48 protein-coding genes, 1 tRNA gene and 1 pseudogene are annotated in these 48,804 nt (G+C 64.6%); 21 read left to right on the forward strand and 29 right to left on the reverse strand.

Annotation, left to right across the window (positions count from 1 at the left end; translation table 11 throughout):
- Positions 1–182: 182 nt before the first annotated feature.
- The 3 genes from V5F77_RS15875 (at position 183) to V5F77_RS15885 (ending at position 3,167) form a co-directional block, all read left to right on the forward strand.
- Positions 183–1,973: an acyl-CoA dehydrogenase C-terminal domain-containing protein gene (locus tag V5F77_RS15875; protein ID WP_429006332.1), complete on the forward strand. Its 1,791-nt coding sequence runs from the start codon at positions 183–185 to the stop codon at positions 1,971–1,973.
- 78 nt (positions 1,974–2,051) lie between these two features.
- Complete coding sequence (locus V5F77_RS15880) at positions 2,052–2,360, forward strand: SCP2 sterol-binding domain-containing protein (RefSeq protein ID WP_429006333.1); 309 nt, start codon at positions 2,052–2,054, stop codon at positions 2,358–2,360.
- A 273-nt stretch (positions 2,361–2,633) separates the two neighbouring features.
- Positions 2,634–3,167: a hypothetical protein gene (locus tag V5F77_RS15885; RefSeq protein WP_429006334.1), complete on the forward strand. Its 534-nt coding sequence runs from the start codon at positions 2,634–2,636 to the stop codon at positions 3,165–3,167.
- A gap of 108 nt (positions 3,168–3,275) precedes the next feature.
- On the opposite strand, the gene V5F77_RS15890 is transcribed toward V5F77_RS15885, so the two are convergent.
- Positions 3,276–3,701: an organic hydroperoxide resistance protein gene (locus V5F77_RS15890; protein WP_429006335.1), complete on the reverse strand. Its 426-nt coding sequence runs from the start codon at positions 3,699–3,701 to the stop codon at positions 3,276–3,278.
- A 267-nt stretch (positions 3,702–3,968) separates the two neighbouring features.
- On the opposite strand from V5F77_RS15890, the gene tcuC reads away from it, so the two are divergent.
- Positions 3,969–5,282 (forward strand): MFS transporter, encoded by a 1,314-nt coding sequence (gene tcuC / locus V5F77_RS15895; RefSeq protein ID WP_429006336.1) that lies wholly within the window; start codon positions 3,969–3,971, stop codon positions 5,280–5,282.
- 7 nt (positions 5,283–5,289) lie between these two features.
- Here the strand turns inward: tcuC and V5F77_RS15900 are convergent, their stop codons facing one another.
- Both V5F77_RS15900 and V5F77_RS15905 read right to left on the reverse strand, forming a co-directional pair.
- The gene (locus V5F77_RS15900) at positions 5,290–6,630 is read right to left on the reverse strand and encodes an ATP-binding protein (protein WP_429006337.1); all 1,341 of its coding nucleotides are present in this window, start codon (positions 6,628–6,630) and stop codon (positions 5,290–5,292) included.
- Positions 6,627–7,349, reverse strand: a complete 723-nt coding sequence (locus V5F77_RS15905; protein WP_429006338.1) for a response regulator — start codon at positions 7,347–7,349, stop codon at positions 6,627–6,629. The genes V5F77_RS15900 and V5F77_RS15905 overlap by 4 nt, the downstream gene beginning before the upstream one ends.
- 213 nt (positions 7,350–7,562) lie before the next feature.
- On the opposite strand from V5F77_RS15905, the gene V5F77_RS15910 reads away from it, so the two are divergent.
- Positions 7,563–8,351 (forward strand): hypothetical protein, encoded by a 789-nt coding sequence (locus V5F77_RS15910; RefSeq protein WP_429006339.1) that lies wholly within the window; start codon positions 7,563–7,565, stop codon positions 8,349–8,351.
- Between the two features lie 77 nt (positions 8,352–8,428).
- Positions 8,429–8,635 carry a hypothetical protein gene (locus tag V5F77_RS15915; RefSeq protein WP_429006340.1) on the forward strand — a complete coding sequence of 69 codons (207 nt, stop codon included), beginning with the start codon at positions 8,429–8,431 and terminating at the stop codon, positions 8,633–8,635.
- A gap of 11 nt (positions 8,636–8,646) precedes the next feature.
- On the opposite strand, the gene mdoH is transcribed toward V5F77_RS15915, so the two are convergent.
- From mdoH to exbB, 12 genes are all read right to left on the reverse strand, one after another.
- Complete coding sequence (mdoH, locus tag V5F77_RS15920; protein ID WP_429006341.1) at positions 8,647–10,824, reverse strand: glucans biosynthesis glucosyltransferase MdoH; 2,178 nt, start codon at positions 10,822–10,824, stop codon at positions 8,647–8,649.
- Positions 10,812–12,350 (reverse strand): glucan biosynthesis protein, encoded by a 1,539-nt coding sequence (locus tag V5F77_RS15925; protein ID WP_429006342.1) that lies wholly within the window; start codon positions 12,348–12,350, stop codon positions 10,812–10,814. The genes mdoH and V5F77_RS15925 overlap by 13 nt, the downstream gene beginning before the upstream one ends.
- A 145-nt stretch (positions 12,351–12,495) precedes the next feature.
- Positions 12,496–13,494, reverse strand: coding sequence for a thiamine-phosphate kinase (gene thiL, locus V5F77_RS15930; protein WP_429006343.1), 999 nt, complete (start codon positions 13,492–13,494; stop codon positions 12,496–12,498).
- Position 13,495: 1 nt separating this feature from the next.
- Positions 13,496–13,978 (reverse strand): transcription antitermination factor NusB, encoded by a 483-nt coding sequence (gene nusB, locus V5F77_RS15935; protein WP_429006344.1) that lies wholly within the window; start codon positions 13,976–13,978, stop codon positions 13,496–13,498.
- Positions 13,975–14,466, reverse strand: coding sequence for a 6,7-dimethyl-8-ribityllumazine synthase (gene ribH, locus V5F77_RS15940; protein ID WP_429006345.1), 492 nt, complete (start codon positions 14,464–14,466; stop codon positions 13,975–13,977). Before ribH ends, nusB begins: the two co-directional genes overlap by 4 nt.
- Positions 14,467–14,496: 30 nt before the next feature.
- Positions 14,497–15,111: a riboflavin synthase gene (locus V5F77_RS15945; RefSeq protein WP_429006381.1), complete on the reverse strand. Its 615-nt coding sequence runs from the start codon at positions 15,109–15,111 to the stop codon at positions 14,497–14,499.
- A 204-nt stretch (positions 15,112–15,315) separates the two neighbouring features.
- Positions 15,316–16,452: a bifunctional diaminohydroxyphosphoribosylaminopyrimidine deaminase/5-amino-6-(5-phosphoribosylamino)uracil reductase RibD gene (gene ribD, locus V5F77_RS15950; protein WP_429006346.1), complete on the reverse strand. Its 1,137-nt coding sequence runs from the start codon at positions 16,450–16,452 to the stop codon at positions 15,316–15,318.
- Positions 16,453–16,457: 5 nt separating this feature from the next.
- Positions 16,458–16,946, reverse strand: a complete 489-nt coding sequence (gene nrdR, locus V5F77_RS15955; protein ID WP_429006347.1) for a transcriptional regulator NrdR — start codon at positions 16,944–16,946, stop codon at positions 16,458–16,460.
- 28 nt (positions 16,947–16,974) lie between these two features.
- Positions 16,975–18,288, reverse strand: coding sequence for a serine hydroxymethyltransferase (gene glyA / locus V5F77_RS15960; protein ID WP_429006348.1), 1,314 nt, complete (start codon positions 18,286–18,288; stop codon positions 16,975–16,977).
- A 188-nt stretch (positions 18,289–18,476) separates the two neighbouring features.
- The gene (locus tag V5F77_RS15965; RefSeq protein ID WP_429006349.1) at positions 18,477–19,325 is read right to left on the reverse strand and encodes a TonB family protein; all 849 of its coding nucleotides are present in this window, start codon (positions 19,323–19,325) and stop codon (positions 18,477–18,479) included.
- Positions 19,326–19,330: 5 nt separating this feature from the next.
- Positions 19,331–19,882: a TonB system transport protein ExbD gene (gene exbD / locus V5F77_RS15970; RefSeq protein ID WP_429006350.1), complete on the reverse strand. Its 552-nt coding sequence runs from the start codon at positions 19,880–19,882 to the stop codon at positions 19,331–19,333.
- 3 nt (positions 19,883–19,885) lie between these two features.
- A complete protein-coding gene (exbB, locus tag V5F77_RS15975) occupies positions 19,886–21,004 on the reverse strand; it encodes a tonB-system energizer ExbB (RefSeq protein ID WP_429006351.1) in 1,119 nt (372 codons plus the stop codon).
- 352 nt (positions 21,005–21,356) lie between these two features.
- Here exbB and rimO point away from each other — a divergent pair, with 352 nt between their 5' ends.
- The gene (gene rimO, locus V5F77_RS15980; protein ID WP_429006352.1) at positions 21,357–22,691 is read left to right on the forward strand and encodes a 30S ribosomal protein S12 methylthiotransferase RimO; all 1,335 of its coding nucleotides are present in this window, start codon (positions 21,357–21,359) and stop codon (positions 22,689–22,691) included.
- 86 nt (positions 22,692–22,777) lie between these two features.
- On the opposite strand, the gene rpoZ is transcribed toward rimO, so the two are convergent.
- Positions 22,778–23,164, reverse strand: a complete 387-nt coding sequence (gene rpoZ, locus V5F77_RS15985; protein ID WP_429006353.1) for a DNA-directed RNA polymerase subunit omega — start codon at positions 23,162–23,164, stop codon at positions 22,778–22,780.
- Between the two features lie 215 nt (positions 23,165–23,379).
- On the opposite strand from rpoZ, the gene V5F77_RS15990 reads away from it, so the two are divergent.
- Positions 23,380–23,985 carry a LabA-like NYN domain-containing protein gene (locus tag V5F77_RS15990; protein ID WP_429006354.1) on the forward strand — a complete coding sequence of 202 codons (606 nt, stop codon included), beginning with the start codon at positions 23,380–23,382 and terminating at the stop codon, positions 23,983–23,985.
- 6 nt (positions 23,986–23,991) lie between these two features.
- A complete protein-coding gene (locus tag V5F77_RS15995) occupies positions 23,992–24,624 on the forward strand; it encodes a uracil-DNA glycosylase (RefSeq protein ID WP_429006355.1) in 633 nt (210 codons plus the stop codon).
- Here V5F77_RS15995 and V5F77_RS16000 read toward each other — a convergent pair.
- The 3 genes from V5F77_RS16000 to dapA form a co-directional block, all read right to left on the reverse strand.
- Positions 24,609–25,175: a peroxiredoxin gene (locus V5F77_RS16000; RefSeq protein ID WP_429006356.1), complete on the reverse strand. Its 567-nt coding sequence runs from the start codon at positions 25,173–25,175 to the stop codon at positions 24,609–24,611. The two genes, V5F77_RS15995 and V5F77_RS16000, sit on opposite strands and share 16 nt — an antisense overlap.
- Before the next feature lie 82 nt (positions 25,176–25,257).
- Complete coding sequence (smpB, locus tag V5F77_RS16005) at positions 25,258–25,737, reverse strand: SsrA-binding protein SmpB (RefSeq protein WP_429006357.1); 480 nt, start codon at positions 25,735–25,737, stop codon at positions 25,258–25,260.
- Between the two features lie 60 nt (positions 25,738–25,797).
- Positions 25,798–26,697 carry a 4-hydroxy-tetrahydrodipicolinate synthase gene (gene dapA / locus V5F77_RS16010; protein WP_429006358.1) on the reverse strand — a complete coding sequence of 300 codons (900 nt, stop codon included), beginning with the start codon at positions 26,695–26,697 and terminating at the stop codon, positions 25,798–25,800.
- Positions 26,698–26,959: 262 nt separating this feature from the next.
- On the opposite strand from dapA, the gene V5F77_RS16015 reads away from it, so the two are divergent.
- On the forward strand, positions 26,960–29,161 hold the full coding sequence (locus V5F77_RS16015) for a lytic transglycosylase domain-containing protein (protein WP_429006359.1): 2,202 nt from the start codon (positions 26,960–26,962) through the stop codon (positions 29,159–29,161).
- Positions 29,162–29,294: 133 nt separating this feature from the next.
- On the forward strand, positions 29,295–30,548 hold the full coding sequence (locus tag V5F77_RS16020; RefSeq protein WP_429006360.1) for a multidrug effflux MFS transporter: 1,254 nt from the start codon (positions 29,295–29,297) through the stop codon (positions 30,546–30,548).
- Between the two features lie 66 nt (positions 30,549–30,614).
- Here V5F77_RS16020 and V5F77_RS16025 read toward each other — a convergent pair whose 3' ends face one another.
- The 3 genes from V5F77_RS16025 to gor form a co-directional block, all read right to left on the reverse strand.
- Positions 30,615–30,908 (reverse strand): hypothetical protein, encoded by a 294-nt coding sequence (locus V5F77_RS16025; protein ID WP_429006361.1) that lies wholly within the window; start codon positions 30,906–30,908, stop codon positions 30,615–30,617.
- 24 nt (positions 30,909–30,932) lie between these two features.
- Positions 30,933–31,325, reverse strand: coding sequence for a hypothetical protein (locus tag V5F77_RS16030; RefSeq protein ID WP_429006362.1), 393 nt, complete (start codon positions 31,323–31,325; stop codon positions 30,933–30,935).
- Positions 31,326–31,395: 70 nt separating this feature from the next.
- Positions 31,396–32,757, reverse strand: a complete 1,362-nt coding sequence (gene gor / locus V5F77_RS16035; RefSeq protein WP_429006363.1) for a glutathione-disulfide reductase — start codon at positions 32,755–32,757, stop codon at positions 31,396–31,398.
- Positions 32,758–32,936: 179 nt separating this feature from the next.
- Here gor and V5F77_RS16040 point away from each other — a divergent pair, with 179 nt between their 5' ends.
- Positions 32,937–35,087: a glycosyltransferase family 2 protein gene (locus tag V5F77_RS16040; protein ID WP_429006364.1), complete on the forward strand. Its 2,151-nt coding sequence runs from the start codon at positions 32,937–32,939 to the stop codon at positions 35,085–35,087.
- A gap of 47 nt (positions 35,088–35,134) precedes the next feature.
- On the opposite strand, the gene V5F77_RS16045 is transcribed toward V5F77_RS16040, so the two are convergent.
- The 3 genes from V5F77_RS16045 to V5F77_RS16055 all read right to left on the reverse strand — a co-directional run bounded on the left by V5F77_RS16045 (position 35,135) and on the right by V5F77_RS16055 (position 36,918).
- A complete protein-coding gene (locus V5F77_RS16045) occupies positions 35,135–35,653 on the reverse strand; it encodes a DUF2059 domain-containing protein (RefSeq protein WP_429006365.1) in 519 nt (172 codons plus the stop codon).
- A 22-nt stretch (positions 35,654–35,675) separates the two neighbouring features.
- A complete protein-coding gene (gene rpiA, locus V5F77_RS16050; RefSeq protein WP_429006366.1) occupies positions 35,676–36,380 on the reverse strand; it encodes a ribose-5-phosphate isomerase RpiA in 705 nt (234 codons plus the stop codon).
- Positions 36,381–36,477: 97 nt separating this feature from the next.
- Positions 36,478–36,918, reverse strand: a complete 441-nt coding sequence (locus tag V5F77_RS16055; protein ID WP_429006367.1) for a hypothetical protein — start codon at positions 36,916–36,918, stop codon at positions 36,478–36,480.
- A 131-nt stretch (positions 36,919–37,049) separates the two neighbouring features.
- Here V5F77_RS16055 and gph point away from each other — a divergent pair, with 131 nt between their 5' ends.
- On the forward strand, positions 37,050–37,736 hold the full coding sequence (gph, locus tag V5F77_RS16060) for a phosphoglycolate phosphatase (RefSeq protein ID WP_429006368.1): 687 nt from the start codon (positions 37,050–37,052) through the stop codon (positions 37,734–37,736).
- A gap of 111 nt (positions 37,737–37,847) precedes the next feature.
- Positions 37,848–37,922, forward strand: a tRNA-Val gene (locus V5F77_RS16065).
- A gap of 144 nt (positions 37,923–38,066) precedes the next feature.
- On the opposite strand, the gene V5F77_RS16070 is transcribed toward V5F77_RS16065, so the two are convergent.
- On the reverse strand, positions 38,067–38,558 hold the full coding sequence (locus V5F77_RS16070) for a YciE/YciF ferroxidase family protein (RefSeq protein ID WP_429006369.1): 492 nt from the start codon (positions 38,556–38,558) through the stop codon (positions 38,067–38,069).
- Positions 38,559–38,924: 366 nt separating this feature from the next.
- On the opposite strand from V5F77_RS16070, the gene V5F77_RS16075 reads away from it, so the two are divergent.
- The 3 genes from V5F77_RS16075 to V5F77_RS16085 all read left to right on the forward strand — a co-directional run bounded on the left by V5F77_RS16075 (position 38,925) and on the right by V5F77_RS16085 (position 41,215).
- Positions 38,925–39,605, forward strand: coding sequence for a VIT1/CCC1 transporter family protein (locus V5F77_RS16075; protein WP_429006370.1), 681 nt, complete (start codon positions 38,925–38,927; stop codon positions 39,603–39,605).
- A gap of 7 nt (positions 39,606–39,612) precedes the next feature.
- Positions 39,613–40,476: an alpha/beta fold hydrolase gene (locus V5F77_RS16080; protein WP_429006371.1), complete on the forward strand. Its 864-nt coding sequence runs from the start codon at positions 39,613–39,615 to the stop codon at positions 40,474–40,476.
- A gap of 154 nt (positions 40,477–40,630) precedes the next feature.
- Positions 40,631–41,215: a L,D-transpeptidase gene (locus tag V5F77_RS16085; RefSeq protein WP_429006372.1), complete on the forward strand. Its 585-nt coding sequence runs from the start codon at positions 40,631–40,633 to the stop codon at positions 41,213–41,215.
- A gap of 88 nt (positions 41,216–41,303) precedes the next feature.
- Here the strand turns inward: V5F77_RS16085 and V5F77_RS16090 are convergent, their stop codons facing one another.
- The 3 genes from V5F77_RS16090 to V5F77_RS16100 form a co-directional block, all read right to left on the reverse strand.
- Entirely contained in the window at positions 41,304–41,510 is a 207-nt protein-coding gene (locus V5F77_RS16090) for a cold-shock protein (protein ID WP_429006373.1), read from the reverse strand.
- A gap of 822 nt (positions 41,511–42,332) precedes the next feature.
- Positions 42,333–42,608, reverse strand: coding sequence for a translation initiation factor IF-1 (gene infA, locus V5F77_RS16095; protein ID WP_012115181.1), 276 nt, complete (start codon positions 42,606–42,608; stop codon positions 42,333–42,335).
- 26 nt (positions 42,609–42,634) lie between these two features.
- Entirely contained in the window at positions 42,635–44,185 is a 1,551-nt protein-coding gene (locus V5F77_RS16100) for a DEAD/DEAH box helicase (RefSeq protein WP_429006374.1), read from the reverse strand.
- Between the two features lie 344 nt (positions 44,186–44,529).
- Here V5F77_RS16100 and V5F77_RS16105 point away from each other — a divergent pair, with 344 nt between their 5' ends.
- The 4 genes and pseudogenes from V5F77_RS16105 to V5F77_RS16120 form a co-directional block, all read left to right on the forward strand.
- Positions 44,530–45,054, forward strand: a complete 525-nt coding sequence (locus V5F77_RS16105; protein WP_429006375.1) for a DedA family protein — start codon at positions 44,530–44,532, stop codon at positions 45,052–45,054.
- Between the two features lie 77 nt (positions 45,055–45,131).
- A protein-coding gene (locus V5F77_RS16110) for an IS3 family transposase (RefSeq protein WP_429006382.1) occupies positions 45,132–46,321 on the forward strand; the annotation gives its coding sequence in 2 pieces (ribosomal slippage) (positions 45,132–45,384 and positions 45,384–46,321; 1,191 coding nt in all).
- A gap of 213 nt (positions 46,322–46,534) precedes the next feature.
- Entirely contained in the window at positions 46,535–48,238 is a 1,704-nt protein-coding gene (locus V5F77_RS16115; RefSeq protein WP_429006376.1) for a hypothetical protein, read from the forward strand.
- 100 nt (positions 48,239–48,338) lie between these two features.
- Positions 48,339–48,804: pseudogene (locus V5F77_RS16120) on the forward strand (IS3 family transposase); the annotation flags it as partial.

Genomic DNA, 48,804 nt, shown 5'->3' on the forward strand with positions numbered 1-48,804 from the left:
CCTTCGCGTTTCCTCTCCCGCTCGCGGGGGAGGGCTAGGGAGGGGGAAGGTGGACTGTCGCGGTTCGGCGAACGACGCCCTGCTTGATGGCCCCCTCCCCGACCCTCCCCCGCAAGCGGGAGAGGAAGTTGACCGAATATGAGCCTCTTGGAGAGGCCCCAGAGCACAACGGGAGAGCGACCATGCAGACCTATCAGCCCCCGCTCCGCGACATGCGCTTCGTGCTGCACGAACTCCATGGCAGCGAGAGCTTGAAGGACATGAAGGGCCTCGAAGAGGTAACGCCGGACCTGATCGATGCCGTGCTGGAAGAGGCCGGCAAGCTGGTGACCGAGGTGCTGGCGCCCATCAACATGGCCGCCGATCAGGAAGGCTGCACCTACGAGAACGGGGTCGTACGCACGCCGAAGGGCTTCAAGCAGGCCTATGACACCTATCGCGAGGGCGGCTGGAACGGCATCGCCTGTGATCCCGAATGGGGCGGCCAAGGCCTGCCGGCGAGCGTGACCAAGTTCATCGAAGAGATGATGTGCTCGGCCAACCTCGCCTTCGGTCTTTATCCCGGCCTGACACATGGCGCCTATATCGCGCTGAAGAATCACGCCTCGCAGGAGTTGAAGGAACGCTATCTCCCGAAGATGGTGGAGGGCGGCTGGACCGGCACCATGTGCCTCACGGAGCCCCATTGCGGCACCGATCTCGGCCTGCTGCGCACCAAGGCGGAGCCGCAGGACGATGGCAGCTATGCCATCACCGGCTCGAAGATCTTCATCTCAGCCGGCGAGCATGATCTGACGGAGAACATCATCCATCTGGTGCTTGCCCGACTGCCGGACGCGCCCAAGGGCGTCAAGGGCATCTCCCTGTTCCTGGTGCCGAAGTTCCTCCCCACCGAGGATGGCCGCCCCGGCATGCGCAACGGTGTTCAATGCACCGGTATTGAGCACAAGATGGGCATCCACGGCTCGGCCACCTGCCAGCTCTCCTTCGACGATGCCAAGGGCTGGCTCGTGGGCGAGCCGCACAAGGGCATGCGGGCCATGTTCTCGATGATGAATTCCGAGCGGCTCTCCGTGGGAACGCAGGGGCTCGGCGTCGGCGAAGCGGCCTATCAGAGCGCCGTGACCTACGCCAAGGAGCGCCTGCAGGGACGTGCGCTCACTGGCGCGAAATACCCGGACAAGCCCGCCGATCCGATCATCGTGCATCCCGACGTGCGACGCACCCTCATGACCATGCGCGCTTATAACGAGGGCTGCCGCGCGCTTTCCGGCTGGGTGGCCCGCAACCTCGACCTGATGGAGCGCTCCAACGACCCGGAGGAGCGCCAGCGGGCCGAGGATTTCACCGCCCTCATGACCCCCATCGTGAAGGCCATGTTCACCGATCTCGGCTTCACCAACGCCTCACTGGGCGTCCAAGTCTACGGTGGGCACGGCTATATCCGCGACCACGGGATGGAGCAGTATCTGCGCGATGCCCGCATCGCCATGATCTATGAAGGCACAAATGGCGTGCAGGCGCTGGACCTGGTGGGCCGAAAGCTCGGCGCGCACACCGGGCGCCTTCTGCGCTCGTTCTTCCATCCGGTGCTGGAATTCATCGACGCCAAGCTCGACGATCCCGACCTCGGGCCGCTGGTGGGCCCGCTCGGCAAGGCGTTCGGCGCCCTCCAACTCGCCACCGCCCACATCGCCGAGAAGGGCATGAAGGATCCCGACGAGGCCGGCGCCGCCGCGACCGAATATCTGCGCCTGTTCGGCCTCGTTGCGCTCGGCTACATGTGGGTCCGGATGGCGGAAGTCGCATTGCAAAAGCGCGGCGAAGCCAATGGAGAAACAGCCTTCTATGAGGCAAAGCTCGTCACGGCCCGCTTCTTCATCGACCGCCTGCTTCCGGAAGTCGCCGCACTTTGGGGTTCCATCAAGACCGGCAAGGCGTCCATGATGGCGCTGGACGACGCATCTTTCTGAACCCGCGCGGGCGCGCCTCCGGCCGCCCACGCCTATCTTAAGCGGTGCCCCCCAAGGGGCGCGCAAGCAGGAACCAGCATGGCCGACCTCTCTTCCCTCATCGACCTCATGAGCGACCGCGCCGACGTGTTGCGCGAACTCGGCTACCGCGTGCGGTTCGACCTCACCGACACCGACGAATCCATCCTGTTGGATGCGACCGGACCGGTGGTGGATATCGCAGAAGGCTCCGGCGAGGCGGACGCGATCTTGAAGCTCTCCACCGATACGCTGGAAAAGCTCATCACCGGCCGCATCGGCCCCATGCTGGCCTTCTCCACCGGCCGCCTGCGCGTCGACGGCTCCCAGGGGGTCGCGCTAAAATTGGCAGGTCTGCTGGACAGCTGACGCCCCCTGCCAGGGAGATGCGGCTCATTTCAGGCTCCACCGCATATTGGAAGTATTCAAGCTTGACCTTTGCCGTTCCTATTCCCCGAGCGGAAAGTTCATTTAACTGTCACATCACAATACACGGGCTTGGAAACGTAGCCCCATCTTAACCATGAGCCGGCGTAGAACCTTCCCATCTGTTGGAAACGGAGCGGGGACTGGTAAAGCGCGGATGAAGTGGTAATGTGCGCGCCGTGGTGACGGATTATTGATCTGCACTGGGAGAGACCGATGAAGTCTGTAATTTTCGGCGCGCTGTTCGCGATGGTGGGCGCCATCGGAATAGCCAACGCGCAGGGTGCCAAGCCCGCGAATACCGAGGAAATGAAGCCCGCCAACTGGCTGTTCGTTCAGGTTGCCGATTCGGTCACCGTCGACGAAAAGACCATCACCCTGAAGGGCGTCGCGCCGCAGACCATCATGTTCTCGGACCGTCCCGAGCGCATGACCGGAGATGCGCCGACCGCCAATTTCGTGAAGTTCTGGAACAGCGGCAAGGACAGCTTCCAGAAGGACGCTCCCAATGCCACGCTCTCCGTAACCGTAGACGGCAAGCCAGTCACAGCCGTGGTGGAACTCACCAACCCGGTGCTGACCGGCGATACCTTGGTCTACAATTATAAGGTCCTGAGCGATGAGAAGCCGGTTTCCGGCACCAGCGCCAGCCTGTTCATCGACTGGTGGTATGGCTACGGCCCCTATTGGCACCCCGGCGGTTGCTGGCGCGGCCCTTACGGCGGCCTGCACTGCCGTCCGGGCTGGTGAGCCCTCGCTTCTCTGATGCATGAAATCAAGACCCCCGCCCGGCTCGGCCGCGGCGGGGGTTTTCATTTATTGGATGGGGTGCAGGGCGCCGCGCACCACCCAATCTAATCAGGCGACCTCCAAGCCCACGTCCACGTTGCCGCGGGTGGCGTTGGAATAGGGGCACACCTGATGCGCCTTAGCCACCAGGGCCTCAGCCTCGGCGCGCTCGATGCCGGGCAGCGAGATCTTCAGGGCGGCGGTGATACCGAAGCCGCCTTCCGAGCGCGGGCCGATTCCGACCGTGGCGGTGACCGTGGCGTCGGCGGGGACGCGCACCTTTTCCTGGGCCGCAACGAACTTCAGAGCGCCAAGGAAGCAGGCAGAATAGCCGGCCGCGAACAATTGTTCGGGATTATTGCCCTCTCCGCCCGCGCCGCCGAGTTCCTTCGGAGTGGTCAGCTTCACATCCAACGTGCCATCGGCAGTGGTCGAGCGGCCGTCGCGGCCGCCGGTGGCAGTGGCTTGGGTGGTATATTTCACATCAACAGACATGGGATGACTCCTCTGAAAAGCCGTTTCGGCCCCTGCGGCAGAAGCGCGCTGATCGCTCACTGCGACCCGATGCGCTGGCCTCATGAGGTTTATATATCGCACGATTAAATCGAGCGCAATATATTTTACGACCTGAGCTGATACCTACAGAACACACCCGCCCCTCAAGCACCGGCGGTGGTCCGGTATCCATTGCCTGCGGATGGAAAGCTTCCTATCCAAGGCCTGTTGGAGCGAGGCTGGCCGGGCCGGCCCATGGAGACAGCGATGCCTGAGACAGCGCACATGGATGTCAGCGCGCCCCGCAAGACACCTTCAAAGGCCGCAACGGTGTTTCGCGTCACCAGCGGCAATTTCCTGGAGATGTTTGATTTCTTCCTGTTCGGTTTCTACGCGACCCATATTGCCGCCGCGTTTTTCCCCGTGCACGACGCCTTCGCCTCGCTGATGCTGACCTTCGGCACCTTCGGCGCCGGCTTTCTCATGCGCCCGCTCGGCGCAATCATTCTCGGGGCGTATGTGGACAAGATCGGCCGTCGCAAAGGCCTGATCCTGACGCTGGTCATCATGTCGTTCGGCACGATCCTCGTCGCCTTTGTGCCGGGTTATGCCACCATCGGCCTGCTGGCGCCGTTCCTGGTGCTCATCGGCCGCTTGCTGCAGGGCTTCTCCGCAGGCGTCGAACTGGGCGGGGTCTCGGTCTACCTCTCGGAGATGGCGACGCCCGGCCACAAGGGATTCTACGTCAGCTTCCAGTCGGCCAGCCAGCAGGTGGCGATCATCGTCGCAGCGGCTCTGGGATTTGCCCTCAACGAATGGATGAGCCCGCAGATGGTCTCTGACTGGGGCTGGCGCATTCCATTCTTCATTGGCTGCCTGATTGTGCCCTTCATCTTCGTCATCCGAACATCGCTGCAGGAGACCGAGGAATTCCTGGCCCGCAAGCATCGGCCGGACGCTAGGGAAATCTTCCGCTCCATGCTTGCCAACTGGCAACTGGTGCTGGCGGGCATGATGATGGTGGTGATGACCACGGTCTCCTTTTACTTAATCACCGTCTACACCCCGACTTTCGGCCGCGCGGTGCTGCACCTCAGTGCAGCCGACAGCCTTGTGGTCACCTTCTGCATCGGCGTGTCGAATTTCTTCTGGTTGCCGGTGATGGGGGCGTTTTCCGACCGAATCGGGCGCTGGCCGCTCCTGGCGCTCTTCTCGCTGCTGGCCCTGGTCACCGGCTATCCCGCCTTGTCCTGGTTGGTGTCTGATCCCACCTTCGGGCGCATGCTGATGGTCGAGCTGTGGCTGTCCTTCCTCTACGCCAGCTATAACGGGGCGATGGTGGTGGCACTGACCGAGGTGATGCCGGTAAACGTGCGCACCTCCGGCTTTTCCCTGGCCTATAGCCTCGCCACAGCTTTGTTCGGCGGGTTTACGCCAGCGGCCTGTACCTGGCTCATCGAGGCGACGGGCGACAAGGCGGCGCCGGGTCTGTGGCTCGGATTCGCGGCGCTGTGCGGTTTGCTTGCGACCATCGCCCTCTACGCCCGGCGCGACGGTCGTAGCCTGGTCGGAGCGGTGTAGGGCCGTGTCAGGACGCGACGTCCTCCCTCTCCTCAAGGTCGGCCACGGCGGGTAGTTCCACCCGCTGGATCAGCCCTCCGGATGGCTTGTTGGAGAGCACCAGCTTGCCACCGTGCCGTTGGATGATCTCGTGGGCGATAGCGAGCCCCAGGCCGGCGCCGGGAATCGTCACCTGGCGTGCGGGATCGGTGCGGAAGAATGGCTCGAACACTTGCGCCATCAGGTGTTCTGGAATGCCCGGGCCATCGTCCTCGATGAGCAGCAACGCACACCCCTCGCCAGCGCGCAGATAGACACGTGCCCCACGCCCGTGGGTCGCCGCATTGTTCACGAGATTGCGGATCGCTCGCTTGAGCGAGAGCGGCTTGCCGGCGACGATGAGCGGGCACATCTCGACCAAATCGGCGCTCAGGCCGCTTTGCTCGGTCTCACGCACGACGGATTTCACCACTTCGTCGAGCGACACGTAATCATCGGGTGTGCCACTGACTTCCTCTCGGACCAAGCGAATCGCGCTATCGGCGATGTGATCAAGCTCGGCGAGATCGTCGAACCAGCGCTCCCGCTCTTCCTCATCCTCGATGAACTCCGCCCGCAAGCGCAGGCGTGTCAGCGGCGTGCGCAAATCATGCGCCGCTGCCGCAACGATCCGCATGCGGCTGTCCATCGCCATCTTCAGGCGATGGGACAGCAGGTTGATGGTGCGTGCCGCGGCCCTCACCTCGGTGGAGCCGGTTTCCGCGAGTTGAGGCAGAGTCCCTTCCACGCCCACCTGATCTACGGCCTGCTCGATAAGGGCGAGCGGCCGGAGCAGACGCTGCACCGCCACCGCAACCACCCCCGTGACACCAAGGGCGACAAGAGCGAACCATCCCAGCACGCCATAGGGAATTGCGGGCGGCGGGGGGAGCGAGTGTTGCTCGATCGGGAATTTCAGCCACCGTCCGTCCTTAAGGTGGACCAGCGCCAGATGCGGTCTGCCCTCCTCGTCAGGCGCGTTACCGGATGGCGGCGGCCCCTCGCCGGGCTTCCCTGCGCCAAGTTCCGCGATCACCGTGACAGAGCGCATGATCCCAAGCCTCGCCATGGCTTCCGTGAGCAGCTGGGAGGCGAACGGATCGGCCATGCCATTGGGCGGGGTGTCGCTGACGATATCGGCACTTCGGAGGGTTTCCACCCCGCTTTCGACCATCCTCAGCACCAACGCAAGCTGGCTCGCGGTCACCGCTTGCTCGAACAGCGGACGCGGGCGTCCGCTAACTAAAATGAACACCGCAGTGGCGAGAACGAGAACCAGCAGGATCGCCACCACCAGAAGGCCGGTCACCCGCGCGCGCAGCGACTTCACGAAGCGATCTCGAGCGTCTCCACGCGCGCGGCGAACTGGTAGCCGCCGTTGCGCTGGGTCTTGAGGATCTGGAACGAACCGGCATCGCCAAGCTTGCGCCGCAGGCGGCTTACCAGCACATCGATGGAACGGTCGAACGGGCCCGCCTCGCGGCCCTGGGTGATGTCGAGCAACTGGTCGCGGGAGAGGATGCGGCCCGGCCGCTCAAGGAATGCCATCAGCAGGTCAAACTCTGCAGCGGTGAACGCGAGATCAATGCCTTCGCCGTCCAGCACCTGCCGCGACGTGCGATCCACGGTGAAGCTGCAGAAGCTGTATTTCTGCGCCAGGCTGGTGTCGGGCGGCGTGTCGTGCATGCGGCGCAGCACGGCGCGGATACGCGCGACCAGTTCGCGTGCATTGAACGGCTTGCCGAGATAATCGTCCGCGCCGACTTCCAGGCCGATGATGCGGTCCACCTCTTCCTTCAAAGCCGTGAGCAGGATGATCGGCACGCGCGAGCGCGAGCGCAGCGACCGGCACAGATCGAGCCCGGATGCATCCGGGAGCATCAGGTCCAGCACGACGAAATCAATCCGATTGGTGGTGAGTTTTTCTTCCATCTCGCGCCCGGTGGCAGCGAGAGAAACACGAAACCCCTGCGCGGCGAGATAGCGCCCGAGCAGCTTTCTGATTTCGTGGTCGTCGTCAACGACAAGAATGTGAGGGGCTGCTTCCACGTGATTTGTTTCCCATTGCAGGTGCGCAACCGCTCTAGCGCACCGAGCGAAAAGATCTCCCGGCCGATTGCAACTTTCCATTGCCATTCTGCGCTCAGCAACGAGCGCTCACAAATCTGCTGTTTTGAGAAACATCCAGAAACCGTCCGCCACACCCTGGCAACTGCCGGCGCCCAAGGTCTGCTCATCGAAAACGACCAAAGGACGAAACGCATGTTGAAACGGGCCATTCTCGCCCCGTCAGTGGTCTTGGCGCTCGGCATCGGCGTTGCTGGCTATGCCGCCGGAGGCCTTGCCTTCGCAGACCCCTCCGGCGCGGCGACGAAGAGCACGGACCGGGTCGCCGCCAGCGAGGGCGCAAGCCAGTTTGCCATGAGCGCGCGTACCGTACAATTGGCGGATTCGTCCACGCCTCCCGGCCCGCGTGATCGGCAGGTAAACGCTGCCGGCCGGCCCGGCAATCGGGACCAGCCTCCATCCGAACCGGCCCGCCCGCCTGGCGGACCCGGCCGATTCGGGCCGCTGGGCGGACAGATGCTGGCCGCGGCCTCCCTCTCGGCGATGGAGACGTATCTCGGCATTCGCGCGGATCAGTTCGACGCTTGGCGCGCCTATACCAACGCGGTCATGGCGCTGCTGCAGCTCCCCAGGCCGCCGCAGGATGAGCCCAAGCCGGCCGCGTTCGATCGCGCCGAGGCGATCGCCACCCGGATCGCCGACCAGGGCACCAAGGCACAAGCCGTGCTGACCGCTCTTTCGGCCCTGAAGGCAAAGCTGACAGACGAGCAGATGCAGCGGGCCGTCGAGCTCTCTGCTTCCCTGCCGCCGCTCCCGCCCCCCGGTCCCATGAGCCTGGCCATGGCGTTCGGCGCACCGGCCATGCCTGGTCCGCCCCCCATGGCTCCGCAAGGTGCCGATCATGGACCTAATGGAGTTCCCGCCCAGCCCGGCAAGGACGACGACGGTTCGCAGCGTCCGCAGCGCCCCGGCCCGCAGTTCTAAGCAGGCACACCAAACGGACGTGAATCACATTTGACGGACGCATGCGCCCGTCTCCGATTTGAGAAGGAGATACAGCAATGGCACAGACCGACGTCACCCAATTCGTTGCCAAGCTCATCTATGAGCGCACCTACCACCGCATCTGGGAAGACGCGACCCAATGGGCCCGCAAGGATAGCGTCTCATGCGCCGAGACGGTGATTGACGCCCTAAGGCATGCCGCTCTCCTGCCCGGTGAGGGAGGGAAGGCGGAGCAACACCATGACCACCCGAATCGGCTCTGATCCCCTTCGGGTCAGCCCTTTCGCTCCCCAAACATCAGCAGGCCGCGCAGCGCCTCGCCATCACCAAGTGCAGCGGCCTTCTCCCGCGGGGACAAAGCACGCAGCGCATCATGCAGGGTCTCGGCATCGGCGATTTTAGCGCGTGCGACGAGGCGTTCTGGGGCATGATCGCCCCGCTGCCGCTTCCCGCCATCGGGCAGGAAGGCCAGATGGGCGGCCGTAAGACGGGGATCGCTGCTCAGCCGCGCGACGGCTTCTCCCTCCGGCAGATCGGCTGCAAGCAGTTCCATCAAGCGCCCGGCCCGCGATAGCACAGCAGGCGGCGCGCGCTCCTCGGGGATGGCCAGCAGCCCAGCGCGCAGCAGCAGTGTTCCCGCGCCACGCAATGCGGTCACCGCGACCAGGGGAATAGACAGCAGGAGCCCGAGAATCACCGGGCTCATCCACCAGAATAGCGGCGCAGCGATGAGATAGGCGATCACACCAAGAGCAATGCCGAGCAGAGTGTGAAACCCGTACCGGCGCACCAGATCGGCAAAAGGCACCGAGCCGTCGTCACGCCGCTGCGGCTGCCAGCCTGAGTCGCGGCCGATCAGAATGCTGGCCACCGCCGAAGACTGAACGATCATCATGATCGGTGCCATAAGGCCCGACAGCAGCGTTTCCACCAGCACACCGATGAACGTCAGGATGCCGCCGCCGAATGCGCGCCGGCGCGGGCCGTCGAACAGCATCAGCACATAGGCCACGAGCTTCGGCGCCAGCAGTACCGACATGGTGCCGACGAACACCCAGGCGGCGCGCACGGGATCCTGCGCCGGCCAACTGGGGAACAGAGAGAATTCGGAGGGGAAATAGTCCGGCGACACGAAGCGCCCCTGCAACGACACCAGAAGGCCAGCGGTCAGCATGGCCAGCCAGAGCGGCGCGGTGATGTAGGAGCCGATGCCAGTCAGGAGATGAAGGCGGCTGACGAACACCAGCCCGCGCGCCGGCAGCACCGCGGCGTGCTGCAGATTGCCCTGGCACCAGCGCCGGTCGCGCACCGCGAGGTCGGTCAGCGAGGGCGGGCCCTCCTCATAGCTGCCCTCCAGATCCGGCACCATGTGCACGGCGAAGCCGCCGCGCCGGATCAACGCCGCCTCGATGAAATCATGGCTGAGGATATGCCCGCCGAACGGCTTGCGGCCCTTGAGGTGAGGCAGGCCGGCGCAGCGCGCGAAGGCGCGGGTGCGGATGATGGCGTTGTGACCCCAATAATTGCTGTCGGCGCCATGCCACCAGGACAGCCCGTGCGCCAGCAGCGGCCCATAGAGACGCCCTGCGAACTGCTGCAACCGCGCGAATAGCGTGCGCCCGCCGACGATGATCGGCAGGGTCTGAATCAATCCAACACCGGGGTGCTGCTCCATGGCGGCCGCGAGGCGTACGATGGCATCGCCGGTCATGACGCTGTCGGCATCGAGCACGATCATGCTTTCGTAGGCGCCGCCGAAACGGGTTACCCACTCGCCGATATTGCCGGCTTTGCGGTCGATATTCTTCGCCCGCCGCCGATAAAACAGATGGCCCTCCCCGCCGGTGCGTTCCCGAAAGGCGAGGTAGCCGGCCTCCTCGGCGATCCAAACGTCGGGGTCGGTGGTGTCGGAGAGGATGAAAACATCGAACGCATCCGCCTGCCCGGTGGCCTGCAGAGACTCATAAGTCGCCTGAAGCCCTGCGAGCACGCGTGGGGGGCTCTCATTGTAACAGGGCATGAGCAGTGCCGTGCGAGAAGAAACTTGGGGCTGCGGCGCCTCGGGATCGATGCCGAGCGGCCCCGGTCCGTGCCGCAGCAAGGAGAAGATGCCGCTCAGCGCACTGGTGAAGGAAAAAGCGATCCAGGCAAACAGGATCACGAACAGCACCAGCACCACGCCTTCCAGCCAGGACAGCGCACCCACCGAAAGCACAAGATACATTTCCCAGGCGGCGAAAGCGGTCATGGCCATGGCGCCGCCGATCACGAGCAGGCGCCGCAAAAACACGCCAGCCGGCGCGGTATCGGGCACGCCGCTAGCGGCGGGGCGCGTCGACAGAGACTGCACCGGCATGGCGAGAGGCGATTCGGCCGGCAGGGCCGGTGCTATGGTCTCGCGCCCCGGGTTGGCCGCCACGGCGGCCGTGGGCAGGTCCGTCACGCCGTCCATCGATAGACCCAGACTTCCGAGATCAGATCGGCATCACGCATGATCTGCGCACGCAATTCCGCCAGCTCGGCATTCTGCGGGTCAAGCACGAAGGAGAGGCGCCACCCCCGGATGTCCGGATTGGGTTGCAGGACCACGTCCTTGATGGCTCCGGCACTGGTCGAGACCTGCGCCCGCAAAGTGGCAAGGTCCATGTCTTTCAGCTTGTCGCCCACCACATCGACGACGAACAGCCGCCCACCCGCTGCTGCGCCGCTGCGGGTGGCACCAAAGCGCGCCGGGGGCGCGGCCTCGGTGTGGTCCCAGGCCCAATAGAGGCGATAGGTAAAGATGTATTCGCCGCCCTTGCGCAGAGGCTCCTTGGGGCGCCAATAGGCCACGACATTGTCGTGAACCTCCTCTCGCGTCGGGATTTCGATGAGGTTCACCGCGCCCTCGCCCCAATCGCCGATCGGCTCCACCCAGACACTCGGGCGCTTCTCATAGCGCGCCTCCAGATCCTGGTAGTCGAAGAAGGAGCGCTGGCGCTGCATCAGCCCAAAGCCGCGCAGGTTGGAATCGACGAACTGGCTGATTTCCAGCCGCTTTGGATTGGTCAGTGGCCGCCAAAGCTGCTCGCCGCGCCCGTTGACGATGGCAAGGCCTTCGGCGTCCCGCACGGCCGGGCGAAAATCATCCACGTCATTGCGATCGTTGGGAGCGAAGAAAAACATGGAGGTCAGGGTTGCGATGCCGGCCTGATCCATGTCTGCGCGCGGATAAAGCGTCATCTCCACCGCCATGGCGGTGGGATCACCGGGGCGGATGGTGAAGCGAAACGCGGCCGCGGCGCTCGGGCTATCGAGCAGTGCATGGACCACCACCGAATCCGTGTCCGGCCTCGGCCGTTCGATCCAATAGGCGACGAACAGCGGAAACTCCTCCCCGCCGGGATCGCCGGTTTTCACCGACAGCCCCCGCGCGGAGGAGCCATAGACCTGCCCCTTGCCGATTGCTCGGAAATAGCTTGCGCCCTGGAAGGCCGCCACCTCGTCGAAATAGTCGGGCCGGTTCATCGGGGCGTGAAGCCGGAAACCGGAAAAGCCGAGATTATCCTTCGGGTCCGGTGCCGCCACATTGTGCTCGAAGCGAAACAGGTCCGGCGAATAGACCAGCGGACGCGCCTTGCCGTCTGCGACGATGGCGATGTCCACACGGTCGCGAAACAGAAAGCCGCGATGGAACATTTGCAGCTCGAACGGCAGCTTCTCGCCGCGCCAGAGCGCCTTGTCGGGATTGAAGCGGATGTTGCGGTAATCGTCATAGCTCAAGTTATTGAGCTGGGACGGAAGTTTCTGATCGCCGGCCTTGTAGGGCTTGGCGGCGCGCTCACGGGCCAGCTGGCGCACGGTGTAAGCGTCGAATGGCGTGCCGTCGGCCGGTGTCTGCGCCTGTGCCACGCTCGCGAGGCCGCCCCAGAACGACGCGCCGAGCGCGCCCATGAGCGGAAAGAAAGCAGCGGCCTTGACGACCTGGCGACGATCCATTGAGGGGCCTCATCTGATGAAAGGTCACGCCGCAACCCGCGTCTCCCTGGGAGCGCGATGACGCAGCTTAACGGTGGACAGGACGATTGGTTCCGCAGCGCAATGGCGGCATCACGGCACGTTCGCGACTGCGATACGGCAACCCTCAGAAATGACTGAAGCTGAGGCGGTCCAAAGTCATCGGCATCCCACCCAAGTCCAGAAGGTCGAGGCCCGATGCCGCACGCGTTTCGCCGATTATTGTACAGGGCACCCCCGCTTGTTGCGCCGCGATGAGAAAGGCGTCAAGGGCCTCACAGGGCACCGTCGCGGCGATCTCATAATCGTCGCCGCCGGTCAGGGCCGTCGCGAACAGGGCTGGCTCAGCCGCAACCGCGGCCCGCACGGCCGCCGAGAGCGGAACTCGTGCCGCCTCGATCTTGCCGCCACAGCCGGAGGCCGACAGCATCTTCGCCACGTCGCCGATCAATCCGTCGGAAACGTCCATGCCGGCAGCCGCATGATCGCGCAGCGCTTCCGCGAGGCCGAGGCGCGGCTGGGGATGCAGATAGCGGTCGGCGAGATGGGCGATCAGGCGCGGGTCCAGACCGGCGAATCCGGCGCGTGCGGGATCGAGGCGCCATTGCAGCCCAAGCGCCGCATCCCCGATGGTGCCGGATACCACGATGGCCTGCCCCGGGCGCGCACCCGTACGCGGCACGAACCGCCCGCGCGGCACGGCGCCAAAGGCCGTGATGGAGAGCGTCAGCGGCCCTGGCGTATGGACCGTGTCGCCGCCGAGGATCGGGCAGGCGTAGAAGTCGGCATCGGCCCCGAGACCGGCGGCGAAGGCTTCCATCCATTCCGCCGTCACGTCGCGTGGCAGGGCCAGCGCCAGCAGCGCGCCGAGCGGGCGGGCGCCCTTGGCGGCAAGGTCGGAGAGGTTCACCCGCATCACCTTGCGGGCAATGGAGGCCGGCGGATCATCGGGAAAGAAATGGACCCCCGCGACCACCGCATCCTTGGTCAGGACGAGGTCGCAATCGGCCGGCGGAGTGAGGATGGCAGCATCGTCCAGCAACCCGCGTGCGGCGGCATCCTTGGCGATGGGCCGGAAGAACCGGCCAATGAACGCATCCTCGCCGGAGCCACCGTCGGCGACCATCTCAATCGGTTCCGCTGCGGGCGAACTCGCTGGCGCGCAGGTCGCGGGCGAGCGCGTCCAGCACCGCATTGACCATGCCGGTCTCGTCGCGGTCGAGAAAGGCGCCGGCCACATTCACATATTCGGCGATTACCACGCGTGCCGGCACATCCGGGCGCGAGGAAAGTTCGAACGCACCCGCACGCAGCACCGCGCGCAGCACCACTTCAACACGGCGCAGCGGCCAGCCGTCGGAAAGCGCCTTGTCCACCATGGGGTCGATGGTGCGCTGGTCGCGCACCACGCCTTCCACCACATCCTTGAACAGAGTCACGTCGGCGTCGGGATATTGCGTGCCCTCAACCTCCTGCCCGAGCCAATGGCTCTGAAATTCGGCGAAGATCTCGTTGATGGGCGTGCCGGCCACGTCCATCTGATAGAGCGCCTGCACCGCGCCCAGCCGGGCGAGGCTTTTGCGCATGGGTTTTGGTGAGGCCTCGCTCATTCCGACACCCGCCGCTTGAGGCGCAGAAGGTTGAGCGCCGCCTCTGCCGCTCCACCGCCCTTGTTGCCCTCGGAGACCCGCGCCCGCTCCCAGGCCTGCGGCTCGGTATCCACGGTGAGGATGCCGTTGCCCACCGGCATCGCGTGGGCGAGGCCGAGGTCCATGAGGCCGCGCGCGGACTCGCCCGCGACGATCTCGAAATGATAGGTCTCGCCCCGGATCACGCAGCCCAGCGCCACGATGGCGTCGATGGGCTCGCCGCTGATTTCCGCGCCGTCCATGGCAATTTCGGCGGCAATGGGAATTTCCAGCGCGCCGGGCACCGTGACGACCTCCACAAGGGCGCCAGCCGCTTCCAGCGCGGCGCGCGCGCCGGCGAGCAGTTCGTCGGCCAAGGCCGCATAATAGCGGGCCTCGACAATGAGCACCCGTGCGCCGGTGACCGGTTCCGCGACGGTGGCTGCGCGCTCGTTGCGCGTGCTGACCATGTCAAATCACTCCTGAATTGGGCGCGAGGGTTACGCGCCGCGGGGGAACTCCGCAAGCCGCGCCGCATAGCGCGCCATCAGGTCCACCTCGATATTAACGTCGTCGCCTGCCTGCACCGCGCCCCACGTGGTCACCGCCAGGGTGTGAGGAATGAGCAGGCAGGTGAAGAAAGCACCGTCCACCGTATTGACCGTGAGCGAGGTGCCATCAAGGCAGACCGAGCCCTTGGCGGCGATGAAACGGGCGAGATCGGCAGGCGCCTCGAACGTGAATTTCGTTGTCTCGTCGAAATCCTCCCGGACGACGACCCGCGCCTTGGCATCCACATGGCCGGTGACGATATGCCCGCCAAGTTCAGCGCCGATGGCGAGCGCCCGTTCCAGATTGATGGACTGGCCGGACTGCCACTGCCCGACCGTGGTGATCGCCAGCGTTTCGGGGGCGGCATCCACGGCGAACAGGCTTCGCTTGGGGCCCCCAGCGCGCACCGCCGTCACCGTGAGACAGACCCCGGAACAGGCAATCGAGGCGCCGATGGCGATGCCTGCGGAATCATAATCCGACGCGATGGTCAGGGTGCGGACCTCATGATGGGCGGAAACCTCGACGAGGTGACCAAGATCCGTGACAATGCCGGTGAACATGGTGTGCGGTCCAAATCCTGTGCGTCGGGCGGTGCACTGGGGGTAGGCCAAAGCTGGTCCAGCCAGGGCGATGGGCGTCGCTGCACCCGCCGCCAGCGGCCGGAACTCACGGCCATAGAGCATGTCGGTGGGAAAATCGCGCGCCTTTTTCGCTGACCGCGCTGCGCATCGTCGCATGGCGCCCCTGCGCGACCGGCAGGGCAGCTAGCGGCGGCGCAGGCGCGTCAGATGATCGTGCCCCAGCTCGGCGCGCTCCACCATGACGAATCCCACCGGCGCGGACAGGCGCTCAAGCGCCCGGCCGGGCAGCGCATCGAGCGCGTCGGCCCCCAGTACCACCGCGCCGCGCAGCATCACGACTTCGTCCACGAGGTTCGCGTCCAAGAGCGCGGCGGCAAGGTGGGGGCCGCCTTCCACCATTAGCCGGGTCACGCCGAGCAGCCCCAGCAGGTGGAGGGTCGCGCCAAGATCGAGCCGCCCTGTGGCCGCGCGCGGCACCCGCAGCACTTCCAGGCCGAGGTCCACCAGCACCCGCTCGGGACCGAGCGGCGCGTCTTCCGCGCAAATCACCCACACCGGCACGTCCTGCGCCGTGCGGACCAGGGCGGAGCCGGGCGACAGCCGCAGATCGCTGTCCAGCACCAGGCGCACGGGAGAGCGCCCCTCCAATCCCGGCAGGCGGCAGGTGAGCATGGGGTCGTCGGCCAGCACCGTGCCGATGCCCACCAGGATGGCGTCGGAATGTGCCCGCAGGAGATGCACGCGGACGCGCGCTTCTTCTCCGGTAATGGCGGCGGGGCGCGGACCCGGCAGCGCCGCCTTGCCGTCGGCCGAAACGGCCATCTTCAGCAAGACATGGGGCCGACCGCGCGTGACCCGGCTGATATGGCCGGCATGATCCTCAAGGGCCTGCTCGGCGCCGACCCCGACGGTGACCCAGATGCCGGCAGCCCGCAGGCGTGCAACGCCCCTGCCCTTCACCCGATGATCGGGATCCTCGATGGCCGCCACCACCCGGCTGATGCCGGCGGCCACCACCGCATCGGCGCAGGGCGGCGTGCGGCCGAAATGGGAACAGGGCTCCAGCGTGACATAGAGCGTCGCGCCGCGCGCACCCTCTCCCGCCTGCGCGAGGGCCAGAGGCTCGGCATGCGGGCGACCGGCCGGGGCCGTACCTGCGGCGCCGAGGATCTTCGGGCCGTGCTGGGTCTGGCGCACCACCAGCGCGCCCACGGAGGGATTGGGCCAGGTGCGGCCAAGGCCCTCCTGCCCCACCCGCAGGGCCTCGGCCATCAGCCGTTCATCCTCCTGCGGCGAGAGGACCGCCTCAGGGGCTGCCATGGAAATCAGTCCTCGTGCGCCGAGGGAACGGGCTTGGGCTCGCCATCGGATGAAAGCTCGCCGAGCAGGCTTTCGAAATCCTTCGCTTCGCGGAAATTCCGGTAAACCGAGGCGAAACGCACGTAAGCCACATCATCAATCTGCTTCAAACCTTCCATCACCAGTTCGCCGACGGTCTCGGAGGTAATGTCGCTGTCGCCGAGACTTTCGAGCTGGCGCACCAGCCCGGAGAGCATCCGCTCCACCCGCTCCGGCTCCACGGGCCGCTTACGCAAAGCGATTTCCACCGAACGGGCAAGCTTGTCCCGGTCGAACGGCACCCGGCGCCCGGACCGTTTGAGCACCATGAGTTCGCGCAATTGCACGCGCTCGAAGGTGGTAAAGCGGCCGCCGCAATCGGGGCAGACCCGCCGGCGGCGGATCGCCGTATTGTCCTCGGTCGGCCGGCTATCCTTCACCTGGGTGTCCAGGCTTCCGCAGTATGGACACCGCATGTTGGATAGCCCCCCGGCGCCCCCGCGCTCAGTTGTAAATCGGGAAGCGCGCGAGAAGCTCGGCCACTTTCCCGCGAACCGCCTGTTCGACCAGACTATCTTCCTCGGTGCCCTTCTGCGAGAGCACGTCGAGGACTTCCGCGATCATGTGACCGATCTGCTGGAACTCCGCCACGCCAAACCCGCGCGTCGTGCCCGCAGGCGTGCCGAGACGCACACCCGAGGTGACGAAGGGCTTCTCGGGATCGAAGGGAATTCCGTTCTTGTTGGTGGTGATGTGGGCGCGCCCGAGCGCAGACTCGGAAACCTTGCCGGTCAGCCGCTTGGGCCGCAGGTCCACCAGCATCAAATGGGTGTCGGTGCCGCCCGAGACGATCGCATAGCCGTGGCCGCGCAGTGTGTCGGCGAGCGCCTTGGCATTCTCCACGACATTCTTCGCATAGAGCTTGAAGGACGGCTGCAACGCCTCACCGAACGCTACCGCCTTGCCGGCGATGACGTGCATCAGCGGGCCGCCCTGGATGCCGGGGAAGATCGCCGAATTGATCTTCTTCGCCAGATCCTCGTCATTGGTCAGGATCATGCCGCCGCGCGGGCCACGCAAAGTCTTGTGGGTGGTGGTGGTCACCACGTGGGCGTGCGGGAACGGGCTCGGGTGCGCGCCACCCGCCACGAGGCCGGCGAAATGCGCCATGTCCACCATCAGCTTGGCGCCGACCGAATCGGCGATGGCACGCATCTTGGCGAAATCGATGATGCGGGGATACGCCGAGCCGCCGGCGACGATCACCTTGGGCTTGTGCTGGTCGGCCAGCTTGGCGACTTCCTCATAGTCGATGCGCTGGTCATCCTCGCGCACGCCATAGGGAACAGGGGTGAACCACTTGCCGGACATATTCACGGGCGAACCGTGAGTGAGATGCCCGCCGGCCGCGAGATTGAGGCCGAGGAACACGTCGCCCGGCTGCATCAGGGAAAAGAAGACCGCCTGATTGGCCTGGCTTCCAGAATTCGGCTGAACATTGGCGAAGCCGCAATTGAACAGCTTCTTTGCCCGCTCGATAGCAAGCGTCTCAGCCACGTCCACGAACTGGCAGCCGCCATAATAACGCTTACCCGGATAGCCCTCGGCATATTTGTTCGTGAGCACCGATCCCTGGGCTTCCAGAACCGCGCGCGAGACAATGTTCTCGGATGCGATCAGTTCGATCTCTTCGCGCTGGCGACCGAGTTCGGCCGCGATGGCAGCGGCGATTTCCGGATCGCTCTCGGAAAGAGGCGCGGAGAAGAAGCGGTTGAGATCCTCCGTAACGGAGGCGCGGTTCGCATCGAGCGAGGCCATGGGTTGGTCTCCGAGGGTGTTCGCTGCACCGGCGCGCGGTACGATTGGCGCGAACCTGGGCAGGGGTGGTCGCTTAGCACACGGTCGCGGCCAAGTCCAAAGGCATGGCCCGCCGCGCACACACGGCAGGCGTGCGCGAAATGGGCAGCGTCTCCACGCCGCCGCACGTCGCCGCCGACGGGGATGCCTCAGCGCGGGTTGAAATTGACCGGCACGGTGAGGCTGATGGTGCTGCCCGCCACTTCCGGGGGCGGTGCCGGCACCGGCGAGGCGCGGTGGATCAGCGCCAAAACTTCGCGGTCCAACACCGAAGATCCCGCCGAACCCACGAGACTCGCCCCGATCACACGGCCCGACCGGTCGATTGTGAACCGCAGCCGTGCCATGCCCCGCTCACCATTGGCCTCGGCGGGATAGCGCTTGTTCCGGTTCAAATGCGCCATGAGTCGACCGCGCCAAGTGGCCTGGGCCGCCGAATTCGCCGAGGAGGCCCCAATCGCAGGAGCCGCCGCAGTGGACGCTTCCGGCGCGTCGGTCTTCGGGGCGGCAGTGGTCGCCGGGGCCGCAGGCTTGCGGCTCGCCTTTTTCTTCGGCTTCGGCTCGGTCTTCTCGACCGGCTTCGGGACTTCCTTCACCTCCTCCACCGGCTTTTGCTGCGGCAGAACCACTTCGGCCATGGGCGGAGGCGGGGGAAGCTCGAACACCTCCTCAACTTTTTCCATGACTTGCGGTTCGGGCGGAGGCGTAGACTCGTCGGGCGTTTCCTCGACATCGGGAACCGGCTCGGGCGCCTTCACCATCGGCGGACCGGGTGCAACATCCGGAGTCTCGGAGGGGGCGGAGACCGCGAGGTCGGCAAGCTCGACCACCATGGCGGCAGCCGGCAGTTCTCCGGCATCCTCGCGCTGCCAATACAGCCCGACATACACCAGCAGGGCATGCACGAGGAATATCATCAGGCCGGCGAACGCCCAGCGCGCGATGAAGCCCAGCACCTCCCCCCGCGTGGGGTGTGGCCAGTGCGAATGATGGGGCACGGATGTCACTTCGGCGCCCCTGCTGCAGCGGGAGCAGCCGCAGGCGCCGGAAGAGCAGCGGGCGCAGGAGAAACAGCGGGTGCAGGAGAAACTGCGGGCGCTCCAGGAACACTCGGCGGTAGCGCCGGTGCGGCGCCGGGAGGCGCGCCCTCGAGCCCGACCAGAGCCACCTTGAGATAGCCGGCGGACCGCAGAAGGTTCATCACCTCCATCACGTCGCCATAGGGCACCGAGCGATCGGCACGCACGAACACGCGCTGCTGCTTGTCGCCGTTGGTGGCGGCGTCCAGCACCCGGCCGAAGCCGTCGCGCGGCACCTGATCGTTTCCAACCGACAGCGAAAGATCGCTTTTCACGGTCAGGAACAAGGGCTTGTCCGGGCGCTGCTGCGGCTGCGCATTGGAACTGGGCAGGTCCACCTGCACGTCCACCGTCGCCAGCGGCGCGGCAACCATGAAGATGATCAGCAGCACCAGGATGACGTCGATAAAGGGTGTGACGTTGATTTCGTGGTTTTCGGCGAGATCATCGCCGCCGAGATCGAGCTTGGCGGCCATGACTCACTCCGCAGCCGCACGCAGGGACGGGCTAGCCCCAAGGCCTGCCTCCTGCCGATCGAGATCGCGCGAGAGATGACGCAGAACTTCCGAGGAAGAATCCGCCAGGGTCGCTTTGTAATTGCCGATGGCACGGGCGAACACGTTGTAGATCACCACTGCCGGGATAGCTGCGACGAGGCCGATGGCGGTGGCGAGCAGCGCCTCGGCGATGCCCGGCGCAACCACCGCAAGATTCGTGGTCTGAGCCTTCGAGATGCCGATGAAGCTGTTCATGATGCCCCACACCGTACCGAACAGGCCGACGAACGGGGCCGTGGCGCCGATGGTGGCCAGAAGGCCGGTGCCGACCTGCATCCGCCGCGCCGCATAGGCGTCGATTCGGCTCAGCGATATGGCGACGCGCTCCTTGATGCCTTCGGCGGGCAAGCCGCGGGAGGCCTCGACCTCCGCCAGGGCTGCCTGCACGAGTCGGTTGGTGGTGGCTTTTCCCAGGCCCAAGGTCCTTGCGGCGGGCGCAAGGCCGGTCGACTTGCGCAGGATCGAAAGGCCGCGCCGGGCGCGCGCGAGCGCCACGAACAGCTCAAGTACCTTCACCACGGCCACGGTCCATGTCACCACCGAGGCGAAGGCGAGGCCCAGCATCACGGTCTTCACGACCATATCTGCCGCCATGAACATGCCCCAGGGCGACAGATCATGGGGCAGGAGGATCGAAGCCGAGGTGGCCGGAAGCGGCGCGTCAGGCAGGGTATTGGTCGGGACCGCATCCGTGGGATGCGCAAGAGAAGGAGCAGCGCCGGGGTTCGACGGAGCCGGTGCAACCGGCGATGACGCAGTAGGTGCCGACGGTGCGACGGCGGCGGGTCCAGCGGCCGGAGCGAGCGCCGGTGCCGTGGGGGCCCGCACAGAGCTGGCCGGTGCAGGAGCGGTGACCGGTGCAGGAGTGACGGTCGGCGCTGAAGCTGCGGCGGGCGGGGTCGCGGAATGCAAGGGTTGGGGAGTGGCCTGCTGGGCGAACCCTGCGCCGGGCGCCGCAACGGCACCCGCAAGCACCAGCGAAATCACAGAAAACCAATGGACGCACGCGCTGGGCATGCTTGAAAATTCGCGTGTCGTCATCGCGCTTCACCGGCAAGAATAAAGAAGGCTGGTTTGGCTGGCGACCCGCGGAACGGATTGGCTGGCTGGTTCCTTATTACGCCATAGAGCCGGAAACGTTAAGCGTTTTTCCGCGCCGCCCTCCCTCAGCATCGCTGCCGCAGCGGCATGTGGCTGTATTTGGGCACCACGTCGCCGGATGCGCGCCCTTCGATCCCAGCCTTCGAGTGAACCACACGCACGCGATCTACCAGGGGAAGACACGTGAACAGTTTGAGCCGGCATCACAAAGACGGGGGGCGGGATTGACGCCGCCTCCGTCCTCGCTTAACGCGTCGGCGCTCCTGACACTGATGGAAACGCGCCCCGCGCCATGGCCGAACTCGCGCCGAAGACTTCGCCTCGCATATCGTTCGTCTCGCTTGGCTGCCCAAAGGCGCTGGTGGACAGCGAGCGCATCATCACGCGCCTGCGCGCCGAAGGCTATGAACTCTCCCGCGGCCATGACGGTGCGGACCTCGTCATCGTCAACACCTGCGGGTTTTTGGACAGCGCGAAGGCCGAAAGCCTCTCGGCCATCGGCGAGGCGCTGGCGGAAAACGGCAAGGTGGTGGTGACCGGCTGCATGGGCGCCGAGCCCGAGCAGATCCGCGCGGTTCACCCGAGCGTGCTCGCCATCTCCGGTCCCCAGCAATATGAAAGCGTGCTCGCCGCCGTACACGAAGCGGTGCCGCCGCAGCACGATCCCTTCCTCGACCTCGTGCCCGAGCATGGCATCAAGCTCACCCCGCGCCATTACGCCTATCTGAAGATTTCCGAAGGCTGCAACAATCGCTGCACCTTCTGCATCATCCCCAAGCTGCGCGGCGACCTCGTGAGCCGCCCCCTCGCCGAAGTGATGCGCGAGGCCGAGCGCCTCGTCGCCGCCGGGGTGAAGGAATTGCTGGTGATCTCGCAGGACACCTCGGCCTATGGCGTCGACATCAAATATGCCGAGAGCCTCTGGCGCGACCGCGAGCGCTCTGCCCGCTTCTTCGACCTGGCCGAGGCCCTGGGCGAACTCGGCGCGTGGGTGCGCCTGCATTATGTCTATCCCTATCCCCATGTAGACCGGGTGATGGAGCTGATGGCGAGCGGCAAGGTGCTGCCCTATCTGGACATTCCCTTCCAGCATGCGAGCCCGACCGTGCTGAAGCGCATGAAGCGACCCGCCTCCCAGGAAAAGACGCTGGCGCGGGTTCAGGCCTGGCGGGCGGCTGTTCCCGACCTCACCTTGCGCTCGACCTTCATCGTCGGCTTTCCCGGCGAGACCGAGGAGGAGTTCACCGAACTGCTCGACTTCCTCAAGGAGGCCGAACTTGATCGCGTGGGCTGTTTCAAGTTCGAGCCCGTCGCCGGCGCACCGGCCAATGACCTCGCCGCGCCGGTACCTGAAGAGGTGAAGGCCGAGCGCTACGACCGCTTCATGAAGACCCAGCAGGTGATTTCGGCGCGCCGGCTCAAGCGCAAGGTCGGCACCCGCCAGCAGGTGATCATCGACAGCGTCGGACCGACCGGCGCCATCGGCCGCACCAAGGGCGATGCGCCCGAGATCGACGGTCGCGTCCGGGTGGCCTCGCGTCGGCCGCTGCGCGTGGGCGAAATCACATCCGTGAAGATCGAGGCAGCGGACGCCTACGACCTCACCGGGACCGCGGTCGGCTTCTGACCGGCCAGCGGCCCCGTCAAAGAAAAACGCGGCCGGCAAAGCCGACCGCGTTGATTTCAGGCCTCAGACAAATTGAAAACCGAAGGTCAGCCTTCGTCTTCGTCATTGTGCTCCGGCGGCACAAGGCCCTGGAGGCCAGCCAGCAGCTCTTCCTCGGTCATGCGGTCGAGCACGATGTCGGAATCGTCGCTAGAGCCGACACTGGACGCGATCATCGGCACCGTCTCCGGCTCCGGCTCGTCCACCTCGGTGTACTTCTGCAGGGTGTGGATCAGGTCTTCCTTCAGATCCTCGGGGCTCACCGTCTCATCGGCGATTTCGCGCAGCGCCACGACGGGGTTCTTGTCGTTGTCGCGGTCGATGGTGATCGGCGCACCCGAGGAAATCATGCGGGCGCGGTGGCCGGCGAGGAGAACCAGCTCGAAACGGTTGTCGACCTTGTCGATGCAGTCCTCAACGGTGACACGGGCCATGGGCTCGACACTCCCTCGTGCGCGGCAGAATTGCGCGGTAGGATTAGGTAGCATATTAGCTTGAAGAGCGGTTGTTTACATGAAAGCCTGGGACAGGGCAAGGGCGCGCCGGCTTTTCACTTGCGCTTAGCTCTAGTCTGACCGAGAAAGGTCAAAATTACCATTTATGCCCACTCCAGTTTTTTTGTTCCCACTCTTGGTTTCGGACACACTTTATGAATGGCCTGGAAAAGATCGCGCTGCTTATTGATGGCGCCAATCTCTATTCCGCGACAAAAGCTCTCGGTTTCGATATCGACTATAAGCGGCTTCTGAAAGAGTTTCAGTCCCGCGGATATCTCTTGCGCGCATTTTATTACACGACTTTGATCGAAGATCAGGAATACTCCTCCATCCGCCCGCTTCTCGACTGGCTGGACTACAACGGATATTCGGTCGTCACCAAGTTGGCGCGGGAATTCACGGATTCCCAGGGCCGCCGGCGCGTGCGCGGCAATATGGACATCGAGATCGCCGTGGACGCCATGGAGCTCGCGGGCCATGTCGACCACATCGTGCTGTTCTCGGGCGACGGCGACTTCCGCTCCCTGGTGGAAGCGCTCCAGCGCAAGGGCATCCGGGTCAGCGTCGTCTCCACCGTCTCTACCCAGCCGCCGCTGATTTCCGACGAATTGCGGCGCCAGGCCGACATCTTCCTCGACCTGGTGGACCTCCAGTCCAAGATCGGCCGCGATCCGGCGGAACGGCAGGGCCGGATGCAGGAAACCCCGCGCTTCCTGGAGCGTCGCGGTTCACCGGGGCCAGAGCCCGAAGAGCCCTGATCGTTTATGGAACTCCAGCCGGGGCCGGACTGCCCCCTCTGCCCGCGCCTTGCCGCCTTCCGTGACGAGTGGCGCGCACGCGAGCCCTCCTGGTTCAACGCGCCGGTGCCCGGCTTCGGTCCCTTGGACGCGCGCCTGCTGATCGTCGGGCTAGCGCCGGGTCTGCGCGGCGCGAACCGCACCGGCCGGCCGTTCACCGGAGATTTCGCCGGCGATCTGCTCTATCGAACGCTGCTGGATTTCGGCTTTGCCGCCGGCACCTATGACGCCCGCGTCGACGACGGGCTGGAATTGCGCGATGCCCGCATCGTTAATGCCGTGCGCTGCGTGCCCCCCGAGAACAAACCGACCACCGAGGAAATCCGCACCTGCCGGACGTTTCTGCTGTCCGCCCTCGCCGCCATGCCGAATCTCAAGGCGATCATCGCGCTGGGCAAGATCGGCCATGATTCAACCGTGGCTGCGCTCGGCGAACGGATATCCCGCGTCAAGTTCGGTCACGGCACGCAGGCCCAGATCGGCGATCTGCGCCTGTTCGGGAGCTATCATTGCTCGCGCTACAACACGAATACCGGGGTCCTCACGGCCGCGATGTTCGCTGACGTCTTCCGTGCGGCGAAAGCCTATCTCGATGCGTGACGCTGCAGAAACGCCACCACGTCGCCGGCATTCTGGTGGGGGGGAAACACCGGGTAGAAGATGTGCTCGATGACGCCATCCTCAATGATCAGGGTCAGGCGCTTCAGCAGCACCATGCCGTCGACCTTGAAGGTGGGAAGCTCCACCGCCTCGGTAAATTCCAGGGTGTGATCGGACAGCAGGGCAAACGGCAGGTTCAGCCGCGCCGCCGCCTCGCGCTGGTAGTCCGTGGTCTGCGTGGACAGGCCGAACACGTGGTGCGCCCCGACCTCCATAAGCTGCTCGAAATGATCGCGGAAGGCGCAGCTTTGCGGGGTGCAGCCGCGCGCGCCCGGAATCTCATCCCATCCCTCAGGGTTGGGTGCATTGGGATCGCCGGTGCGGGGATAGCAATAGACCACGATCCGGCCGGAGAGGGACGAGAGATCCACGAGAGTCCCGTCGGTTGCCGCCAGGCGCACGATGGGAAGTTCGAGACCCGGCAGATGGCGCGCCTTGCCGTCGTCTTCGGGAACGGGAAGGTCGCTGGGAAGTTCGGTCCATTCGGCCACGGCTGCGCCTCGACTTTCGTTATCCGGTACGGGAGCTTAGCAAAAGAAACGCCGCCATGCAGCCGCGCCCCCGTGGATACGGCTAGCCCCGGTCGCGCATCAGGCGGGCCTTGTCACGGCCCCAGTCGCGTTGCTTCACGGCCTCGCGCTTGTCGTGGGTCTTGCGGCCCTTGCTGATGGCGACCTCGACCTTGGCGCGGCCCTGCTCGTTGAAATAGACCTTGAGGGGCACGATGGTCATGCCCTCGCGTTCCACCGCCTGGGCCATCTTGCCGATCTGCCGCTTGTGCACCAGCAGCTTTCGGGGCCGACGGGTCTCGTGGTTGAAGCGATTGGCTTCCAGGTATTCCGGGATATAGGCGTTATAGAGCCACAACTCGCCGTTCTTGGCGGCGGCATAGCTCTCGCCGATGGTCGCCTTGCCGCTGCGCAGGCTCTTCACCTCGGTGCCGGTGAGCATGATTCCGGCCTCGAACACTTCGCCGATATCATAGTCGAAGCGGGCGCGCCTGTTATCGGCGACCACCTTGCGCGGAAGTTCCTTTTTCGTTTTCTCGGACATGTGCGCCTGGGGACGCGGGCGAACCGTGGGAGACGGCCCGCCGCGCGCTTTCCCTCAACCTCAGTTCAGCAAACCCGCATAGGCCATGGCACTGCGCACGACCGCACGGGTGGTTTCGGACACCGGAACCATCGGCAGGCGCACGTCCTCGGTCATCTTACCGAGCACGGAGAGCGCATACTTGGTCGGCGAAGGATTGGTCTCGACAAACAAGGCAGTGTGCAGGGGAAACAGCTTGTCCTGGAATGCGAGAGCCGCCTTGAAGTCTCCCGCAAGGCACGCGCCCATCATCTCGGAAGACAGGCGCGGCGCCACATTGGACGCGACTGATATGCAGCCGTGTCCGCCATGGGCCATGAAGCCCAGGGCCGTCGCGTCCTCCCCCGAAAACTGGATGAAGTCGGAACCGAGCGTCAGGCGCTGCTGGGATACCCGCGCCATATTGGCGGTGGCATCCTTCACGCCGACGATGTTCTTCAGTTCATACAGCCGCGCCATGGTCTCGACCGACATGTCGATCACCGACCGGCTCGGAATATTATAGATGAAGATCGGCAGGCTCACGGCGTCGTTGATCGCCTTGAAATGCTGAAACAGGCCCTCTTGCGTGGGCTTGTTGTAATAGGGTGTCACCACCAGCAATCCATCGGCGCCCACGGACTGGGCGTGGGTTGCGAACTCGACCGCATCCACGGTGGAATTCGATCCGGCGCCCGCCATGACGGGAACACGGCCCTTCGCCTGGTCGACACAGATCTCGATCACGCGCTTGTGTTCCGCATGGGAAACGGTCGGGCTCTCGCCCGTGGTGCCAACGGGAACGAGGCCGTCGATACCCTCGGCGATCTGCCAGTCGACGAAATCGCGAAAGGCTTTTTCATCCAGCGCACCATCCCGGAAAGGAGTGACCAGGGCCGTAAACTGACCCCGGAAGTGCGGCAGGGACGAAGAGGAGGACATGGCAGGTGCCTTGTTGTGAATCACGATTCGCGCTCGCCCGATTTCGGCAAACGGATCGCATCAGATAAACTGTTGCGGGCCGGCCGGAAAGGGCGCGCTGGGGTCCAGCCCTCGTTTTGCCGGGTTCGTGAGGCTGATGGCCCCCGGCTGCTTAGCATTTCGTCAAGGCGCATCGTCAACAATAGGTTCGACCATCCGGTCTAGAACACGGTCGAACGGCATCGCGCTAGTCGCGATCCGTGCCACGACGTGAGGAACGCCCATGTCGCCTGCCCATCGCCTGATCTCCCGCACCGCCCTTGCGATTGCCCTCGCTTGGAGCATGCCGGTGATGGCTGCATCCGATACATCCGATTCCCCCGCTTCCAAGCCTTCCACCAAGAGCGCGCCCGCCAAGCCCGGCACCCAATCCAAGGCCGAGTCCAAGAAGACGGATTCGAAAAAGGCCAGCGCGAAGCCGGCCGAGCCCAAGAAGACCGATTCCAAGAAAGCGGACGCGAAGAAGCCGGCCCATACCGCGCAAAGCGCTGCGCCGGCGCGCGCACCGGTTGCCGCCCTCTCCGGCGAGCTGGGTGCACTGCGCTCCGCCGTAACCGCCGCAAAGAACGGGCAAGGTACACAGGCTCTTGCCATGGCGCGCGACCTGAACGACCCGGTTGCCCGCAATCTCGTGACCTGGCTCGTCATCCGCAATGCGCCGAACGATCTCGGTTTCGACGGCATAAATGCATTTCTTAAGGAAAAGCCGGGCTGGCCCACGCAGAGCACGTTGCGTCGCCGCGCCGAACGCATGCTGCTGGTGGAAAACCGCAGCCCGGATGTAATCCGTGCCTTCTTCTCCGAGGCCGACCCGCTTTCCGGCGAGGGCAAGATCGCGCTGGCTCGCGCCTTCGCCGCCTCGGGCGACCGCAACACCACGGCCGCTCTGGTGCGCGAGGCCTGGCGCGAGGACGAATTGAGTGAGAGCGTCGAAAAGACGGTCATGACCGAGTTCGGTCCGCTCCTCAGCCGCGCCGACCACAAGGCCCGTGCAGACCGGTTCAGCTATAAGCCGGACACCGACCGCGCCATGCGCGCAGCGGCCCGCGCCGGATCAGATGTCGTCGCCCTCACCCAGGCTCGTCTCGCCATCGCGCGCAAGGATCCCAACGGAGCGAAGCTGCTGGCGGCGGTGCCGTTCACACTCGCCAACGACCCGGCCTATCTGTTTGCCAAGTCCCAGCTTGCCCGCCGCGCCGATCGCCCGACCGAGGCGGCACAGGCTCTGCTGAGCGCCCCAGATACCCGTGCCGCGGCGGTCGATGCCGACGAATGGTGGATCGAGCGGCGGCTCGTCTCCCGCGAGCTGTTGGACGCGGGGGATTTCCAGACGGCCTATCGCGTGGCCGCCCGCGGCGCGACGCCCACCGCCGACAATTATCGCGCCGAGGAAGAGTTTACCGCCGGCTGGATCGCCCTGCGCTTCCTGAAGGACCCACGCACGGCTGCCCAGCATTTCGCGCGCATGACGCACGAGCAGAAGCACCCCATCACCCTGTCGCGCGCGGCCTATTGGCAGGGGCGCGCGGCCGAGGCCATGGGGGACACGGGCACCGCGCGCGCCCATTATGAATCGGCAGCGCGCTTTAGCACCACCTATTACGGGCAAATGGCTCGGGCGCGCCTCGGCCTGCCGGTGGTGGCGTTGCGCCGCCAGCCGGAACCTTCCGCCCAGGCCCGCGCCACCTTCGACCGCATCGAGCCTGTACGGGCAATCCGCCTGCTCTATGCCATCGGCGAGCGGGATATCCCACTGACCATCTATTACGATCTCGCCTGGCGCATGGAGGATACCGCCCATCTCGCCATGGTCGCGGAAATGGCCCAGGCCAATAACGATACCCGGGGTGTTCTTGTGGTCGGCAAGGAAGGCTCCGTGGAGGGCCATCCGCTCGATGCGGCGGCATTCCCCACCTTCGGGCTGCCGTCCTACACGTCCATCGGCAACCCCGTGGACAAACCAGTGATCTATGCCGTCGCCCGGCAAGAGAGCCAGTTCAACCCGCGTACGCTCTCCAGTGCGAAGGCCATGGGCTACATGCAGGTGACGCCGGCCGCCGGCCGCGAGGTGTCCAAGCAGACCGGCGCGCCCTACAACGAGGCGCGGCTGATGAGCGACCAGTCCTACAACGTACAGTTCGGTGCGGCCGAGCTGGGCGAACTGGTGAGCAATTACGGCGGCAATTATGTTCTCGTGTTCGCCGCTTACAACGCGGGACGCGGCAGCGTGCGTAAATGGATCGAGCGTTACGGCGATCCGCGCGACCCGGACGTGGACGTGGTGGACTGGGTGGAATGCATTCCCTTCTCCGAGACCCGCAACTACGTGCAGCGGGTGATGGAGAATTACCAAGTCTACAAGGTCCGCTTCGGCGGCGCCTCCAAGCTCCAGCTTGAGGCGGACCTGCGCGGCGCTACGCGCTGATCGGGATGTGAGGGGAAGAGCCGGGGCACTGTTTTATCCAACAAAGTGCAGGCGCATCCTGCACTGATCGCCTAGAACGGGCCGAACGCCCTCCCCTTGCGCCGCCACCGGTGCGATTTCGAGCCATTTCTCCATGATGAACCGCAACAGCGATCCGGCGCAGCCGGGCGCGAAGGCACCCGGCTTTACCGAATTCGTCGCCATCATCGCTTTGATGATGGGATTGACCGCCTTTTCCATCGACAACCTGCTTCCCGCGTTCGAGCCTATTCACCGGCATTTCGCGGTCCAGAACGCCAACGACCTGCAGCTCATCATCTCCGCCTATCTCATCGGCTTCGCGGTGATGCAGATCGTGTTCGGCACGCTCTCCGACGTGTTTGGGCGCAAGGCGATGCTCATGGTCGGCCTCGTGATATATGCGGCCGGCTGCGTGCTCGCCATGACCGCCGAGTCGTTCGATACCCTGCTGTTCGCCCGCGCCATTCAGGGTATGGGGTGCGCGGCGGCGCGGGTGCTGTCGGTTGCCATCGTGCGCGATCGCTTCCAGGGCCGCGACATGGCGCGCGTCATGTCATTCGCCATGATGGTGTTCCTGGTGGTCCCCATCGTCGCGCCGGCGATCGGCGGCGCCATCCTGCTGCTGGGCGACTGGCACCTGATCTTCGCCGCCATGCTGCTGCTCAGCCTGGTGCTGGCCATCTGGTTCGGTGTCCGCATGCCGGAAACGCTGCACCCGAACTACCGCGTGCCATTGTCCCTGCGCATGATCATGGCCGGCCTCAAGCTCACCGTCACCAACCGCCGCACATTCGGCTATGCCAATGCCATGGGGCTGATGCTCGGCTCCCTGATGGGCTATGTGGGCTCATCCCAGCAGATCTTCGAAACCGACGTCTACCAGCTCGGGCGCCTGTTCCCGATCGCCTTCGGCGCCATCGCGGGGGTGATGTCGGTGGCCTCATTCATCAATGCCCGCCTCGTGAACCGACTGGGGATGCGCCGGCTGTCTCACTTCGGCCTGTGCGGCTTCACGCTCCTGGGGCTGCTGCAGGTGGCGGCAGCGCTGGCCTTCGACGGCCGCCCGCCGGTGATCGCCTTTTGCGTCCTTGTCGGACTCAGTCAGGCGCTGTTCGCCCTGACTGTCCCGAACTTCAATTCCATCGCGATGGAGCCGCTCGGAGCGGTGGCGGGGACGGCGTCATCCTTCCTCGGCTTCTACACCACCTTGATGGGCGCGCTGCTGGGGATGGTCGTGGGACGGGCCTTCGACGGCACGGTCCTGCCGCTCGGGCTCGGCTATTTCCTCCTCGGCGCCGCCGCAATGGTCGCGGTGCTGTGGGCGGAGCATTGGCGGCTGTTCGGCAGCTCGTCCCAAGGCCAGTGATATCCTGAGACACGCGCCGGCCCCCGCGTGGGAGCCGGCATTGCCCAGGATACCATCGGCGGGATGTCACATCCGAAGTTCGGTGCGGCAATCGGCGACGGTCTTTGCGAGCTTCGCACGACCACCGTCCGTCTCGGTGGTTTCCCGTAAGGTACAGGCATCGAGATTGTCGAATGCGGAATCGCTCAGCTTCTGGCCGGCAAAGGCTTCGAGCGTGGCGAGGCGATCGTTCGGCCCGAGCCGCTGATACCGCATCACTGCCCCGGCCTTATCCTGGGCCGGAGTGATGGGATCGGCGCGGGCCGGGGCGCAGGCGAGAAGAAGGGCACTCACATAGAGAACGACGGCTGGGCGCTGCACAGGGAAACTCCCGGATCGGGGATGCTACGCCTCTATCTGCACCGCCCGGAAATAGTCGTCCAGCATGTCCCTGGGAAAGGCCGGCAGCTTTTCCAGCCCGATCCGCTGCAACAGCGGCGGCATTTCAACGTCCATCATAACCTCGCGCTCGCGCTTGAGCTGCGTTGCCGCGCGCAGCACGCTCAGGGACTGGTCGCGGATCACGGAGGCAAGGGTCGCGGGCTCCTCGAGGTCGAACAAAGCCAGCATCACCTGCGGATCGGCCTCCATCTGATGATGGAACACGGTGCGGTAATTGCTCGGCAGGGCGCGAATCCCCGGTGCCACCCGCGGGGCGGCGGCCCGGCGCGCATTCACGTCGTTGGAGAGCGGCGCCGCGCCGGTGCTGTCCACGTCGATCTGGGGAACTTCACTCATGGCACATCCTTCCTGCGTTATCCCAGGGACAACGCGACTGGGGCCCATGAGGTTCGCTGCTCCGGCCGTGTTATGCGACTTTGGTCCGCATGGTCACCAATTCCTCAGCCGAGGTTGGATGCACGGCGACGGTCCGGTCGAAGTCCGCCTTCGTGGCTCCGAGGCCGAGCGCAACCGCTGCGAGCTGAATCATCTCGGAGGCCGCATCCCCCAGGATATGGCAGCCGAGGACCTTTTGGCTGTCGGCATCGACCACCAGCTTCATGAAGGTGCGGCTCGGATTACCGGAAAGCGTCGCCTTCAGGGGGCGGAAATCGGTCTTGTAGATGTCGAGCTTGAAGCCGGCCTTGCGCGCGGCGGCCTCGGACAGGCCCACCGTTCCAATTTCCGGCTCGCTGAACACCGCGGTCGCGATCAGCGAATGGTCTACCTGCCAGGGTTTGTTGCCGAACAAGGTATCCGCGAAGGCATGGCCTTCGCGGATCGCCACCGGCGTGAGGTTGATGCGGTTGGTGACATCGCCCACCGCATAGATGGAGGGGATATTGGTGGCGGAATGCGCATCCACCTTCACCGCTCCCACCGGGTCCAGCTCCACGCCTGCGCTCTCGAGGCCGAGATCGCGGGTGTTCGGGACGCGGCCGATGGCCAGCATCACCTCGTCGACGTCAATTTCGGTCTCGTCCGACAAGAGCACCCGCTTGCCGCCCTCGATCGCCGTGATGGAGGTGAGCGTGCGCCCGCACAGCATGCGGACGCCGGCATGCTCCATCTCGCGCGCCAGATGGGCGCGCACGTCGTCGTCAAAGCCGCGCAGGATGATTTCGGCGCGCTGCACCAGCGTCACCTCGCAGCCGAGCGCGTTGAACAGGCCCGCGAACTCCACCGCGATATAGCCGCCGCCCTGGATCAGGATGCGCTTCGGCAAGGCCGGCAGGTTGAACGCCTCGTTGGAGGTGATCGCCAGCTCGCAGCCGGGCAGAGCGGGACCAAGCGCGGGATGGGCGCCGGTGGCGATCAGGATGTATTTGGCCCGCACCCGCTCGCCCGTCGCGACGATGCGGACCGTGTTCGGCCCTTCAACGACGGCCCGCGAGGCAACGATCGTCGCCCCGGCCGCTTCCGCGTTCCGGCGGTAGATGGCCTCCAGTCGGCCGATCTCCCGGTCCTTGTTGGCGATCAGGGTGGGCCAGTCGAAGCGCGCGCCCTCCACGCTCCAGCCGAAGCCCTCCATGTCCTTGAGGTCCTGCGCATAACGGCCGGCATGGACGAACAGCTTCTTGGGCACGCAGCCGCGGATGACGCAGGTACCGCCCATGCGGTATTCCTCCGCCACCATCACCTTGGCGCCGTGCTGCGCGGCGATGCGCGCGGCCCGCACGCCGCCGGACCCGCCACCGATGACGAACAGGTCGATTTCGGTGTCGGACATGGCATGCTCCTCTTGGCCTTCGTGGCTCGGCATTCGTGGCCTTGCCGAGATGTAGACGCCCTGCTCCCGCCGTCAAGCGCGCTGCCCGCATGGCTGGGCGGGCGCTTGCGGGCTGCGGCGCGGGGTGCTTCAAGACAAAAAGACAGCGCCCGCAGCTCTTTCCCGTAGAACGGATCTTGATGCCTTCCGAGATTTCCCCCCTCTGGCTTCGCGCCGAAGATGCGCCCGGCCCGGCCCGGCGCTTCCGCCTGCCGTGGCTCTGGCGGACGAGGCTCGCGGTGCGCGAAGACGTGTTCGCTGTGGAAATCTCCGGCGATTTCCCAGGCCTCGACATCGGGCTGGAGCTGGCGTTTCTCGGCGCCGACGGACGGGTCATCGGCGACACGCGCCTCACCGCGCCGGTGGCGGCGATCCTGCTGCCGCGCGGCACCGTTGCCATCGTCGCAACCGGCCCGGCGGACCTGCGTCTCGGTCTCTATCCCCGAGGCAAACTCTGGCTGAAGCTTCATGCCTTCGTGTACGGCGCCTTTCCCGGCCTCCCCCCGCTGCGACGCTGGCGAGCGGCGGGAGCGGCGGCGCGCGACCTGCGCGGCATGCATGCGTCTCTCTTTGCCGATTCGCCGGCGCGCCAGATCCAGGCGGCACGGCGCTACCGGCGCTATCGCAAGCAATATGTCTCGGACTTCGACGGCCCCCTCGCCGCCGATGGGACGACCGTGTCGTTCCTCAGCGTACTCGACACCGCCCTCCCCGCCGATGCTCTTGCCGCCGGCCTCAGCACGCTACAGGCGCAGAGCGACCCGCGGTGGGAATGGCTGATCGGCCTGCCCGGTGAAACCATGCCCGCGCTCGAAGCGCTCAGCGGCGCGCAAGGGGTGCGCGTGCTGCCTAACGCGGGCTCGGCGCCGCTGACGCTGAATGCCCTGCTTGCTGCGGCGACCGGCGAGGTCGTGGTGCTGCTCGATCCGGCCGGCCGGCCCACGCGCGATGCGGTGGCCATGATCCGCGCCGCCTTCTCCGCCCATGCCGATTGCATGCTCGCCTATACCGATGAGGAGGTGCTGGACGAAACCGGCGCCCCGCACGACGGCATATTCAAGCCGGCCTTCAACCGGCACCTGCTGCGCAGCGTGGATTATTTCGGCGACCTCGTGGCGCTGCGCACAACGCACCTCCGGGCCATCGGCGGCGCGCGCGCCTATCTGCCGCTCGCCTGGCGCTATGATCTGCTGCTGCGGGCCGTGGGGGCCCTGCCCGCGACCGCCATCCGCCATATTCCGCGCGTGGCCTTTGGCCGGGAGGGACCGGGCGGCTGGGCGGGCTTTGCCTCCCAGGATCAGGCGCGCGAGGCGGCGCGGGCCCTGGAGGACGCCACCGGGATGCCGGTAGAGATCCTCAAGGAAAACCGCCTGCGCCCGCTCTATCGTCCGGCCGGTCCGCCGCCGCTGGTTTCGTTCGTGATCCCCACCCGCGACCGGGCCGACCTCATGGGCGTGGCGCTGCGCTCGCTGGTGGCGCTCACCGCCTACCGCAATTTCGAGATCGTCATCGTCGACAACGGCTCGGTCGAAGCGGAAACCTTCGCCCTGTTCGAGGAGATCAAGGCGGCCTGGCCGCGCACGCTGGTGGTGCGCGATGAGGGCGCGTTCAATTATCCCCGCATCTGCAATGCGGGCGTGGATGCCGCCTCCGGCGCCTTGATCTGCCTGCTCAACAATGACATCGAGGTGGTCGAGCCCGGCTGGCTGGACGAAATGGTCAGCCTTGCCACTTTGCCGGACACCGGCATTATCGGGGCGAAGCTGCTGTTTCCCGACCGAACGCTGCAGCATGCGGGAGTGATCGCGGGGCTGTTCCGCTATGCCGCCCATTGGTTTTCCCATGGCGCCGAGGACATGGGCGGGCATCTCGGGCGCCTGCATTCGCGCAACAATCTCAGTGCCGTGACAGGCGCCTGCCTGATGGTGAGCCGGGACTGCTGGGACCGCATCGGGCCGCTCGACGCGGTGCGCTTCGCCGAGGATTGCAACGATATCGACTTGTGCCTCAGGGCGCGGGCGGCGGGATACGAGGTGGTGTGGACGCCCTTCGCTTTGCTCCTGCACCATGAATCCGCCTCGCGCGGGCGGCGGCGCAGCAAGGCTCATCGCGAGCGGCTCAAGGCGCAGCGCGCACGCATGGAGGCGCTATGGCGCACCTCCACGCTGGTGGACCCGCATTACAATCCCAACCTCGCGCGCAACAGCCTGCACGCCGGGATCGCCAAGCGCCCGGAGGGCAGCCGCGCGCCGCGCACCGATGCCCTCGGGCCGCCGCACGTTACGCCATAGTCGGCTTCGGCGCGCGGGCGGCGACCCTCGTTTGTCGGCCCGTCAGTTCACAGATCGTAGCCGCGCTTCTTCATCTCGGTCCGGATGCGCTCCATGGCGTCGGCATTGAGCTTGGAACTCCAGGCCTGGATGTTCTGTACCGCCTGCTGCACGATAATGGGGCGCTCGTTCACCATCTTCTGGCCGGTGGCCGACTTGTAGAACGCAAGCGCCTCCTTCAGCTCTGCCTCGCTGAAGCGCTGGGCATAGGAGGCGGCAACCATGTCGATGATCTCAGCCTGCCGCTTCTCGAACTCAGGCCGCAGCGCCAGGGCCACGTCGCGCAACTGCGGCGCGAGATCCGGATTGGACTGGAGGAAGCCGAGCGCGGCTCCATCCACGAGATTGGCGATGACGCCATTGAAGGCACGGGCTTCGCCATTGGCATTCACCAGGTCGCGAGCCACCTGCATCTGCCCCGCCGTGGGCGCGGGGGCTGCGGCGGGCTGCTGGGCGATGGCGAGGCCGGTGGTCAGGATCAGGGCGAACAGGCCGCCGCCGAGACGGTGTGCAAGCGAGGGGCGCATATTCTTCTCCGTTTGATTGGGTTCAGGCGGACCGTTCGAGCAGCTCGATGCCGCCCGGACCTGCCAGGATGACGCGGCGCGCGAGGCCGAGAAAAAGTCCGTGTTCCACGACGCCGGCCACCTGCTCGATGGCGCGGGCAAGCGCCGCCGGATCGGGGATGCGGCCGAGATGGGCGTCCAGGATGAGATTGCCCTGGTCGGTAACGAAGCGCGTCTGCCCGCCCACCCGGCGCAGCACCAGATCGCCGGCGCAGCCCGCCGCCTCCAGCGCGCGCGCCAGCCGCAGCGTGATGGCCGAGACGCCAAAATCCACGATTTCAATGGGCAGCGGAAAGCGGCCAAGAGTCGCTACATGCTTCGACGCATCGGCGATGACGATCATCTCGCGCGCGGCGCTGGCGACGATCTTCTCACGCAGCAGCGCCCCGCCCCCGCCCTTGATCAGGGCGAGATCCGGCCCGACCTCGTCGGCGCCGTCGACGCACAAATCAAGCTCGGGAAGATCGTCCAGCGTGGCGAGCGGCACGTTGAGCAAGGCCGCCTGTGCCCGCGTCTGCTCGGACGTGGGAACGCCCACGACATTCAGGCCGCCGCGCACGCGCTCGGCCAGCAGATCCACGAAATGCCGAGCGGTGGACCCGGTGCCAAGTCCAAGCCGCATGCCATCGGTCACGAATTCGAGGGCGCGGGCGGCGGCGCGGCGCTTCAGGTCTTCGGCATCTGCCATGTTGGCTTCCGGGTGCTGGCGTTGGCTGGCTGAACGGTTGCTAGCCTTGATCGGCCCCGCCGACAAGCCGCCACACCGGTGGCGGCGCCGTTCGCGGCTATTTTGCCGATGGCGTGCACAGGACCATGGGTTCGGCTGCACCGCCGCCGCTCTTCGGCACGTCCCGCACATAGCACACGCTCATTTCACCGGTTTCGGCATTGACGCGGAAGATTCCGGTCTCGCCGGCAAAGCGGGTCGAGACCAATTCATAGGTTCCGGGCTTCTGCGCCCCCGCGCCCTCCCCCTTCGGGAAACAGCGGGTGATGCCCACCAGCGCACTGTCCGGGCGCTCGAACTGGCAGGCCGAGACCTCACCGGTCTGGTGATTGACGGAATACAGGCGGTTGGCCTGGGCCGAGGGCGGCGCCCCGAACGAGAAGTTGCCGGGCGTTTGGGCAAACGCCGCGTCCACGACCAGGAGCCCTGCCGAAAGGCAGCCCGCCGCAACGAGCAACCGCCCCGTAATTCCCCTGCCGCGTCCAGCCAGCTCTGCCATAGACCTCTCCATCGCGTCGCACCTCGGGGGGTGCCGTATGCGCAGGACGCTGGACAGCAAAAGCGGCAGGATTGTAGGCAAGCGGGCCAGCGGCCACGAAATGCTCGGCCGAAGCTGCAAGGATCTTCGCAATGCCACAGTCGCGCCCCGTCATCGCCTTCGACCTCGACGGCACACTGGTGGACACCGCCCCCGACCTGCTCGCGACCCTGGATACGGTGCTGGCGGATTACGCCATCGCCCCCGTGGATCGCGAAGCCACGCGCAACATGATCGGCGGCGGCGCCCGAATGCTGATCGTGCGCGCCCTTGAGCACAACGGCATCATGCCGCCCAAGGACGAACTTGATGCCCTGACGCGCCGCTTCATCGCCCATTATGCCGACCACATCGCCGACCAGTCGCGCCCCTTTCCCGGCCTGCTCGATGCGCTCGACGCGCTGGAAGCGGAGGGCGCTCTGCTCGCGGTCTGCACCAACAAGCTGGAATACCTCGCCCGCCTGCTGCTCGACCGGCTCGACCTCACCAAGCGCTTCGCCGCGATCACGGGCGCCGACACCTATGCCAAGGCCAAGCCCGACCCCCTGCCCCTGCTGTCCACCTTCGCCGCCGCCGGCGGCACCGGGCGTTACGGGCTCATGGTGGGCGACAGCGCCACGGATGTCGCCACCGCCAAGGGCGCGGGCGTGCCGGTGGTGGCCGTATCGTTCGGCTATACCGAGGTCGCCCCCGCCCATCTGGGAGCCGACACGCTGATCAATCACTTCGACGAACTTCAGGGCGCGGTGCGCGATCTGTTGCGCCATCCCGCGGCCTGAGGCGCCCCGGCCGTGGTGTCCATCGGGCTGTGGATAGGTGCCCCTGCCCTTGACACCCCGGCGTGGTGGCCGTAAATCGCTGCCTCCTGCCAGACGGCAACCGAAATGGCCGGTCGATTAGCTCAGCGGGAGAGCACTCCCTTCACACGGGAGGGGTCGTAGGTTCAATCCCTACATCGACCACCATTCCCATCCTCAAGACTCAAATTCAAACGAACTGAACGCGTGCATTCACACGCGAACGACCGCGCCGAAATGGCGCGGCCGCGGGTCAGGGTGAGCGATGCGGCGGAGCGCTGCGCGCAGCGCGAACTATCGCGAGAGGCCGTGTCAGGCCGCCTTGGCATTCATGCTGCGCATGGCCAGAACCGAGAGATCCTTGTCGGTCTTGGTTTCCTCCATCAGCGTGGCATCGAGCAGGGATACGGCCTCTTTCATGCCGAGTTGGCCGGCCCAGGTCTTGAGCGTGCCGTAGCGCGCCATCTCGTAATGCTCGACCGCCTGGGCCGAAGAGATCAGGCCCGCATCAAGCGCCGGGGTGCCCTCGAAATCCTCCATGATTTCCTTGGCTTCCTCGATGATGCCGAGAATCGCCGGGCACGCCTTGCCGCGCGCAGGCTTTCCCACCAGCTCAAACACCTGCTCCAGCCGGTCAATCTGCCCTTCGGTCTGCTCCCGATGGGTTTCGAACGCGCTCTTCAACGCCGGCGACTGGGCCGCCCGCGCCATTTTCGGCAGGGCGCGGTGGATCTGCTTTTCGGCGTAATAGATGTCCTTGAGCGTATCGAGGAACAAATCTTGAAGCGACTTTTCCTGGGCCATTGGCGTTCTCTCCTGAGGCGCACGACATGTGCGATTGCCTCAGTAACGCCCTTTGGATGCTCCCGTTCCCTTGCGTCCGCAACAACAAGGATGGCATCCGCCGAGCGCGAGGCGCCTGGGCGACGCACGACCCGATTGCCGCTGGCGGGGCGCGTCGGGGCAGCTTGAGACTCAGGCGCGTCGCAGGAGAAGACTTAGACTTATCCTGTTCATTGCCCCGGCCCCTTCCGCCCCCTGCCCTTGCTCAACCCGCTTTTCTAAACAAGCAAGCATGGGCGTCACAGTGGCGGGCAGACGTGCTAAGAGCTCCCGGTCTTGAGCGGGGCGCTGGCGGCGCCTTGGGGCAAAAAGGAGGCGTGCGGGCAGATGGGTGTGTTCGATCAGATCGCGCGATCGTTCAAGGCCTCCATCGGCGAGATCGTCTTCGGGATGGAGGACGGCACCGTCTCCATCTTCGGCCTGGTGTTCGGCGTCGCCCTTACCACCAGCGACGGCAAGACGGTTCTCATCGCCGGCGCGACCGGCGCGGCCGCTGCGGCGGTTTCCATGATGGCCGGCTCCTATCTCGATGCCGAGTCGGTGCGCGATGCCCGCCGGGCGCGCGCGCAGGCGGCACCGGCGCAGCAGCGGGCGGAACTCGCCGCCGCCCTTACCGCGATCCGCGATTCGATGCGCACCGCCGGCGTCGCGCCCACGGACGTGGACCAGATCAGCGCCGCCCTCGGCCGCAGCCCGCAGGCCGTGCCCGCGCTACGCTCCGCGCTCGCCCCCGACGCCAATGACGATGCCTCCCCCGCGGGGCACGCGTTCTGGATGTTCGTCTCCGACCTGTTCGCCGGCTTCACCCCGGTCATCCCGTTCGCCTTGCTGCCCATGGAGGAAGCGCGCATCGTCTCCCTCGGGGTGACGGCGCTGCTCCTGCTGGTGCTTGGGGTAGGACGTGGCCTGGTGGCGAAGCGCCCGGTAGTGCGCACCGCCTTGGAAACCCTTTCCGTCGCCGCGTGTGCCGCCCTCGCGGGCATCGCCATGGGCCATCTCCTGTCCTGAGGCCGCCATGAACGACCCGTTGGGCGATCTCGCCGCCGCCCCGCCCTGCCGCGCCACCGAGGTCATAGCGCCCGACGGCGTCAGGCTGGCGGTGCGCGAATGGGGCGCGCCCCACGGGCGGCCGGTGCTGTTCATCCACGGCTACAGCCAGAGCGGCCTGTGCTGGCAGCGCCAGGTGGAGAGCGCGGCGCTGGCCCATCTCAGGCTTGTGACGTTCGACCTGCGCGGGCACGGCGCCTCCGACAAGCCGCTCGATCCCGCCCATTACAAGGCAGATACGCGATGGTCCGGCGACATCGCCGCCCTGATCGCCCAGCTCGGGCTCGAACGGCCGGTGCTGGTGGGCTGGTCCTATGGCGGGCGGGTGATCGGCGATTATCTCCGCCATCATGGCGAGGATGCGCTCGCGGCGCTCGTGTTCGTGGACGGGGTGGTAGCGACCGAGCGGCAATTGTTCGGCACCTGCAACAATCTCATGCGGCTGATGGGCAGCGACGACCCGGCGACGCAGATCGCCGCGACCCGCGCGTTCCTGCGCAAATGTTTCGAGGTGCAGCCTGATCCCGACAGCTTCGAGATCGCGCTGGCTTCCAACATGATGACGCCGCCGCAGGTAAGGGCGGCCATGAGCGGACGGCCGGCGGATTACGGGCCGGAGCTTGCCGCCATCACCCGTCCGGTGCTCGTGGTGCATGGGCTGAAGGACCAGGTGATCCATCCCGACATGTCGCAGCGCATCCTGCAGCATGTGCCGCACGCGCAATTCGCGCCATTCCCGCAGTGCGGCCACGCGCCCTTCCTCGAGGCGCCGGAGGCGTTCAACGCCGAGCTGGGGCGGTTCATAGCGGACCTATCGACTTCCGTTAGGTAATGATTTTTGGAGAGTCGGTCTCGATCACAGATGCGTTCCGTACGGAACCCGCCCGCCACAAATCGGTTGCATGAGCGCCGCATTTGAGGCGACATCCGTGGTGACGCTGGGGACAGTGCGTTGCCAGCGACATTTTTGACCGAGGTGGGTCCCCATGACCTTGAAGACCTTCGCCGTCGCCACATTTGCCGCCCTCGTGATCGGGGCGATGCCGGCAAAAGCCAATGACAATTTCGACATCTTCGGCTTTGGAAAGCTGTTCGGCACGTCGTCCTTCGGCGTCACCGCCGGCACCTCGCCGATCCCGAGGCAAGTCGTGGCCATCGACAGCAAATACAAGCCGGGCAGCATCATCATCCGCACCAACGAGCGCCGCCTCTATTACGTGATGGCGCCGGGCCAAGCCATTCAATATGGCGTGGGCGTCGGCCGCGAGGGCTTTCAGTGGGCGGGTGTAAAGACCGTGAGCGCGAAGAAGGAATGGCCGTCCTGGACGCCCCCCGCGCAGATGCTGAGGCGCCGTCCCGACCTGCCCCGCTACATGCCGGGCGGCATCGACAATCCGCTGGGCGCGCGGGCCATGTATCTTGGATCGAGCCTGTACCGCATCCACGGTTCCAACGAACCGGATACCATCGGCCAGGCCGTGTCTTCAGGCTGCATCCGCATGACCAATGATGACGTCACCGACCTGTACAATCGCGTCAGGATCGGTGCGAAGGTCTATGTAACGCGCTGAATTTCCGAGGGAAAAACGAAAAATCCGGCCGGAGCCGGAAAAAGACATGGGGAACCGATCCGGCCGAGGCCGGATCGGAAAGGCCCGCTCACATGGCAGCGAGGTTCGAAGCCTTGGACTTGCCGCGGTTGTCGTCGACCACGTCGAACGACACCTTCTGGCCCTCGTTGAGGGTGTTCATGCCAGAGCGCTCGACATCGCTGATGTGAACGAACACATCGGCGCCGCCGCCATCCTGCTGGATGAAGCCGAAACCCTTTTGGGTGTTGAAAAATTTGACGATACCTGTGGCCATGTCGGCCTCCGTTCAGACGTTGCATTCGCTCCGCGTCGACACGCGGGAGCCGGGCAGTCCGAAGAGGGTAGGCTTGAGATCGCGGCCCGATAGGGAACGAAACAAGGCAGGCCGCACGAACTGTCCCAGCCCCTTTCGCGCCACGGTCTTCACCAGCGGCCGCGAAAAAAGCACCCGGGAGAGAGTTCGGATACCGGAGTACATCCGTCCGCGTGTCCCATTCCGCACTTTCGCGCGGCACCTCTATCCGGGATGCACGCACCATACCCACAAACTGCGTCACAACAAGGGCGTGGCCGCGCTTTATTCCCTGCACACGGCAGAGCTACGCCCAGAAGACCCCATGAAAATCACGATTTTCAATTGTCTTCAAAGGCTTGATGCGGATCCACAGGCGGCGCCGCGCGCCGGATTTCTTTCTTCGGGTCGGGCCAGAGCCGTGGTCGGACGATGCGGTGAATTCCCCTGCCGCCCGATCCGGGCTCGTCGTCCAGCGATGACCGCCGCTTCGTTCCTGGCGCGTGCGGAAAACACGATTCGCGCACCGGCCGAGCGCCCCGCGCACCGAGAAGGCCTGCCTCCCCTCCTCCCGATCGCCACTGGTGCGGTCGTGTCCTGGTCGGAGCGGTCTTCCGGAATCAGGGCGGGCCTATCCCAACGAAAACGCCGCCATCCCAGGGATGGCGGCGCTCCTCTCACCCGTGCACGGGCATCCAATTGTTCGCGCCGGCGGTGGGCGCACGTCGAGTCTCGCATGCCCCGTCAGGCGACACGCGAACCATCAACCCCGCGAAGCGGTGCGGGCCGAAGCCCGCAGGCGCATCAGCGGCGGCGGAAATTCTGCTGGCGGCGGGCGCCGGGCGGGGGGGCATTGCCTTCCGCCTTGTGGCGGAAATTGATGCGACCGCGATCGAGGTCGTACGGCGACATCTCGACCACCACCCGGTCCCCTTCAATGGTGCGGATGCGGTTCTTCTTCATCTTGCCGGCCGCATAGGCCAGGATCTGATGATCATTGTCGAGCCGCACACGGAAGTTGCCGTCTGGCAGCACTTCCGTGACCGTTCCTTCGAACTCCAGCAATTCTTCCTTCGCCATATAGTCTTCTCCAGCTACCCCAGATTTCAACGCGGGCGCTTGAATGCTGCGCCGGGCTTGCCGCTGCTTGCCGGCTGACCGCCGGTGCGCATGAAGCCCACGGCACCGATTTCCGACGAGCCACGTTGGCCACCGGGGGTGCGAGCAACCCGTTGATCCTGCCGCGCACCGGTGCGCGGCGTGTCAGAAGGGCGGCCCGAGGGACCACCCGCATTGCGCCCCTCGCCGGAACGACCCTCGTGGGTGCGTCCTTCGTGGGTGCGTCCTTCGTGGGACCGCGCATCCTGTCCACCGCGACCCTCGTGACCCCTATGGTCGCCACGATGATCCTGGCTCCGACCTTCGGGACGCGGGCCGCGTCCCTGGCTCGGCGCGCCGCTACGTCCGCCCGCGGGCTTGTTGCGCACGGGCGCACCGGCCGAGGCATCGACGATCGGCGCCGTGCCGGGCGTGGAGCGCCGGTCGGTCAGCGGCAATTGCATGCGGATCAGCTTTTCGATCGACCGCAGGTACGCGCGCTCCTCGCCGTCGCAGAACGAGATCGCGATGCCCTCGCGGCCGGCACGCGCGGTGCGGCCGATGCGGTGGACATAGGATTCCGGCACGTTCGGCAGGTCGAAATTGAACACGTGGCTGACGCCGGTGACATCGATGCCGCGCGCCGCGATATCGGTGGCCACCAGGGTGCGCACAGTGCCTTCGCGGAACGCCGCGAGCACACGGTCGCGCTGGTTCTGCGACTTGTTGCCGTGGATCGCCTCGGCGGGCCGGCCGTATTTGGCGAGCGCGCTCACCACCTTGTCGGCGCCGTGCTTGGTGCGGGTGAAGACGAGCGAGCGCTCGACCCCCTCGCCGCCCAGCAGCTCGGCCAGCAGGGCCGGCTTGCCCTGTTTTTCCACCAGCATGACGTGCTGCTCGACCCGGTCGGCGGTCTTGGCCGCCGGGGTCACGGAGACCGTCACGGGATTGCGCAGCATGGAGCCGGCAAGGTCCGCGATGGCGGACGGCATGGTGGCGGAGAAGAACAGATTGTGGCGCTTCGCCGGCAGGCGGCGGATGATGGCGCGGATGGCATGGACGAAGCCCATGTCCAGCATCTGGTCGGCTTCGTCGAGCACGAACACCTCAACCGCGTCGAGCTTCACGGCGTGGTTTTCGGCAAGGTCGAGCAGGCGGCCGGGGGTGGCCACAAGCACGTCGACGCCGCGATGCAGGGCGCGAATCTGGCGACCCATGGGCACGCCGCCGATGGCGAGTTCGACGGTGCGGCCGGTATGGCGGCCGAACTTCTCGAAATTCTCCACGATCTGGCCGGACAATTCGCGGGTCGGCGAAAGCACCAGCACGCGCACGTGCTTGGGCTCGGGCCGGCGCGGATGGCGCACCATATGGTCGAGGATCGGCAGCGCGAACGCCGCGGTCTTGCCAGTGCCGGTCTGGGCGATGCCGATCAGATCATGGCCGGCGAGGATTTGAGGGATCGCCTGGGCCTGGATCGGCGTCGGCGTGATATGGCGCTCTTCGGTGAGGGCCTGGACGAGGGGTTCGGCAAGGCCGAGTTCGGAAAAAGAGGTCAAGCTCTGTCTTTCGTGCGGCGAACGCCACCCGAGGCGCGGGACAAGGTCCACGCGCCACGCGCATTCGCGGGGGGTGTGTGACACCCCGCGTGGCCTGGGCTGTCGAAATCAATAAAATGAATATCGGGCTTAAGCCGACGGGAATGAGGCATTCCCGGAGCGTTCCGCTACGCGGCCCGAGAGCGACCTGCCCGGCATCATCTGCGCCGCCGACCGCTACACGCCGCCATATGGCCCAGATCCGTGATGATTTCAAGGCAAAGCCCGCATGGACTCGCATTTTGTGCATCGCACGCCCCTTGCGGCGGGATCGCGTTTGAACGAAATAGCCCAGCGGAGGCCTCATGATCGACTTCGACGCTTACGCAGCGCCCGTCCTGGATTTCATTCGCACCTGCCAATCCTTCGCCCCGGCCGTCGTGTTCGCGCTGGCGTTCGGCGAATCCATCGCCTTCCTGTCCTTGCTGATCCCGGCCACCGTGCTGCTGCTGGGAATCGGCGCCCTGATCGCGGCGGGCGGGCTGGATTTCTGGTCGATCTGGTTCGCCGCCGTGTGCGGCGCCGTGCTGGGCGATGCGCTCTCCTATTGGTTCGGCCTGCATTACAAGCAACGCGCGAAGGAGTTCTGGCCGCTCTCGCGCCGGCCGGACCTGGTGCGACAGGGCGAGAGCTTCTTCGCCCGCTTCGGCATCTGGGGCGTCGCCATCGGCCGGTTCTTCGGCCCCGCCCGCGCGGTGGTTCCCCTCGTTGCGGGCATCCTGGCGATGCCGCAGATCCCGTTCCAGGTGGCGAACGTGCTGAGCGCCCTGGTCTGGGCCTTCGTGATGCTGGCCCCCGGAGCCGCCGTGCTGAAAGCTTTGGGGTGGTAGGGGATTGGTTGGCTGACGTTGCCCCTTGGCTCAAATCCATAGTGAAGTTCGTTCTGGCCCGACGTGAGGACCTGGACCTGAAGCGGAGCCGCTTCACGGAAGAACAGATCATCTCCATCCTGAAGGAGCACGAGGCTGGGGTGCCGGTCTCCGAGCTGTGCCGCAAGCGCGGGGTCAGTGACGCCAGCATCTACAAGTGGAAGGCTCGGTTCTGCGGGATGGAGGTGTCCGAGGCCAAACGGCTGCGGGCGCTGGAAGATGAGAACGCCAAGCTGAAGCGCATGCTGGCCGATGCCATGCTCGACAATGTTGCGCTGAAGGACCTCCTGGGAAAGAAATGGTGACGCCCGCAGCCGAGCGGAAAGCTGTCGCGCATCTGGTGGTCCATCACGGGATGAGCGAACGGCGGGCGTGTAAAGCCACCGGCTTCTGCCGCATGACCATGAGATACAAGACGACGCGGGAGGACGACACCGCCCTGCGCGAGCGCATGAAAGCCATCGCCCATGAGCGACGGCGCTTCGGCTATCGGCGCCTGCACGTGCTGCTGGGACGGGAAGGCTTCGTGGTCAACCACAAGCGCTTGTTCCGGCTCTATCGCGAGGAGCGTCTCAAGGTGCGGCGCCGTGGTGGCCGCAAGCGGGCCATCGGGACGCGGGCCCCCATGACGATCCCGATGCGGCCGAACGAGCGCTGGTCGCTCGACTTCGTGTCGGACCAACTCACCTGTGGCCGTCGCTTCCGCATCCTCACCGTCGTCGACGACTGCACCCGGGAATGCCTCACTTTGCTGGCGGACACATCGTTGTCCGGCCTGCGTGTCGCACGGGAGCTGAATCGACTGATAGCTGACCGCGGCCGGCCGAAGATGATCGTCAGCGACAATGGCAGCGAGTTCACCTCGAACGCCATCCTCGCCTGGGCGGACGCGGCACAGGTCGAGTGGCATTACATCGCGCCGGGCAAGCCGATGCAGAATGCCTTCATCGAGAGCTTCAACGGTCGCCTGCGCGATGAACTTCTCAACGAGACGCTGTTCTCGGCGCTCGGCCAGGCCAGAGCAACCCTGGGCAGGTGGCGGTCCGACTACAATGGATCACGCCCCCACTCCGCCCTCGGCTGGCAGACACCGTCCGCTTTCGCAGCCACCTTCCACCCGCGACGGGATCTGCCGCTGCGCCAAGCCAAAAGCTCCGTGCCAGATCCCGTCGCTCACCCGGCCGACAAGGCCAAATCCAACCGCCCGAACCAACTCTCTGCTGCATAAAACTTGGCGGCAACGTCACGGAAGATGCCGAACGCGCCGGGCACGGAAATCTCGTTGAGAGCATCAATGCGACCGCCACCCTAAAACCGGGCATCGTCATGCTCAGAGCGCTGGGTTTTGCATATGGCGATTTTCAAAGCCCCTTTGGTCGCGCTCGGGAGTGGACATTTACTCAGCGACCATTATATGTGTGGCTAAAATTGGGAGTGCGGCATGACTTTTTTCAAGGAGCTGAATGCTCTTGAATCTAGATTTAAACTCTCCTCAATACTAACTGTATCATTTTTTGCTATATTATCATTTCTCTATGTGATTTATGTTTTTGCGCAAAATGCGGATGTCTTCTTTGAATCTCAGTTTTTACATCTGCCATTCTTAAGAAATCTAGTAAACAATACACTGACGCCCGAAGGATTTTTTACCGTATACGGGGAACATATGTTTCCTGGATATAATTTAATTCTGGGCGTCAACTATTATTTATTTGGCATATGGGGTGGATTCGATAGCTGGGTCTATGCTCTTACACTCTGGATAACAACTGCGATCCTCATTTATAAGTTTTATCAAACCACCCCAGAAGCACCTCTCAAAAGAAATATGGCGGCCGCATGCGCCGCATTAATTGCACTATCCACTAATCACAATCCACAGTGGGGCATGGCTTTGGCGGCAGCCATCGGTGTCACCATGTTTGTTGCCGCCGCTGCAATTTTAGATACCGCTCTATGCCGCGATAATCGTCGCACTCTCCCCATTTTCTTTGTTTTGGTTCCACTATCTATCGTTTTATTTCTAGGTGGCTACGCTATCGGAAGCATCGCAGGTCTTTTTACCATAATTTTAATGTGGATTATTCAATATAAAACATTAAATCGCTTAACTGTCGAAAGTATACTTGTTATTATACTATCGCTTTTAGTTTACATTTTCATAACTTCGTTGTATGGATCTCTGCTTGTCAATCGACCGAATTCGTTCGGACTGAATTTAATAGAAATTGCTCAATTTGGAATCCTCATGGTTGGATCCAGCCTTATTGGGCGAGCTTTTTTCGAGATGACCGGCCAATTCTGGCCATTTTACTTATCTGGTGTTGTTCTCATATTTTGGACAATTCAGCTCTGGTGTGCATTTGCGCTTTTTCCTGCGCGCGGAAAAGCATTTGTCGTTAGCTTATCTGCCTATTCGATCGTCAACATCGCAGTGGTCGCCATATTTCGATATCGAAACGGAGCCGATGGTGCTTTCGGTCAATGGTATATGGTGCATACGCAATTTATCTCAATTTCCGTTCTGTATTATTTATGGACCACGCTATCCGAATCAAAGCCGATTACCAGCGCACTAAAAATAATCTCAATTATACTTATAATAATTGGAGCAATGGCTGGCTATTATGCAGACTGGAGGAAGGCTCCTTACTTCAAATTATGGAAAGAAAAATTTGCTCAACAAGCTCCGATTTTACTTGGGTTTCCCGAGAGAATACAAGATCGCAACAATATATTCCAAACTATGTTGTGGCCATACAACGAAGCAAAAGCCTCAATCGATTTTATTTACGATAATAAACTATGGGAATTTAAAAGTACACTGCCGATCACGGCAGGAGTTACATCTGATGGTTGGATCACGCCTGACAGTGCGACCACGATAGTTTGCCCGTCTGGATCGCAGCAGGTTAAATTTACAATAGTTCGCCCGGAAAACTGGCCGCCTGCCGTCATTTCCATTTTATCGGATGGTCAGCAGAAGTTACTCCAGGTTAAAAATGAAGATATTTCTATCCGATTTAGCAAACAACCCTCCGTCTTGATGTTGGATGGTAGTGACGAATCGAAATCTGTACCGATGTCTCCACCCCACGACCAACGAAAACTGATTGGAATAATATCGGCAATTTCTTGTGAGTGACATTACCTCTCAGGCTCAATCGATTGGGCCGTTTGTTCCTGACCTGACATGAGAATCAAAACATGAAGCGCGGTCTTTTTTTCGGAAGAGCACATTATCGATCCTAAAGGAGCACGGAGACGGAATCCCAGTATCTGAGTTGCACCGCAAGCATGGGGCATAGACGCCTGACTCTACAAGCGGGAGGCGCGTTTTGGGGGTGGACGTATCGATGGCCAAGCGTTTCACGGCTCTTGAGGACGATAACGGCAAGCTGGAGCACATGCTGGCCGGACTGGCCGATACCATGTCTACGATGTTGCTCTGAAGAACCTCCTGGGAAAGAGGTGGTGACGCCCGCTGCCGAGCGGAAAGCTGCCGTGCATCTCATGGGCTGTCACGGGATGGGCAAGTGGCGGGCGCTTAAAGACACCGGCTTCTATCACATGACAATAAGGTACAGCGCGACACACGTGGATCATGCCACATTGCACGAGCGCATGGCGGCCATTGCCCGGGAGGCGGCATAGCTTCGGCTGTGGCGGGCCCCATGTCCTCCTCAAACGAGAGGGCTTCTTAGTCAAGAA

It is taken from the genome of Roseixanthobacter psychrophilus (genome assembly GCF_043195195.1).
In the GTDB taxonomy this organism is placed as follows: domain Bacteria; phylum Pseudomonadota; class Alphaproteobacteria; order Rhizobiales; family Xanthobacteraceae; genus NCEH01.

Coding starts and splice junctions, on each gene's coding strand:
- V5F77_RS15875 (WP_429006332.1), top strand. CDS start 183: ATGCAGACCTATCAGCCCCCGCTCCGCGACATGCGCTTCGTGCTGCAC.
- V5F77_RS15880 (WP_429006333.1), top strand. CDS start 2,052: ATGGCCGACCTCTCTTCCCTCATCGACCTCATGAGCGACCGCGCCGAC.
- V5F77_RS15885 (WP_429006334.1), top strand. CDS start 2,634: ATGAAGTCTGTAATTTTCGGCGCGCTGTTCGCGATGGTGGGCGCCATC.
- V5F77_RS15890 (WP_429006335.1), bottom strand. CDS start 3,701: ATGTCTGTTGATGTGAAATATACCACCCAAGCCACTGCCACCGGCGGC.
- tcuC (WP_429006336.1), top strand. CDS start 3,969: ATGCCTGAGACAGCGCACATGGATGTCAGCGCGCCCCGCAAGACACCT.
- V5F77_RS15910 (WP_429006339.1), top strand. CDS start 7,563: ATGTTGAAACGGGCCATTCTCGCCCCGTCAGTGGTCTTGGCGCTCGGC.
- V5F77_RS15915 (WP_429006340.1), top strand. CDS start 8,429: ATGGCACAGACCGACGTCACCCAATTCGTTGCCAAGCTCATCTATGAG.
- mdoH (WP_429006341.1), bottom strand. CDS start 10,824: ATGGACGGCGTGACGGACCTGCCCACGGCCGCCGTGGCGGCCAACCCG.
- V5F77_RS15925 (WP_429006342.1), bottom strand. CDS start 12,350: ATGGATCGTCGCCAGGTCGTCAAGGCCGCTGCTTTCTTTCCGCTCATG.
- thiL (WP_429006343.1), bottom strand. CDS start 13,494: ATGGTCGCCGACGGTGGCTCCGGCGAGGATGCGTTCATTGGCCGGTTC.
- nusB (WP_429006344.1), bottom strand. CDS start 13,978: ATGAGCGAGGCCTCACCAAAACCCATGCGCAAAAGCCTCGCCCGGCTG.
- ribH (WP_429006345.1), bottom strand. CDS start 14,466: ATGGTCAGCACGCGCAACGAGCGCGCAGCCACCGTCGCGGAACCGGTC.
- V5F77_RS15945 (WP_429006381.1), bottom strand. CDS start 15,111: ATGTTCACCGGCATTGTCACGGATCTTGGTCACCTCGTCGAGGTTTCC.
- ribD (WP_429006346.1), bottom strand. CDS start 16,452: ATGGCAGCCCCTGAGGCGGTCCTCTCGCCGCAGGAGGATGAACGGCTG.
- nrdR (WP_429006347.1), bottom strand. CDS start 16,946: ATGCGGTGTCCATACTGCGGAAGCCTGGACACCCAGGTGAAGGATAGC.
- glyA (WP_429006348.1), bottom strand. CDS start 18,288: ATGGCCTCGCTCGATGCGAACCGCGCCTCCGTTACGGAGGATCTCAAC.
- exbD (WP_429006350.1), bottom strand. CDS start 19,882: ATGGCCGCCAAGCTCGATCTCGGCGGCGATGATCTCGCCGAAAACCAC.
- exbB (WP_429006351.1), bottom strand. CDS start 21,004: ATGACGACACGCGAATTTTCAAGCATGCCCAGCGCGTGCGTCCATTGG.
- rimO (WP_429006352.1), top strand. CDS start 21,357: ATGGCCGAACTCGCGCCGAAGACTTCGCCTCGCATATCGTTCGTCTCG.
- rpoZ (WP_429006353.1), bottom strand. CDS start 23,164: ATGGCCCGTGTCACCGTTGAGGACTGCATCGACAAGGTCGACAACCGT.
- V5F77_RS15990 (WP_429006354.1), top strand. CDS start 23,380: ATGAATGGCCTGGAAAAGATCGCGCTGCTTATTGATGGCGCCAATCTC.
- V5F77_RS15995 (WP_429006355.1), top strand. CDS start 23,992: ATGGAACTCCAGCCGGGGCCGGACTGCCCCCTCTGCCCGCGCCTTGCC.
- smpB (WP_429006357.1), bottom strand. CDS start 25,737: ATGTCCGAGAAAACGAAAAAGGAACTTCCGCGCAAGGTGGTCGCCGAT.
- dapA (WP_429006358.1), bottom strand. CDS start 26,697: ATGTCCTCCTCTTCGTCCCTGCCGCACTTCCGGGGTCAGTTTACGGCC.
- V5F77_RS16015 (WP_429006359.1), top strand. CDS start 26,960: ATGTCGCCTGCCCATCGCCTGATCTCCCGCACCGCCCTTGCGATTGCC.
- V5F77_RS16020 (WP_429006360.1), top strand. CDS start 29,295: ATGATGAACCGCAACAGCGATCCGGCGCAGCCGGGCGCGAAGGCACCC.
- V5F77_RS16030 (WP_429006362.1), bottom strand. CDS start 31,325: ATGAGTGAAGTTCCCCAGATCGACGTGGACAGCACCGGCGCGGCGCCG.
- gor (WP_429006363.1), bottom strand. CDS start 32,757: ATGTCCGACACCGAAATCGACCTGTTCGTCATCGGTGGCGGGTCCGGC.
- V5F77_RS16040 (WP_429006364.1), top strand. CDS start 32,937: ATGCCTTCCGAGATTTCCCCCCTCTGGCTTCGCGCCGAAGATGCGCCC.
- V5F77_RS16045 (WP_429006365.1), bottom strand. CDS start 35,653: ATGCGCCCCTCGCTTGCACACCGTCTCGGCGGCGGCCTGTTCGCCCTG.
- rpiA (WP_429006366.1), bottom strand. CDS start 36,380: ATGGCAGATGCCGAAGACCTGAAGCGCCGCGCCGCCGCCCGCGCCCTC.
- V5F77_RS16055 (WP_429006367.1), bottom strand. CDS start 36,918: ATGGCAGAGCTGGCTGGACGCGGCAGGGGAATTACGGGGCGGTTGCTC.
- gph (WP_429006368.1), top strand. CDS start 37,050: ATGCCACAGTCGCGCCCCGTCATCGCCTTCGACCTCGACGGCACACTG.
- V5F77_RS16070 (WP_429006369.1), bottom strand. CDS start 38,558: ATGGCCCAGGAAAAGTCGCTTCAAGATTTGTTCCTCGATACGCTCAAG.
- V5F77_RS16075 (WP_429006370.1), top strand. CDS start 38,925: ATGGGTGTGTTCGATCAGATCGCGCGATCGTTCAAGGCCTCCATCGGC.
- V5F77_RS16080 (WP_429006371.1), top strand. CDS start 39,613: ATGAACGACCCGTTGGGCGATCTCGCCGCCGCCCCGCCCTGCCGCGCC.
- V5F77_RS16085 (WP_429006372.1), top strand. CDS start 40,631: ATGACCTTGAAGACCTTCGCCGTCGCCACATTTGCCGCCCTCGTGATC.
- V5F77_RS16090 (WP_429006373.1), bottom strand. CDS start 41,510: ATGGCCACAGGTATCGTCAAATTTTTCAACACCCAAAAGGGTTTCGGC.
- infA (WP_012115181.1), bottom strand. CDS start 42,608: ATGGCGAAGGAAGAATTGCTGGAGTTCGAAGGAACGGTCACGGAAGTG.
- V5F77_RS16105 (WP_429006375.1), top strand. CDS start 44,530: ATGATCGACTTCGACGCTTACGCAGCGCCCGTCCTGGATTTCATTCGC.
- V5F77_RS16115 (WP_429006376.1), top strand. CDS start 46,535: ATGACTTTTTTCAAGGAGCTGAATGCTCTTGAATCTAGATTTAAACTC.